The 57,671-nt window shown below is 64.6% G+C and carries 32 protein-coding genes and 1 pseudogene (2 of these 33 running past the window's edge); 26 read left to right on the top strand and 7 right to left on the bottom strand.

Features of this window, described 5'->3' with window-relative positions; genetic code table 11:
- The 3 genes from D2E23_RS03015 to D2E23_RS03005 form a co-directional block, all read right to left on the bottom strand.
- Nucleotides 1-1,190 carry the 5' portion of an AAA family ATPase gene (locus D2E23_RS03015; RefSeq protein ID WP_241227187.1) on the bottom strand. The gene continues 214 nt to the left of window position 1, outside the view, so the window shows 1,190 of its 1,404 coding nt (coding positions 1-1,190); the start codon lies at nucleotides 1,188-1,190; its stop codon lies off the left edge, out of view.
- An 11-nt stretch (nucleotides 1,191-1,201) separates the two neighbouring features.
- Nucleotides 1,202-7,081: an Ig-like domain-containing protein gene (locus tag D2E23_RS03010; RefSeq protein ID WP_164520645.1), complete on the bottom strand. Its 5,880-nt coding sequence runs from the start codon at nucleotides 7,079-7,081 to the stop codon at nucleotides 1,202-1,204.
- 140 nt (nucleotides 7,082-7,221) lie between these two features.
- Nucleotides 7,222-8,715 (bottom strand): serine/threonine-protein kinase, encoded by a 1,494-nt coding sequence (locus D2E23_RS03005; RefSeq protein ID WP_241227186.1) that lies wholly within the window; start codon nucleotides 8,713-8,715, stop codon nucleotides 7,222-7,224.
- Between the two features lie 144 nt (nucleotides 8,716-8,859).
- Between D2E23_RS03005 and D2E23_RS11910 the strand changes: the two genes are divergently transcribed.
- The 5 genes from D2E23_RS11910 (at nucleotide 8,860) to D2E23_RS02980 (ending at nucleotide 21,445) form a co-directional block, all read left to right on the top strand.
- A complete protein-coding gene (locus tag D2E23_RS11910) occupies nucleotides 8,860-10,071 on the top strand; it encodes a zinc-ribbon domain-containing protein (protein ID WP_164520644.1) in 1,212 nt (403 codons plus the stop codon).
- Nucleotides 10,072-10,074: 3 nt separating this feature from the next.
- The gene (locus D2E23_RS02995) at nucleotides 10,075-11,049 is read left to right on the top strand and encodes a serine hydrolase (RefSeq protein WP_126029518.1); all 975 of its coding nucleotides are present in this window, start codon (nucleotides 10,075-10,077) and stop codon (nucleotides 11,047-11,049) included.
- Nucleotides 11,050-11,153: 104 nt separating this feature from the next.
- Entirely contained in the window at nucleotides 11,154-15,866 is a 4,713-nt protein-coding gene (locus D2E23_RS02990) for a PD-(D/E)XK nuclease family protein (RefSeq protein ID WP_126029517.1), read from the top strand.
- Complete coding sequence (locus tag D2E23_RS02985; protein WP_126029516.1) at nucleotides 15,866-19,927, top strand: ATP-dependent DNA helicase; 4,062 nt, start codon at nucleotides 15,866-15,868, stop codon at nucleotides 19,925-19,927. Before D2E23_RS02990 ends, D2E23_RS02985 begins: the two co-directional genes overlap by 1 nt.
- Nucleotides 19,928-20,089: 162 nt before the next feature.
- A complete protein-coding gene (locus D2E23_RS02980) occupies nucleotides 20,090-21,445 on the top strand; it encodes an MFS transporter (RefSeq protein ID WP_126029515.1) in 1,356 nt (451 codons plus the stop codon).
- Between the two features lie 170 nt (nucleotides 21,446-21,615).
- Here the strand turns inward: D2E23_RS02980 and dapB are convergent, their stop codons facing one another.
- Together dapB and D2E23_RS02970 are read right to left on the bottom strand one after the other, a co-directional pair.
- Nucleotides 21,616-22,362: a 4-hydroxy-tetrahydrodipicolinate reductase gene (gene dapB / locus D2E23_RS02975; protein WP_126029514.1), complete on the bottom strand. Its 747-nt coding sequence runs from the start codon at nucleotides 22,360-22,362 to the stop codon at nucleotides 21,616-21,618.
- Between the two features lie 147 nt (nucleotides 22,363-22,509).
- On the bottom strand, nucleotides 22,510-23,823 hold the full coding sequence (locus tag D2E23_RS02970) for an MFS transporter (protein WP_126029513.1): 1,314 nt from the start codon (nucleotides 23,821-23,823) through the stop codon (nucleotides 22,510-22,512).
- Between the two features lie 128 nt (nucleotides 23,824-23,951).
- Here D2E23_RS02970 and D2E23_RS02965 point away from each other — a divergent pair, with 128 nt between their 5' ends.
- The 6 genes from D2E23_RS02965 to thiC all read left to right on the top strand — a co-directional run bounded on the left by D2E23_RS02965 (nucleotide 23,952) and on the right by thiC (nucleotide 35,336).
- Complete coding sequence (locus D2E23_RS02965; RefSeq protein WP_241227185.1) at nucleotides 23,952-24,869, top strand: ADP-ribosylglycohydrolase family protein; 918 nt, start codon at nucleotides 23,952-23,954, stop codon at nucleotides 24,867-24,869.
- Between the two features lie 165 nt (nucleotides 24,870-25,034).
- On the top strand, nucleotides 25,035-25,940 hold the full coding sequence (gene dapA / locus D2E23_RS02960) for a 4-hydroxy-tetrahydrodipicolinate synthase (RefSeq protein WP_126029512.1): 906 nt from the start codon (nucleotides 25,035-25,037) through the stop codon (nucleotides 25,938-25,940).
- Between the two features lie 64 nt (nucleotides 25,941-26,004).
- Complete coding sequence (locus D2E23_RS02955) at nucleotides 26,005-27,819, top strand: ribonuclease J (RefSeq protein WP_126029511.1); 1,815 nt, start codon at nucleotides 26,005-26,007, stop codon at nucleotides 27,817-27,819.
- A gap of 251 nt (nucleotides 27,820-28,070) precedes the next feature.
- Nucleotides 28,071-30,668, top strand: a complete 2,598-nt coding sequence (gene pepN / locus D2E23_RS02950; protein ID WP_126029510.1) for an aminopeptidase N — start codon at nucleotides 28,071-28,073, stop codon at nucleotides 30,666-30,668.
- 47 nt (nucleotides 30,669-30,715) lie between these two features.
- Nucleotides 30,716-32,389 carry a PucR family transcriptional regulator gene (locus D2E23_RS02945; RefSeq protein ID WP_126029509.1) on the top strand — a complete coding sequence of 558 codons (1,674 nt, stop codon included), beginning with the start codon at nucleotides 30,716-30,718 and terminating at the stop codon, nucleotides 32,387-32,389.
- Between the two features lie 199 nt (nucleotides 32,390-32,588).
- Nucleotides 32,589-35,336 (top strand): phosphomethylpyrimidine synthase ThiC, encoded by a 2,748-nt coding sequence (gene thiC, locus D2E23_RS02940; protein WP_241227184.1) that lies wholly within the window; start codon nucleotides 32,589-32,591, stop codon nucleotides 35,334-35,336.
- A gap of 132 nt (nucleotides 35,337-35,468) precedes the next feature.
- On the opposite strand, the gene D2E23_RS02935 is transcribed toward thiC, so the two are convergent.
- Complete coding sequence (locus tag D2E23_RS02935; protein ID WP_126029508.1) at nucleotides 35,469-36,677, bottom strand: ATP-binding protein; 1,209 nt, start codon at nucleotides 36,675-36,677, stop codon at nucleotides 35,469-35,471.
- A gap of 233 nt (nucleotides 36,678-36,910) precedes the next feature.
- Between D2E23_RS02935 and glmM the strand changes: the two genes are divergently transcribed.
- The 12 genes and pseudogenes from glmM to gmk all read left to right on the top strand — a co-directional run bounded on the left by glmM (nucleotide 36,911) and on the right by gmk (nucleotide 51,653).
- Nucleotides 36,911-38,281 (top strand): phosphoglucosamine mutase, encoded by a 1,371-nt coding sequence (glmM, locus tag D2E23_RS02930; RefSeq protein ID WP_126029507.1) that lies wholly within the window; start codon nucleotides 36,911-36,913, stop codon nucleotides 38,279-38,281.
- A 96-nt stretch (nucleotides 38,282-38,377) separates the two neighbouring features.
- Nucleotides 38,378-39,034 carry a peptide deformylase gene (locus D2E23_RS02925; protein WP_126029506.1) on the top strand — a complete coding sequence of 219 codons (657 nt, stop codon included), beginning with the start codon at nucleotides 38,378-38,380 and terminating at the stop codon, nucleotides 39,032-39,034.
- 421 nt (nucleotides 39,035-39,455) lie between these two features.
- The gene (gene rpsL, locus D2E23_RS02920) at nucleotides 39,456-39,827 is read left to right on the top strand and encodes a 30S ribosomal protein S12 (RefSeq protein WP_093960336.1); all 372 of its coding nucleotides are present in this window, start codon (nucleotides 39,456-39,458) and stop codon (nucleotides 39,825-39,827) included.
- Nucleotides 39,828-39,832: 5 nt separating this feature from the next.
- Nucleotides 39,833-40,303: a 30S ribosomal protein S7 gene (gene rpsG / locus D2E23_RS02915; protein WP_093960335.1), complete on the top strand. Its 471-nt coding sequence runs from the start codon at nucleotides 39,833-39,835 to the stop codon at nucleotides 40,301-40,303.
- Between the two features lie 30 nt (nucleotides 40,304-40,333).
- The gene (gene fusA, locus D2E23_RS02910) at nucleotides 40,334-42,460 is read left to right on the top strand and encodes an elongation factor G (protein WP_126029504.1); all 2,127 of its coding nucleotides are present in this window, start codon (nucleotides 40,334-40,336) and stop codon (nucleotides 42,458-42,460) included.
- A 210-nt stretch (nucleotides 42,461-42,670) separates the two neighbouring features.
- Entirely contained in the window at nucleotides 42,671-43,870 is a 1,200-nt protein-coding gene (gene tuf / locus D2E23_RS02900) for an elongation factor Tu (protein ID WP_126029501.1), read from the top strand.
- Between the two features lie 183 nt (nucleotides 43,871-44,053).
- Nucleotides 44,054-44,611, top strand: a complete 558-nt coding sequence (gene efp, locus D2E23_RS02895) for an elongation factor P (RefSeq protein WP_093960370.1) — start codon at nucleotides 44,054-44,056, stop codon at nucleotides 44,609-44,611.
- A gap of 21 nt (nucleotides 44,612-44,632) precedes the next feature.
- On the top strand, nucleotides 44,633-45,061 hold the full coding sequence (nusB, locus tag D2E23_RS02890) for a transcription antitermination factor NusB (RefSeq protein WP_126029499.1): 429 nt from the start codon (nucleotides 44,633-44,635) through the stop codon (nucleotides 45,059-45,061).
- Between the two features lie 67 nt (nucleotides 45,062-45,128).
- On the top strand, nucleotides 45,129-46,364 hold the full coding sequence (gene carA / locus D2E23_RS02885; protein WP_126029497.1) for a glutamine-hydrolyzing carbamoyl-phosphate synthase small subunit: 1,236 nt from the start codon (nucleotides 45,129-45,131) through the stop codon (nucleotides 46,362-46,364).
- Complete coding sequence (gene carB / locus D2E23_RS02880; RefSeq protein ID WP_126029496.1) at nucleotides 46,357-49,734, top strand: carbamoyl-phosphate synthase large subunit; 3,378 nt, start codon at nucleotides 46,357-46,359, stop codon at nucleotides 49,732-49,734. Before carA ends, carB begins: the two co-directional genes overlap by 8 nt.
- A pseudogene (pyrF, locus tag D2E23_RS02875) lies at nucleotides 49,731-50,645 on the top strand (orotidine-5'-phosphate decarboxylase); the annotation flags it as partial. The gene carB and the pseudogene pyrF, both read left to right, overlap by 4 nt.
- A 417-nt stretch (nucleotides 50,646-51,062) precedes the next feature.
- Nucleotides 51,063-51,653: a guanylate kinase gene (gmk, locus tag D2E23_RS02870; protein WP_126029493.1), complete on the top strand. Its 591-nt coding sequence runs from the start codon at nucleotides 51,063-51,065 to the stop codon at nucleotides 51,651-51,653.
- Between the two features lie 543 nt (nucleotides 51,654-52,196).
- Here gmk and ilvD read toward each other — a convergent pair.
- On the bottom strand, nucleotides 52,197-54,059 hold the full coding sequence (ilvD, locus tag D2E23_RS02865) for a dihydroxy-acid dehydratase (RefSeq protein WP_126029492.1): 1,863 nt from the start codon (nucleotides 54,057-54,059) through the stop codon (nucleotides 52,197-52,199).
- A 154-nt stretch (nucleotides 54,060-54,213) separates the two neighbouring features.
- Between ilvD and rpoZ the strand changes: the two genes are divergently transcribed.
- The 3 genes from rpoZ to D2E23_RS02850 form a co-directional block, all read left to right on the top strand.
- Nucleotides 54,214-54,498, top strand: a complete 285-nt coding sequence (rpoZ, locus tag D2E23_RS02860) for a DNA-directed RNA polymerase subunit omega (RefSeq protein ID WP_093960326.1) — start codon at nucleotides 54,214-54,216, stop codon at nucleotides 54,496-54,498.
- 350 nt (nucleotides 54,499-54,848) lie between these two features.
- On the top strand, nucleotides 54,849-56,066 hold the full coding sequence (gene metK, locus D2E23_RS02855) for a methionine adenosyltransferase (RefSeq protein ID WP_126029491.1): 1,218 nt from the start codon (nucleotides 54,849-54,851) through the stop codon (nucleotides 56,064-56,066).
- 169 nt (nucleotides 56,067-56,235) lie between these two features.
- Nucleotides 56,236-57,671, top strand: the 5' portion of a protein-coding gene (locus tag D2E23_RS02850) for a primosomal protein N' family DNA-binding protein (RefSeq protein ID WP_126029489.1). It continues 841 nt past the right edge of the window; the window shows 1,436 of its 2,277 coding nt (coding positions 1-1,436); the start codon lies at nucleotides 56,236-56,238; the stop codon falls past the right edge of the window.

Below are 57,671 nucleotides of genomic sequence, written 5' to 3'. Positions count from 1 at the left end.
ATGGAGGAGCCGACGGCAAGCCTGTCGTTGTGCCGCGTGGCCTCCACGAGTCGGACGACATATTCGAGAATCGCATCGTCGACGCGCACGGTTTCCGCGATCCGGCGCATGGCGAGCACGTCGGCGGCGGTCGTGACGGGATGGATCGTGGCCGCACGATCACGGATGCCCGCCTCGCGAAGAATGTTCAGACTGGCGTCATGACCGGGGTCGCCCAGCGACGTCTTGATCAGGAAACGGTCGAGCTGCGCCTCGGGCAGACGATAGGTGCCCAGCTGTTCGATCGGGTTCTGCGTGGCGATGACCATGAACGGCTGCGGCACGTCGTGGGTCACGCCGTCGACGGTGACCTTCTGCTCCTCCATGACCTCCAGCAGTGCGGACTGCGTCTTCGGCGAGGCACGGTTGATTTCGTCGGCGAGCACGGTGGCCGCGAACACCGGACCGTTGCGGAACGTGAAGGCGCCGGTCTGCTGATCGTAGAAGGTGACACCCACCACGTCGCCGGGCAGCAGATCGGGGGTGAACTGGATACGCTTGAACGGCGCGTCGATCGAATTGGCAAGCGCTCGCGCCAGCTGGGTCTTGCCGGTGCCGGGATTGTCCTCGAGTAGGACGTGGCCGCCGGCCATGAGCGCGGTCACGCATTGCCGGATGGTCTCGTCCTTGCCGATGACCGCCTTCGACACGTTGCGCACGATCGCGTTGAACACCTCGCCGAACCGTGCGATGGATGCTTCAGAAGCGGACGCGGCCGCCGCTGATACGGGTGCCGGCCGCCGGCCCTGGGCGCGCGCGGCCTGCTGGTCATGGCGGATCAGCGGCTGCGGTGCTGGCTGCGACATCGGCTGCGCAGCGGAGTGTCGAATGAGCGGCTGGCCCATCGGTTGCGTGGGAACGGTATGCGTGGGAACGGCCGCGTGCGGGGAACGACCTGTGCCATGCGGCAGTGCGCCCAGCAGCGTCTCATCGGAATCCACGGGCGTCGTTCGCGCGCCGCCGTTGCGTGCGCCTGCGGAACCGGCGTTCGGACCGGTGCCGGTGCCTGCAGACGGCCGCATCCGGTTCGTGGACACCTGCGTCGCCTCGGTGTCGTCCGAGCCGTCCGACGGGTCCGCCGACGGGATCGGTGAGAACCCGCGGAATCGTCCCAGGCGGGTCACGTCGTCATCCATGTTGCTGTCAGCCATGTCGTTCTCCTTCATGAGGACATCGGGAAGCGTACCAGATCCGCCGCCGCGCTGCGTACGACGAACCACCCGCCATCGGTCAGATACGAGGCCGTGGACGCGTTGGGGCGGATGCCGTGGATCGTCTGATCGCCCGAATCGGCGTTCAGCGACGCATCCTCTCCCTTGAGCGACACCTTCAGCCGCCACTTGGACGGGTCTGCGGAACCGCCAAGCTGCGCCAGGTCGATCACGGTGCCGTCGGCCGTCGACGCGTTCGGCACGGCCGTGCCGTCCACGCTCAGTTCGATCACCGGCTCCTTGCCATACGTGTTCACCGCCGAGCCGTTCGTGTTGTGCACGATCAGATGGTTGCGGTCAGAGGAGTCCCATTCCAGCCAGAATCCGTTCGTATCGATCGTGGGCGCCACCTTGTACACGTATCCGGTGGGTTCGCTTGCGGTCACCGTCTCACCGGCATGACCGTTCAGTGACTGCGTGGCCGTGGCTGTCGGGCAGCTCGTCCACGGGCTCAGGTTCACGGTGAGCGAGCCGTTCGCATCCGTGCTTGACTTGTCGCCGAAACTCACCGACACGCTGTCGAACAGGCCGTTGGCCTTCCACGTGGCCGTGCACGAGCCACCGTTGGCGCTCACCTGCACGTCGGGGCGCGCCACCTCGGTCTGCGGCACGATCGTCTGCGACACCGTGGCGCCATGCGTGCCCTCACGCGACGGCGTGACCGTGACCGACACCGAGACCTCCCTGAAGTACTCGCCCTTGTCGATCGTGAAGCTGAACGACCGTTCCGTACACGACACCGGGCCGCCACGGCTGACCGTCACGCTCGCGCATCCCGCACCGTGATCGTTGATCTCGCCGATCGTGCCGCGGATCGTGTCGCCGGACTGCTCCAGCGTGAGCGACGGCGGGTCGATGTCGCCCCACGGGGTGCCCGGCTGGCCGCTGACGGCCTCGGGTCCGTCGCCGGCGCGGTTATGCGCCTTCACCGTGGCGGAGAACGCCGAGCCGCCGGCGTTGTTGTCCACGGAGAACGTGGCGGACGTGCCGGTCACGGTCTGCGTCTGCGTGCCACCGGCGCCGTTGATCGTCACCGTGTACGATTCCGGCGTGCCGCCGTCCTCGCCCGGCGCCGACCAGTTCACCGTCACCGCATGATAGCCGCCGGTCACGGTCACCCCTCCTGGCGCCGCGGGCACACGGTCGGGCGTGGCCTTCACCGTGTTCGACGACTTGGACCAGCCGACCTCGTTGCGCGCACGCACGGTGAACGAGTATTCGCGCCCGTTCTCCAATCCCGTGACCAGACACGTGGTGCTCGTGCCGCACGAAAGGGAACCGCCGTCATAATCCACCTGATACTCCACGATCGGACTGCCGTTCGCCGAGCCGGGCGTCCACGATAGGCTCACCGCACCGTCGGACGGCAGATCGGTGACCGGCGACAGCAACGGCGCGTCCGGCAGCCCCAGGACCGACACCGTGATCGTGGCACTCACCCTGCGCGACTCGTCGCCCGTACCGTCCTCGACCGTGACCACGACACGGTTCGTGGACGCCGGGGCATCCTGCGCCGCGGTGATCGACACCGTGCCGTCCTGCGCGGTCGACGCCGACACATGCGATCCGTCGCTCGACGCTCCCACGATCTTCAACGGCGTATCGGGGAACGGATTGTATGCATCCTGCAGCACGTTCACCTGCTGCGTCTCCCCGGCCTTGATCTTCACCGCCACATCGGGCACGCGGGCCAACGGACGATCCGTCTGCGTCACCCGTAGCGTCACGCCGGTCTTGACCTGACCGGAACCGTAGTCGATCGTCAACGGCAGATTCACCGTGGTACCGGGCTTGGCGTCCTTCGGCGCACTCACCGTCAGCTCGCCGTTCTTCGCCACCGTGGCGGTGACCGGCGTGGACAGCCCCGACGACGAATACGCGTACGACGACGCGTCGGAACCATCCGGCGCCTTGGTGAACGCGGATAGGGAGATCGTCTTCGCGTCCTCGCCGGGCACCACATCCACCGTCGGCGAGGAGAACGTGGGTGCGGGAGCATCCTTGCCCACCACCGTGATCGGCAGGGTCAGCACCGCGGAATTCACGATCGCGCCCTTGCCCTTGCGGCCGTCCACCGCGGTGAACGTGATCGACGCCGGACCCGAATAGTCCTTGGCCGCCGTGAACCGCAGCGTCGTCTCGTTCACATACAGGCTGCCGCCATCCGACTTGGTGGCGCTCACCGAATCCTTCGACGCGATCAGCGCGGTCTTGCCCGCGCCCACGCGCACATGATCGGCGATGGGAATGTCGATCGACTCGCCGGCGCGCACCGTGAGCTCCGGCGCCTTCGGACGCAGCGTCGGCGGGAACACGCCGTAGGCGGGCACCTGAATGAACGCGGTGGACGTCACGTTGTACCGCGTGTTCGTCACCGTGTACGGCACGGCGCGCGCGGCATCGGTCAGATCCACCGAAATCACCGTCGACGACGAGCCGCCCTTGCGGCGTGCATGATCGGTCGCGCTCGCATCCACGTTCACCTCAAGATCGTCCACGCTGCCGGACGGGTTCGCGATCCAGTCGCGCACATCCACATCCACGGTGCGCTTGTCCACCGTGGCGCTGGCCGGCACCTTGTAGTCATAGGCGGTGGGAGGCGAGATCGGCGCATCGTCGGCGACGGTCACGCTCAGCGTGGCGGTGTCGGTAAGCCCCGCCTTGGTCTTCGCCGTATACATCACGTAGGCGGTGCCGGGGGAGTCGGGCGCCGTGAACTCCACCATGTCGTCCTTCACCTTGGCGGAATCCAATCCCTGCGTGGTCAGCTGCGAGTCAAGCGTCAGGCTCTCGTCGTCGCCGGAGATGTCGTTGAGCAGCACCGGCACATCCACCTTGGTGCCGGGGCGTACGGCGATCGTGTCGTCGCGGGCGAACACGCCGGAATCGGAACCTCCGCGGAACACGCCCACACGGATCTGCGCCTGCGCACGCTGGCCGGTCCAATCCTCCACGGCGTAGGTGAACGTGTCGGTGCCCGACGAATCCGCGTACGCCTCGTAGATCAGATAGTCGGCCCCCACCTCGGTGACTCGGCCGAGCGACGGCACGGTGTTGCCCAGGCCGCTCAACGTGTCGCCGTCGCCGTCCACGTCGATGCCGGTGAGGTCGATCGGAATGCGTACTTTGTCGCCGGCCGCCACCTGCGCGGTCACGTCCGCCGGCGTGGGCGCCGGTTTGCCGGCGGCGTCCGAGGCGTGCACGGCGATGGTGATCGTGCCGGACGCCGTATTGCCCAGCGAGTCGCGCACGGTATAGGTGACGGGGAACGATCCCTCCTTGTCTCCCGCCTGATATCGCACGGTGTCGCCGGAGACGAACACAAGTCCGGAGAACGTCTGCTTGTCGTAGGTCAGATCGGTGTCGAGCGTCACGGTGCCGGTTGCCGTCACATGGTCGAGCACGTCGATCGTCACGATGCCGCCGGTACGCACCTGCGCGTTGATGTTGCCCGCCTTGGGGGCCGACGACTGACTGGTCGACGTGGGCGGCTGCAGGATGATGCGTCCTTCGGAACTGCCCTGCGCGTTGGCCACGGTGTATGTGACCGACACCGGTTTGGTCGGCGTCTGCCGTGCGGTCAGATACACGCGCTTGTTGCCCACCAGACCGGCCTTGATGCCGGTGTTCGGATCCACGCTCACTGACGTGACGGCCAGCACGCCGCCCAGCGGATCCACATCGTTGGTCAGCGGGTCCACGATCGCGGTGTTGCCGCTGCCGAGCAGCGCCACGTCGTTGGTCGCCACCGGCTTAGAGGAGTCTCCGCTCGCCTTGGCGACCTCGATGCGTGCCAGACCGGTAGCCTGCTTCGACCCCTGCAGAATGCTGTACGGCACGTAGTAGGTGCCGGGATTGGCCGCGGTGAACGTAAACGACATGGTTTCGGCGTTGGCCGTGGCGGTGGCGCCATCCGGCTGGGAGACGGAACCGAGCTGCACCGGCTGCGTGGAATTGCCATGCACGTACGGTTTGAGATCCACCGTGGTGCTTGTTCCCGGCTGGGCCTGCCTGACCACCGGATCGATGACGGGGGAGAGCGTGTTCGCGGGGCGGATGGAGAAGTAGATGGTGCCCGTGCCGGTCTGCTCGCCGTCGGATACGGTCACGTCCACGGCCACACGGCCCGTGGTCTGCGACCCGGTGTTGAACACGAGCTGGCCGTCGGACCGTGTGGAGACCATCACCTGATCGGAGTTCGTGGGATTCGCCGACACCAGCGTCATCGGGTCGCCATCGTCGTCGGAGAAGCTCGCCAATGCGTTCGCCGTGTATGCGGCGCCCTGCTCCACCTGATATTCGGGCGGCACGTCGGTCTGCGCCGGCGCGTGATCGCCGTCCGACGTGAGATTCAGCGTCACGGTGGCGGAGGACGACTGGCCATGGCCGTCGGAGATCGAATACGAGAATCGTACGGTGCCCGCGCCGGCCTGCGTGGCGTCGAGCTGCAGATACCGGCCGTCGTACACTGGCGCGACGCTCACGCCGCCGCCCGGCGACTCCACCTTCTCGATGTGCAGCACCGAACAGTCGGTCTGTTCGTCGTTGCGCAGCACATCAAGGATCTGCTCGCTGCCGGTACGGGCGCCGAACGTGTCGTCCACCGCCTTGATCGACCCCGATGTGGCCGAACACGACTGGGCGAAGTCACGATGATTGTCCGCCGTGTTCTGATTGTCGCGGCTGGTGGTGGGGTTCTCGGACCGGATCTGGTTCCACTGCAGTTTGATCGCGTCCGTGGAATCGTCAGGATTCCACACCTTGCCGTCCGTCACATCGTTGAGTACCACCAGACGATGATTCGTGCGGAACCGCAGCTGCGACGTGGCATCGACATCCTTGAGCGTGACGAACTGGGCGGTCCTACCGGAGGCGTTGCCGCCGTTCACGTCGCACACCTTGATGAAGTTGTCGGCGTCACGGCTCCATGCCGCCCAGACGCATCCGCCCGACGACACGGGACGCGCGGCCTCGCCCTCGCCGCCGGCCGCCAACGCCGTGGGGTCGGCCCCGGGACGGTCAAGATTCACCAGATACAGGCCGGCGTTCGTGACCGCCGCCACCCAATTGCGCTGCGCGTCGTCCGTGGGGGGATCCTGCAACGTCGCCTTGCCGGTGATCGGCAGATCGGCCTTGCCCTTGGGCGTGATCACCGTAGCGCCGGACGTGGCCACCGGAGTGCCGCTCACCACCGTGAAATCATCGACGTTCAAACGCTTGCCGTCGTTGAGCGAACCCCATTCGCGCGGCGTGACGCCACGGGGATCGTCAAGCGTCAGCACCATGGCGTCGGAGGGACGATACCCGTAGATCACTCCGTTGTGGTCCACGGCCACCTTGCCGCCCGAGCCGAGCTTCATGACCGGACTGCCGGTCGTGGGCGTCACGGCGTCGACTGCGTCGGAGTCACCGGCCCAGACATTGCCCGTCTTGGTGTTGAAGAACACGACGGTGGTGCCCGACACGATGGTCTGCGTGTCGGAACGAATATCGGTACGGCCGTCTACGGCCACGGTGGATGCGGAGATCTGCAGCGCATCCGAATCCTCGGTGAGTACGGTGTCGGCCCCCGACTGTCCCACGTCGAAGTTCGCCGCGGACGAGGAGACCGACGCATCGGCCTCCTTGAGACGAACGTTGAACCGGGCGGCCTTCTGATCGCTGATCGACGTGACCCACACCGTGCCGTCGTCGAGCTGCACATGCCGACGGGTGATCGATTCGACGACGATCGCACCGACCACAATGCCGACGATCAACAGCAGGCCGACGATCGGCGCCAGCCAACGGTTGCGGAAAAACGGCGCAAGCGGACTGCGACGCCGAACCATCCGTGACGTCGAACGCGCGGCAGACCGATGCTCGCGACCCATGACACCCCCTGTTCCAATCCGGCCCGACGGCCGGAAACATATGAGTCATGATAGGCCGAACCAATGGAAGCCGACACCCGTCAGCCCCCGTCTGCACACTACCTGCGGACCGCGCACGCGGTGGCCGGCGACTGTGACATGCGTCGGTTCTCGCGCACGATGCTCACCTGAATGCACGTCTGATCGTCGGTCACGTCGTCAAGACGCAGCGTGGTGGAATCCGTGAGCGTGGCATTCGCCTCCTGACGGCCGGCGTCGCCGGTGATGCGCGTCCACGAATACCGGTCGCCGGCCCGAGGATCGGGGTTCGTCCACGTGAACGTGACCGACGTGCCGTCATACGATCCGGTCAGATCGGTCGGTGACGGCACGGACTCGCCGTTCGCGTCGCCGGAAGACGCGTCGCCTCCGGACGAGCCGGTGGAATCGTCTCCGGACGACGATGACGGACCACCCAACGACGACAGATCGTCCCCGACCGTCGCGGACCTCCCGCCGGACACGGCATCGACGTTCGGCAGCACCAGCGTGACGAACAACGCCACCGCGGCGATCGCTGCAGCCACCACACCCGCCGCGACAATGACACGCCGCCGCCCATGGCGCTCCGGAGCCGTCTGCGGCAGGGCACCGGCGCGAACGGATCGTCCCCCCATACCGTCCGATCGCCGTGCCGCATCGCCTCGACCTCGCTGGCCGGCGCGATCCTGCGGATACTGCGGCACATCCTCGACCGTCACCGGCGTCTGATGGCCATACTCGCGCAGCTGCACGCGCTGCATGTCACGGGCGAACTCCAGCGCCGAATAATAGCGGTCATCGGGATCCTTGGCCATCGCCTTGCGCAGCACATCCTCGAACCCCTTCGGCACGTCCGGGCGGCGGATATGCGGCAGCTCGCCATGCACGATCGTGCGCGCCAGCTCGTCACGATCGTGCACCTCGTATCCATATTCGAACGGGGAACGCCCCACCAGCAGCGCGAACAGCGTGGCCGCCAGCGAATAGATGTCGGCCGTCTCCGAACCGGAGGAGCGTCCGGTCAGCACCTCGGGAGGCGCCCAGGGAATCGAAAAACCCATCACGCCGGTGGCGTAGATGGTGGCCGAAATGCCGAAATCCGCCAACAACGGCAGACCCTGGGCGGAAATGAGAATATTGCCCGGCTTCAGATCACGATGAATGATGCCCTGCTTATGAGCGGCGTACAGGGCGCTCGCCACATTGATGCCACACGACAGCACCTCGTCCACGGACAGCTGCCGGCGCTTCATCAGATCCCGGTAGCTGCCGGCGCTCGCATACTCGAGCACCATGTAGCCACGTCCGTCGGCGGTGATGCCGGCGTTGTAGATGGTCACGATGAACGGATGCTCGGACAGTCTCGCCATGAAATCCGCCTCATCGTGGAAACGGCGGCGCACGCCGGCATCGGTGATCGGCCGGTTGCCCACCTTGATCGCCACCTGACGATTCGGTACGCGCTGCCGGTACAGGAACACGGTGGCCGTGCCGCCGGAACCCAGCGTGCGGATGAAATCGTAGCCCTCAAGATCGGGCGGATCGGCGATCATCATGATGGTACGGACCACTACTCCCTGCAATCGAGTGTCATTGTCTGCATCCTACCGCACCGGCCTTGCGCCGGTCTGGGAAACCACCGTTGCAAGTAACCGCCGATGGCTAGAATATTCGCTCGGAAACGATTGCGATGATCGTCGAAGGTGATGGCGGTCATGAGTGATGCGAGAGAAAGGGTTGCCGGCATGGAATACTGCACCAATTGTGGTTCTGCACTGGAGCCAGACGCCAAGTTCTGCACGAACTGCGGTGCCGCCGTGGAGACGTCGTCCAACGATACGAACGCTGCGGAGCAGCCCGCGCAGGCCATGCCGGTGCAGCCGAGCTGGTCCACGCCCACACAGCCGGTGCCTCAGAATACCGCGCCGCGAAACACGATGCCGCAGCAGGGTGCGCCGTCGCCGACCATGCCGACTACGAATGCCATGCCGCCGAATGGTTCGCCGGTACCGCCGGTGCAGCCGCCCATGGACCAGCCGCCGGTGCCCGGTCAGCCGCCGGTGCAGACGGGAGACGGTACTCCGAAGCCGAAGGGCAAGCCCAACATTCCCGTCATCGTCGCGGCCGCCGTGCTCGTCGTCGCCCTGCTGGGCGTCGGCATCGCATATGGTGTGCTCGGCTCCGGCAAAACGAAGGAGGCATCCCCGGCCGCAACGTCGAGCGTCGCCTCACCCAAGACACAGCCCTCCGCATCATCGAGTGCCAAGGCGGGCGTTTCACTCAATGCCGACAAGCTGCAGTCCATCGTCAGCGGATACTCCGAGACCGAAGCCGCGGTGAGCGTGGTCCCCGTGGGGGAGAACGACGAATTCGACTCCCGTCAGGCCAACACCAAGTTCGTGGCCGCCGGCCTGTATCTGCCCGTCTATCTGGCGGCGAAGGACTCCGGCAACTCGGGAGCTGTCTCCTCGGCGGAGACCATGATGCGCACCATGGACAACGATTCCGGCAACGCGGCGGTCTCCGACCTCGGCGGGCTGTCGGCACTCAACGGTTGGCTGGGCGGCGCCGGATACTCCAACACCGACTTCCAGCGCGCGTTCGGTGATGTTGAGGCGTCGAACTCCGGCTACGAGAACTACACGTCGGCCGCCGACGCGGCCAAGATGCTCGCCGCCACGGCCACCGACGGCGGTACGAATCTGCTCTCCTACGATCTGGCCAGCGAAGGCGTGACCACGCCCTCCGGCGTCACGCTCAACGGTCACCGAGGGCAGGGCATCAAGAACTCCTACAACTTCTTCATCCTGATGAAGACCGGCAAGACGACCATGGCCGTGTCCGTGCTCACGCAGAACCTTGGCAAGGACACCGCCGTGTCACTGACCAACGACATCCTCGCCGAAGTCGCCGCCGAGGTGCAGTGAGCCATGGGCAAGCACATCCGCGCGGTTCCCGCCAATCACCGGACGATCAGAATCATCATCGCGGCACTGGTCACCATCCTCGTCGTGGTCGGAATCGTCTGGGCGGCGTCCACACGCCTGATCGTGAAGGACACCACGCCCAACGCCTCGGCCAGCGCGTCGTCCGAAGCCGAAAAACGGCAGCCGACTGGCGGGGCCAGCGCCACGGCCACACCCAGCGACGATCCGACCGCCGCGGCCAAGCAGGCCAGACAGGCCCAGCTCGACACGCTGAAGGGCACACTCGAGCAGCAGCTCGGCGGATACTCCGGCACCTGGTCGCTCTACGTGGAGGATCTGACCACCGGGGCATCCATCTCGATCAACGACCATCGACAGCCCAGCGCGTCGGTGATCAAACTGTACGTGATGCTTGCCGTCTACGATCAGATCGCGCAGGGCAAGCTCACCGAAACCGCCGACATCGACACCCTGCTCACGCAGATGATCACCGTCAGCTCGAACCAGGCCACCAACACGCTGGTGAAGACGCTGGGCGGCGGCGACGCACAGGCCGGGTTCATGATCGTCAACGACACGGCCAAGGCCAACGGGTTCACCGAAACCGCGATGAACGACCTGCTCTACGATTCCGGCACACACGACTCCAGTCTCAAGCAGACCTCGGCGAACGACGCCGGCGCCTTCATGGCGAAGGTGTACCGCGGCCAGCTCGTCTCCGCCGACACCAGCGCGAAGATGCTCGACCTGCTGCTCGGTCAGACCCGTCGCACCAAGATCCCCGCCGGCGTGCCCGACGGCACCAAAGTGGCCAACAAGACCGGCGAGATTCCCGGAACCGAAAACGATGCGGCGATCGTATACGGCACCAAGGGCGACTACGTGATCACCGTGATGAGCGAGGACGTGGACAACTCCACGGCGCAGGCCAACATCCGCGCCATCTCCGGTACGGTCTGGGACGCGATGAACCAGTAGGCCGGGATGGTGTGCGACTCGCCGTCCGATGGCTTTCCCGACACGGTGCGGCCGCTGGTTGCGAAAAACTGCCACCTCTTCCTCATGGGGCTAGGATGAGGGGCATGACGAAGGAACGTGCGCCGTACGAGGCAATGACGATCGACCAGGCGTTCGCGCAGGCCCAGCATCTGCTGGAAGGCCGGGCGCTTCCCTACGGGGCCGGGGATTCCACGGTGGACGCCCGGATCACCCGCACACTGCTGGTGGCGGGGCCGCCCCGATCGGGCAAGACGGAATTCGCGTTGAAGGTGCTCTACGGCGGCAAGCCGGGTATCGCGGACAAGACCGCCTACGACGAGGCCACTCCGGCGGGCGCGGTGATGATCGTATCCAACCGCACCATAGCCGACGACCTGAGCCTGCGCGTGATCCGCGACGTGAAACAGACCTCGCTCGCCCGACCCGTGACCACACTCGCCGCCCTGGCGTTCCGCATCATCTCCACCATGCGCGTACGCGAGGGCCTGCCCCTGCCGAAGCTGCTCAACGGCGCCGAACAGGACGCCATTCTCCGGTCCGTGCTGGCGGCGCATGTGGCCCACGTGCGTGCCGGCGACCAGTGCGAAACCTGCCGGCTGCTCGCCGCATATTTCGCATCCTCGAACTGGACCGGACTGGTGTCATCCCAGGACGGAACGAACACGGATACCCCGGGAAACGACCCCGACGACGCACGAGACGCATCGACCGACGAACTGTTCGAACGCGGCATCAGCGACGTGTTCATCACCCAGCTGCGCGACATGCTCGCCCGCATGAACGAACTCGGCGCATCCTCCGCCAAGGAGGACGCCATCATCGCCACGCTGGCCGCCGCCACCGGAGACGCCGGCATTCGCGGCGAGCGTCTGGCCACGCAATGGCGTGCCGCGTTCGCACTGCGTCGCGAATACATCGCGGCCATCAACCGCATCTATCCCGACGAATACCGTCTGGACGCATCCCGACTGCTCGTGGAGGGCACCGAAGCCGTTCGACAGGCGTTGCGCGAGGGACTGCCGCCGGCCGACGCCGCCATACCCCGCGTGGTGATCGTCGACGACGCACAGGATCTGACGCTCGCCGGCATGGCGTTCCTGCAGGCGATCGAACGCTCGGGAGGAATCCTGATCCTGATCGGCAATCCCGACGAGGCCGTGCAGGGCTTCCGTGGATCTTACCCGGAATTCCTGTTCCTCAGAGCTACGGAACAACCGCTGGACGGGGATGACACGGCCGATGACGATGCGGCCGACGAGATGTCAGCCATGGTGAACGACCGCAATCTGGGCCGTCTCGGCGCATTCGCGATACGGCTCGTCCCCGCGCAGACCGGTGCGTCTCATGCCGCATCCCGTTCCGATGCTCCCGCCGATACCGATGCCCATGCCGACGTGTGGACGTCTTCCGACTCATGCGCCTACTCGTACCGCGATCTGGTGGCCGCGCGCACGTCGCTGGGCATCCTCTCGCTGGAACCGACGTCGATTCCCCTTGCCGACCGACTGGGCAAGATGCCGCAATGGCCTGGAGCCGCGCCGATCCTGCCACTGGCCCGATACGACGGCGAAAAGCCCCCGGCGGTCCCATCCGCATCCCCCGACGGCAGCGTGCGCGCCGCACTGTACCGCAGCGCCGGCGAGGAGCTCGACGACGTGGTATGGCACATGCTGCACGCGCATACCATCGACCACCGGTCATGGAACGACATGGCCGTGATCGCCCACGACAACAGCACTGTACGCGTATTCGGCGAACGACTGCGGCGGGAGGGCATCCCGGTGCACTACTCCTCGGTGACGAAACCCCTCAAGGATGAGCCGTTCGTCCAGGGACTGTTCGCCATCATCGAACTGGCGCTGCTTCGCGAGCGCGGCATAAACTCCACCACGATGAACGCCCGCGCGCTCGCCGTATTCGTGCGTTCCCGCATGCGCATGCTGCTCGGCAGTCCGTTGGTGAGCGTGACCACGGCCGGCGGTGCCAGGCATCCACTGCGGGTGTCCGCGATCAATGCCGCCATGAATTCACTGGAATCGTTGTCGCGAGTGCTGGTTCAGAACGATCGTTCCGACGCTGGTGCGGCGACCGGCCGGACCGTGGCAAACCGTGCGCTGCTGCATGCGATGATGGACGACTGGTCCGCGTTGCGTGAACGTCTGTCCGACGGCGAGCGCGCTCGCGATGGCGTCGTGATCAGCGTGGACGATTCCCTGATGGGCGGGGGATCGCCCGAGGACGCCACGGCCATGGGATTCGGCGTGGATGCCATGAATCTGCTGCTGGCCGAAGGCGGAGAGCCGGCCGACAGGGTGGTCCGGGCGATCCATTCGGTGCTTGGTTCGCGTGATGCGAAGCCGGAAACGGACGACGAGAATTCGAGAACGGACACCGGTTTGGAGACCGGTCCGAACGATGGGGAAAAGCGTGCCAGAAGCGCATGGACCGATCCCGAAGCCGCCACATTCGAGCGCGCCTGGGCGATGATCGACGCCGTGACGGAGAAGCTACGCACCATGCCGCTGAGGGAAGCCCGCTATGTGCTGTGGGAGGCATGGCAGGCCGCGGGCGTGGCCGAACGATGGCAGCGCCAGGCGTTGCGTGACGACGCCGACGGCCGCGCGGCCGACGATCGTCTCGACACCGCCATGCGACTGTTCCAGTTCGCCGAATCCAGCGGAGCGCAGCATGATGTGACCGCGTTCATGGAACAGGTGCGCGCCATGGAGCTCGAAGCGGATTCGCTGGCACACGTCCGGCCGGTGGAGGAGGCGGTGACGCTCACCACGCCCGCCGGTGCGATCGGACGCAGCTGGCCGTTGGTGTGGATGCCCGCCGTACAGCAGGGCGTATGGCCGAACCTGGCGGCCCGCAACACCATGTTCGGCGTCGACGATCTGGCCGACGTGATGCTGCACGGTCGACTCGCCTCCTCGCTCGGCGCGGAAGGTTCGGGCGACGTGGCGGCCGCGCGCTCCGAACAGGTGGCGTCGGTGCTGTACGGCGAAAAGCGCAGTTTTCTCATGGCGATCACCCGTGCCGAAACACAGGTGCAGGTGAGCGCGGTGTCGGACGACGACCACGTACCGTCCGATTTCCTGTACGGATTCATGCCGGAACTGTTCGTACGTGAGGATCCGGAGAACGAGAACCGGCCGTTCACCCGATACACCGAGGTCGGTCAGGCGGAGCGATACCACGGCCTGGAGCTCAGCGTGCGCGGCATCGTGACCGAGGCCAGGGCCATACTCGCCGCCGGGCGGGATGCCGTCGGGGACGACGCCTTCCGTGACGCCGCGGATACGCTGCGATTCCTGAAGGACGAGGGAATCCCGTACGCCGATCCGGAGAACTGGCCGTTCGTGGACGCTGCACGGGAGACCGTCGCACGGAAGTCCGCCGGCGCCGGTGACGATCTGCCCGACGATGCCGTGGTCTTCGGAACCAAATCCGTGCCCGACGGACTGTCGAAGCAGGACCGGGAACGGCTGGATGAGCAGACCGGGGTCGACCGGAACAAGTCGGGCGCCCGTCCTGTGGTTCGACTCTCCCCGTCCGCCGTCGACGGCATCTGGAACTGCCCGGTGTGCTGGCTGATGGACAACCAGTTCGTCGGACCACGCCCGTCGAGCGTGGCCACGAGCTTCGGCACCATCATCCACGCCGTGGCCGAACGCGCCAGCGCCGAAGGCCTGGATCTGCCGGCCGGCCAGCCGGGAACGACACCGGAGGAGAAGACCGCCGCGATCACCGATCGCATGCTCGACATCTACGCCGAACTGCGTGTGGACCCCGAGGACATCCCGTCCGTGGCCGAACGGTACGATGCCATGTACAAGGACCGTTCCGCCGGCACGCTGCTGCGTCACATCGCCGAATACTTCGTGAACAGCGCCGAGGCCATGGGCGGTTCCGGTGTGTCCGACAACGGCGCGTACGGCCGTCAGGGCGCGAAGACGCCGCCGATCCCGATCGGAAACCTCGAATCCGTGACCTGTGAAAAGCCGTTCCTCGCCAGGTTCGATCTGGACCGGATCCTGACCGCGTACAACGCCACGCCGGGCGTGACCCAGGTGGGCCGCGACGACTTGTACGGCATGCTCGGCGCGTTGGTCGGCGGCTGGCCGAAGGGCATGAGCAAGGATCTCCAGGTGTGCATCTCGGGTCGTATGGACCGCGAGGAGACGCGCGTGATGGACGACGGCACCCGGCAGCTGCGACTCATCGACTACAAGACCGGCAAGTCGCGAAGCGCCAAGCAGAACTTCAGCGACCTGCAGCTGGTGTGCTATCAGCTGGGCGAGCAGTTCGACGATCAGCTGCGAACCGAGGCCGTCGGCAGCAGCGCGGACGGGCAGCCGCGGAAACTCCCCGAGATCCCGTTCATCGGCCAGTCCGGACTGTTCTTCGTCAAGGACAAGGCGTCGCCCTCATACAGTCACGCGGCTGAATCCTGCCATCAGCCGGCCCTGTTCCGTGACGGTCATATCAACGATCAGCCGTTCACGCCGCGTTACTATGCGGCATCGATCAGCAAACTGTTCGACGAACCGGTCCTGCCGACCGTGCCGAAGGAGAACGTGAGCGAAGCCGCATGGAAGATCCTGCTGGACATGCGCGGCACGCAGACCATATGGGCGCTGACCATGATCGCGCGCGTGCTGTACGCGGCCGGGGCCGTGCAGTCGGCGCGACTGGTCGCCGACCCCGACGACGAACACGTCAAGCATTGCTGGCACAAGGACGCATGCCCCGCCTGTGCCGACGACATCACATCCGTATTGGAGGTCCGATAATGGCAGCGACTTTCGAACAGGCGGCGGTCATCGACGCCCCGGTGAACGACGACATCCTGGTGGTGGCCGGCGCCGGCTCGGGCAAGACCTATACGATGACGAACCGCATCATCAGCCTGATCAACAGGGGAGTGCCGGCCGAACGCATCCTCGGTCTCACGTTCACCCGCAAGGCGGCGTCCGAACTGCTGGACCGCGTGTCCGGCGCCGTGACCAGGGACATGGCCGTCAACGGCACGGGGACGGCCGGCGCCGGGGCGACGATCGACCCGGACCGGGCGTTCCTCAAGCCGGAGATCTTCACCTACGACGCGTTCTTCCAGTCGATCGTGCGCCAGTACGGACTGCTTGTCGGCATGGACCAGAACACGCAGCCGCTGAGCGAGGCCGGTGCCTACCAGCTGGCATCCGACGTGGTCGGCAGGCACATGGCGATGCTGTTCTCCGGCACCGACGCGGATGCCGACGCCCTGAGCAGTGATGACGGGTCCTCCTTCGGCGTGGACGACTCCGAGGACATGGGTCAGTTCCCCACCCTCACCACACGGCTCATGAGCCTGTCGCACGCGATCGCGAACTCCATGATCGGCGGCGACGTACTGACCTTCCATGACGCCGTGGAACGCATCCGTCGATGGGACGCCGCGTTTATCGCACGGCTTGACTCGCTTATCGGCGACGAGCCGATCCCCGAGAAGGATCCCGGCAAGAAGAAGCCTCCGAAACGCAAGAAGTCCGAGAACGTCGCCGACTATGCGCTCCGACTCGGCGAATACGAACATGAGCGCGGTCTGTATCGAGCCGATGCGTTGCGGACCGTCGCTCGTCGCCGCGAACTGCTGCTCACACTGGCCGAGGAGTTCCAGGACGCCAAGCGGCGCGCCGGCATGGCGGAGTTCAGCGACTTCACCATCGCCGCGTTCCAGCTCATCCGTCGGTTCCCGTCGATCGGCGAGGAATACCGTCGACGCTATTCGCATGTGTTCCTGGACGAGTATCAGGACACCTCCACCACGCAGGCCACGCTGCTCGCCGCGCTGTTCCACACGGACGGCAGGGGCGGCGCGCGTACCGCCGTCAACGCGGTGGGCGATCCGTTCCAGTCGATCTATGCGTGGCGTGGCGCCAGCCCCGGCGCGTTCCGCATGTTCCAGCGCGACTTCGGCATGGCCGTCTCGCACAAGCCGTACGCGCTGACCTTCACCCGGCGCAACCCACGCATCGTGCTCGAGGCCGCCAACGACCTGACCATTCCGCTGCGCGGCGCACAGCGTCGGCCGAGCAGCTCGCTCATGCGCGAAGTGGACGTGGACGTGCTCAACCCGTGGGTTGACGAGGACGGCAAGCCGTCCCCGCTGGGCACGATCGGCGTGCAGGGCTATGCGACGCGCGGTCAGGAGATCGACGCCGTGGTTCGCTTCGCCCGCAAGGCGAAGGAGCTGTATGGAAAGAACGAGAAGGGCGAACCGGTTCCCGGCACGCATACGGCAGTGCTGTTCCGCTCCAAGAAGTCGATCCCTGACTATCGCGAGGCTTTGGAGAATGCGGGACTCACCTGCGAGGTGGTGGGCTACTCCGCACTGCTGGACCGACCGGAGGTCAGGGACCTGCTCGCCCTGCTCCACGCGGTGGCCGACCACACGGACACCGGCTCGCTGATGCGACTCATGGCCACGCCGCGTTTCGCCATCGACGCCCCCGACCTCAAGACCGTGGCCCGTCTCGCCGACGACGCGAACACCGAATATCGGTATCATGCGCTCGTCACCGCCGGATTCGCCACCGGCGACGAGCCGAAAAACGAATGGAACGCCATCGTCAAACGCCATCGTGACATCGTGCCCAACGGCGTGTTCCTCGCCGATCTGCTGCTCGACTCCGGCTTCGCATGGAAGCTCGAGAAGTCGTCGGTCTCCCCGCGCGGGCGCAAGCTGTTCCTCGCCGTGGCGGACATGCTGCGCGTCATGGAATCCAGCATGCATCTGCCGCTGCCCGACATACTGCGCATCGCCGTGGAACAGCTCGGGCTCGACATCGACTGCGTGGTGGCCCAGGCCATCGCCGGACGCGACGGCGAACACGCCCCTACCTCGGCGCGCGCGTCGCTCGACGCCATCGCCGACCTGTCCGACACGTACCTGCAGGAACTGCCGACGAACGTCGCGCCGTCGCTGCGCGGATTCATCACCTGGGTGGATGCGCTGAGCAAGATCCCCGAAACCGGTGCCGGGCAAAGCGCCGGAACCGCCGACGTGACGCTGATGACCATCCATCAGGCCAAGGGGCTCGAATGGGACGCCGTGGCCGTGGTAGGCATGACCAAAACAGGATTCCCCAGCAACCAGGGAGACCACCTCAATGTGAAGGTCAATGACGATCATCTCGGTGGTGTGGATGCGGACGGCGGGTGGACACCGCCGGAATACCACGAGACCGCGAGCACGTGGCTGACCGATCTGACCGCGGTGCCGGTGCCGGTCCGCGTGGATTCGGCCATCCTGCCGCGATTCCCTCACGATGCGGATGTGGACGGCGACCCGGTGGCGCAGCTCGACGCGCTCGACACCGTGGAACACGTGGATGCGGAGGTGTATGCCGCCGACCCGCTCGTCGACGCCTACGGGGGAGGCCGGGTTTCGGACGGCGAGCGCTTCCTCAGCCAAAGCGAGGAGTACGGGCGTCGACTGCACGCCGACGAACGCCGACTCATGTACGTGGCGCTCACCCGTGCCAAGCAGGCCGCGCTGCTCACCTTCAGCGTGAGCTCGGAACCGTCGCGCATCCCATCCGATGACAAGCCGCTTGACGACGAAGCCATGGAGAAGAAGGCGTCGAACTTCTGGATGGAGGTGCACGAGGCGCTTGCCGGACGATCCGACGCCGTGGCGGCGCCGACGGGACTGCCGGATCGAGAGGACTGCAAGCCGGACGGACTGCTGCGCCCCCTATACGGATTCTTCGCCGGCGAGCATGCCCGGGAGTACGAGAATGCCGTGGTCGGCGCCGCATGGCTCGAACCGCCCGTCGAGACGGAAACCGAATCCGTGCCATGGCCTCGTCCGTTGGAGAAGCGCGTGGCCGAGGCCGTCGACAGCAGTACGAAAGCGGTTCAGGAGACGGAAGACGGTACTGTCGATACGGCGGCGGGTGGCCGATCCGATTCGGAGGATTCCAACGGGGATGCCGTCCCCAGGACCCTGCTCGACTATGCGCGCAAGGTGATGGAGGCCCGCTCCGTTTCGGCGATCGGTTCCGACGACGTCGCGTCGCTCGAGGAACAGGGCAAACGCATCCTCGCGTCCGGCAGGCAGAACGTGACCGCCATCCAGACCCGCATGACGCTCATGGACGACACCGCCTCCGGCGACGCCCGTGACCGGAAGCGGAAGGAACGAGACCGCAAACGCTACTGGACCGGCGTCATCCGACCGATTCCACGCAGCTCCTCGCCGGCAGCCGAGGCAGGCACGCGATTCCACGACTGGGCCGCGCGGTTCATCTACCCGCTGGGTGACGGCATGACCCAGACCGCCGAATCGCTCGCCCTGCCTGTACAGGATGCGCGCGACGCCATGCTCGCCGACGTGACGGCACGGGATCAGGCGCTCGCCGACGGTCGTCTGGATGTTCGTGACCGTCATTTGCTCACCTGGCAGCATCGGCTGATCGACTCGCGCTGGGCGACACGCGACGCGGTATGTGTGGAACAGTCGATCGTCGCGGCCATCGGCGGACAGATCGTCGACGGCAAACTCGACGCCGTGTTCTCCGGCGGGCTCGACGACCCGTCCGATGTCGGACGCTTCACCGTGGTGGACTGGAAGACCGGTCGCAAGCCGACCAACACGCAGGACATCGAGGTGAAACTTGCCCAACTTGACCTGTATCGGTTACTGTGGTCCCGCATCAAGGAAGTACCGTTGGATCGCATCGACGCCACGTTGTACTACCTCGGCGTCGACGACGAATCGGAACGCGAAGTGCACGCCCTTCCGAAGAGCGAGGACGAGATCATCGCCCGCATGCTCAAGGGACTGCCCGAGCAATCCGACAACGACTGACGCACACATGCCGCGGAAGCCAAGCCGCCCGGCATTCGTCTCCTCATAGGGTCTTTCGGGATCCGGGCGAGCGGCCGGAACCCTTGCTCATCGGATTGTCCGTATGAGTCGGTCGGTCCGACGACGACCAGCCGAAACCAAGAGTTCCCTGAGGTTGTATCCATGACGAATACACAGTCCGACATGTCGCATGGTCCGGATGCGCGTGCCAAACGCGTCTCGCCCTATGCGCTGATCTTCCGCACGCCGGGGGCCAAGGCGTTCTGCGCGGCCGCCGCCGTGGCCCGCATGCCGATCTCCATGATGGGCCTGGGTATCGTGCTCGCGCTGAACCATCTGTATGACAACTGGACCGTGGCCGGCACCATGAGCGCGGTCTACGTGCTGTCCGCCGCCGTGGTCACTCCGTTCTATGCCCGTATGTTCGATCGGTTCGGCCAGCTCAAGGTGGGGCGCATCGCACTGGCACTGCAGGTGGTGGCCATGCTGTCCTTCGCCATGGGTGCCCTGTTCCGTATTCCGCTGGCCGTGCTGTTCGTACTGGCCGTGCTTACCGGCATCACGCAGTTCGCGTTCGGCGCGTTGGTGCGCACCCGTTGGGCGTGGGCGCTGCGCGGTCAGAAGGATGACACGCTTCTCAATGCCGCCTACGCCTTCGAATCCGCGATCGACGAGACCGTGTTCGTGCTCGGCCCGATCCTGGCGGCATTCCTCGCCACGAGCGTGCACCCCGTTTCGCAGCTCGTGTTTCCGGCGTTGTGTGCGCTGGTCGGTGGCAGCGTGTTCTTCTCGCTCAAGTCGACGCAGCCGCCCGTCATCACGATCGCTCCGGTGGAGGCCAGTGCCGGCGGCAGCGTGGTCGGCGAGGGCGGCAACGTCCGCGAGGGGGAGTCGTCGCGCAAGATCAACGCCATGAGCGCTAGGCGTCATGTCAAAAGCGCGCTCGTATATCCGGGTGTGGCGTTGCTGGTGATTGTGTTCGTGGCGTTCAACACCAGTTTCTCTGCGTTCGACGTGTCGGTGACGGCCATGACCAAGGCGATGGGCATGGAGAAGGTCGTGGGACTGCAGCTGGCCATGTTCGCCGTGGGATCGCTGGTCGGCGCGCTGGTCTTCGGCTCGATCAAACTCAAGGGCTCGCACTGGAGCCACATGGTGGTGCTGTTGGCCATCCTGTCGGCATGGTATGTGGGATTCCGCCTGTGCACCGGCAATCTGATCGCACTTGGCGTGGTCGAGGTGCTTGCCGGACTGTTCGTGGCGCCCACCTTCGCCACGGGCAACCTGCTGATCAAGGAGATCGTGCCGACGGAGTCGCTGACCGAGGGCCTGTCGTGGCTGGCCACGGGCAATTCGCTGGGAGTCTCGCTCGGCAGCTCCCTCGCCGGTGTGGTGCTCGACTCCATGGGCATCCCCGCCGGTATGACGCTGCCGTTCGTCGCCACCGCCTGCGCTGTGCCGCTGGCCGCGATCGCTTGGGCCCTGGCCCGACGTCGTCGTCGGAACGTGACGGCGTGAACGTGCACAAGGCATCTGATGCGTTGTGCACGTTCACATCGTGGAATCGGATGCCGAATTTGTCCCACTATGCGGGAACATCCGCTCTTTACAGCATCAAACGGACGTTTTTGGGTCGATTTTCGTCCATTTGACGCTGTAAAAGCGGGATCTGGGTCATATGTGACTGACTACAGGTCGAGGAACTTGTCGAGGCCGATGGTGAGACCCGGGTGCGCGGACACGTTGCGCACGGCGAGCAGCACGCCGGGCATGAAGGAGCCGCGGTCGAAGCTGTCGGCGCGAATGGTGAGCTGCTCGCCGGCGTTGCCCAGCAGCACCTCCTCATGCGCGTTCAGTCCACGCAGACGCACCGCATGCACATGCACGCCGTCGACCACCTGGCCGCGGGAGCCGCCATCGGTCTCCGTGGCGTCGGGCATGGGGCCCAGTCCGGCGGCGCGACGGGCGTCGGCGATGGTGTGCGCGGTGTGGATGGCGGTGCCGCTCGGGGCGTCCACCTTGTTCGGGTGGTGCAGTTCCACCACTTCGGCCGATTCGAAGTACTTGGCGGCCAGGCCGGCGAAGTAGTCGGCCAGCACGGCGGAGATGGCGAAGTTCGGTGCGATGAACACGGCCTGGTCCTTACGCGGGGCCTCGGCGAGCGCCTTGCGCACCTGATCGAGCTTCTCATCGGTCCATCCGGTGGTGCCCACCACCACGTCCACGCCCTGACCGATCAGCGCGAGTACGTTGTCGAGCGCCACGGACGGCACGGTGAACTCCACGGCCACGTCGGTGTTGTCGGGGTTCACCTGCGTCAGGTCGTCGCCGGCGTCGAGCGCGAGCGCCAGTTCGGTGTCGTCGGCCTGATTGACGGCGTTGACCACGTTGCCGCCCATGCGACCCTTGGCGCCGATCACGGAAACCTTGATCATCGGTATCTCCTTTGGTGATATCTGTTTCTGATACGTGCCGATGTCGAAGTCCGACGTCGGCATGACGTCCGCAATGATGATGCGGACATACGGTTATTCGGTTATGTATGTGTCTATCATCACCGGTCGAATCGGTCGAATCACGTGTCACCGGTCGAATCGCGTACGCAGAATCCGTATGGTCCGCGGCAGCATGATCGTGAACGCGGTCAGACCGAGGATCCACAACGGATATTGGATGAGCACTGCCATGCGCATCACGTGATCGGTGTACAGATTCGGATTGGTGGCCCCCTGCGCGTCAAGCAGCAGCCCCACGCCAAGGAACACGATCGCCGACGACAGGAATCCGCCGGTGTTGGCGAAGCCTGTCGCCGCGCCGAGATTGGCCGGGCTGTTGGTGTCGCGCGCGAAGTCGAACGCGATGTTGGATGCCGGGCCGCCGCTCGACATGGCCAGCAGCAGGAGCACCATGAACCATGTGGGGTGCGGGCCGGGAGTGAGCAGCAGGATGGTCCAGCAGATCATCTGCGCGCCCACGGTGATGTATACGATCGCTGCACGGCCGTGAATGGGGTGGATGCCTGCGACACGTCCCATGATGAGCGCCCATGCCACGTTGATCACCATACCGATGGCGAGATAGGCGCTGGCCTGCGCTCGCGAGTAGTGTTCCACGGCGAGCAGGAAGGGGAATCCCCACAGCTGGTTCATCATGTTGATGGAGAACCAGGTGGTGGCGTGCACCCAGAATCCGCAGAATGTTCCGGGTGTTTTCAACGCGGCCTTGAGTCCGCCCATCGCCGCGCGGAGTCCGCCCTGCGGCCGTTCGTGATGCCGGCCGGTCTGCCGTGGATCGTCGCGTACGCCCATCAGCACGGCGGCGGCGATGCACACGCCCACGCCGGTCAATGACAGGAAGGCGATCTGCCAGTTGGTCAGATCCAGCAGCCAGACGAACGGATAGATGGAGATGATCTGCCCCATGCCGCCCAGCATGGAGGTGAGCTGGTTCATCAGCGGAACCTGACGGAACGGGAACCATGCGGACACCAGGCGGATCACGGAGATGAATGTCATCGCGTCGCCCATGCCCACGATGCCGCGACCGATGATGGCAAGTGCGGTCACGGGAGCGATGGCCATGAGCGCCTGACCGACCGCCATGAACAGTCCGCCCGTGGCGATGAGCTTGCGTGCGCCGAACCGGTCGAGCAGCACGCCGGCCGGAATCTGCATGATCGCGTAGACGAACAGCTGCAGGTAGAGGAACATCGACAGCGCGGTGCTGGTGGTGCCGAAATGGTGGGCCGCTTCGATGCCCGTCGCGGACAGCGAGGATCGGCAGGTGACGGCGAACACGTAGCCGGCCATGGCCACGCCCCACATCGCGTACGCCTTGCCGCCGCCCAGTCGTGGGGATTGCTCGGACGAATGCGTCCTGTTTTCACTCTCACTCACCCGCACATCATATCGCCGCGGTTGCGCATGGCATCGGTTTTGCCCGGCGACTGTAAAATTCTGCCATCCCGCTTTCGGCTGGATACCATGAGGAGTGACAACGATTGTCGAGATGACGGGGGTATGCAATGTTGAATGATGCAATGGCGGCACGACTCAGGGGTGCGGTGTACGGGCAGGCGGTCGGCGATGCGCTCGGCGTGCCGTTCGAGTTCAAGTCGCGTGACTCCTTCCAATGCATCGACATGATCGGCAATGGCACCCATTGCAAGCCGGCCGGCACCTGGTCCGACGACACCGCGATGATGCTCGGCACGCTCGATTCGCTGGCCGACACCAATGGTGTGGTGAACGCCGATGACATGCGAGGAAAGTTCCTGGCATGGGCTCGAAACGGCGAATACACGCCCGACGGTGACGTGTTTGACATCGGCAACACGACCAGCATCGCTCTGGGCAGCGGCAAGGGGCAGACCGGCGAACGCGACAACGGCAACGGCAGCCTGATGCGCATCATCCCGCTGGCGTTCGTCGACTGCTCCGACGACGACATCCGGTCGGCGAGTGCCGTCACCCATGCGCATGAGATCAGCACGAGCGCATGCGTACGGTTCGTCCATGCCGCACGGCTGCTGATCGCGGCATCGGACGGATGGTCGGCCGGTGCGTCGGGCGAGAACAGTGGAATGATACGAGCGCGTCGGACCGCGGCGATCGACAAGGCCGGCGAGATCGCCGGACTGGAGAATCTCCGCGCCACGCCCCGCAACCAGATCCGGTCCGGGGGATTCGTGCTCGATACGCTCAGGGCCGCGTTCTGGTGCCTGACGACGACCGACTGCTACGCCGACTGCGTGCGTGCCGCGGTGAATCTGGGCAGTGATTCCGACACCACGGCCGCGGTGTCGGGGGCGCTCGCCGGCATCGTCTACGGATTCGATGCCAATCCGTGGACCGGCGAACTGCTTGGCATCGATCTGCTGGACCGCTGGATCGGCAAGGCGATCTCGTCGCTGCCCGACTGGCAGCCGGAATCCGCGCAATGAACGAATCTGGAAACAGGCCGGTCAACCGTGCCGAGACGGAATTCCGAAGAGGCCATACCGTCGGGGCGCGTTGATGAAACCGCATGGTGAACCGCCTCGAACCGTACCTCGCGGATTGTGGACATCGCCGTACCCGAGTCCACAATCCGAAGTACGGTAAGCGATATGAGTGACGGTACTATGCATCTTCTTGACCCCGCCCCGTTCGGGCGCATCCTTCCCGCCATGGTCACGCCGATGACCGCCGACGGCCACGTGGATTACGAGGCCGCTCAGGCCCTGGCCCAGCATCTGGTCGCCGACGGCGCCGATGGTCTGGTGGTCAACGGCACCACCGGCGAATCTCCGGTCACGCACATGGATGAGAAGGTGGCACTGGTCAAGGCCGTCAAGGAAGCCGTGGACGTGCCGGTGATCTCCGGCGCCGGCTCCAACGACACCGCGCACACCGTGCGCATGGTGGAACAGACCCAGGAGGCGGGCGCGGACGCCGTGCTCGTCGTCATGCCGTACTATTCGCGTCCGAGCCAGGAGGGCGTCGTCGGTCACTACAAGGCCGTCGACGAGGTTGCGGAAAAGCCGATCATCGTATACGACGTGCCGGGTCGCACCGGTCTGAAGGTGTCCGTCGAGACCTACGATCGTCTCGCCGAACTCGAACACGTCAAGGCCGTCAAGGACGCCACCGGCGATCTCGCCGCGGCCGTCGAGAAGCAGCAGCGCACCGGTCTGGCATGGTACTCCGGCGATGACGGTCTGTTCCTGCCGTTCCTGTCCATCGGCGCGGTCGGCATCATCTCGGTGATCGCCCACGTGGCCAGCAACCCGATGCGACAGCTCGTCGAAGCCTTCAACGAAGGCGACATCGCCACCGCGCGCCGTCTCGCCAACCAGCTGGCGCCGCTGGTGCACTCCCTGAACGGCGACGGCTATCAGGCAGTGATGGCCAAGGCCGCCTGCAAGGTCAAGGGCTATATCCCCGACACCACCATGCGTCTGCCCAACATCGGCCCCAACGCCGCACAGATCGCCAAGGCCGAGGAAGGCATGCGCGCTGCCGGTCTGCTCTGAACCGCGGACCAACCAAGCGTCGCTCCCGTATAGGCGGGGGCAAGTAACAACAGAAAACAAGAGAATGGCCAAAGAAACAAATCAGAACACCAATTCCAACAACAAGAAGCGCGGCGGATCCCGCAGGAGCGGCGGATCCCGCCGCGGCGGTCGCAAGCCCGCCCAGCAGTCCAAGAACCAGCAGCAGGAGCTGATCGCCCCGCCGAAGTACCGCAAGGGCTCCATGCGCATCGTGCCGCTGGGCGGTCTGGGCGAGATCGGCCGCAACATGAACGTGATCGAATACAACGGTCACCTGCTGCTCATCGACTGCGGCGTGCTCTTCCCCGAGGAGGAGCAGCCGGGCGTCGACCTCATCCTGCCCGATTTCAGCTACATCAAGGACCGTCTCGACAAGGTCGAGGCCCTGGTGCTCACGCACGGCCACGAGGACCACATCGGCGGCGTGCCCTACCTGCTCAAGCTGCGTCCCGACATCCCGCTGATCGGTTCCAAGCTCACGCTCGGCTTCGTGGACGCCAAGTGCAAGGAACATCACCTCAACCCCACCAAGGTGGAGGTCGAAGGTCGTGACCGTCTCAAGGTCGGCCCGTTCAACCTCGAGTTCGTCACCGTGACCCACTCCATCCCCGACGCGCTCGCCGTGTTCGTCAAGACCCCGGCCGGCAGCCTCATCGACACGGGCGACATCAAGCTCGACCAGCTGCCGCTCGACCATCGCATCACCGATCTGGTGGAGTTCGGCCGACTGGGCGAGCAGGGCGTGGACCTGCTCATGATGGATTCCACCAACGCCGAGGTGCCCGGATTCGTCAAGCCGGAGACCTCCATCGGCCCGGCGCTCGACCGCGTGTTCGCCGAGGCAAAGCGCAAGATCATCGTCGCCAGCTTCTCCAGCCACGTGCACCGCGTGCAGCAGGTGGTCGACGCCGCGCACAAGTACGGCCGCAAGGTGGTGTTCGTGGGCCGCTCCATGGTCCGCAACATGGGCATCGCCTCCGATCTGGGCTACCTGCACATTCCCGAGAACACCGTCATCGACATGAAGCAGGCCGACGACGTGCAGGACGACAAGCTCGTCTTCATGTGCACCGGCTCCCAGGGCGAGCCGATGGCCGCACTCGGCCGCATCGCCGATGGCAACCACCCGTACATCAAGGTCAACGAGTTCGACACCGTGATCCTCGCCAGCTCCCTCATCCCGGGCAACGAGCACGGCGTGTACAAGGTGATCAACAAGCTCGTGCAGCTGGGCGCCCGCGTGGTGAACCGCGACAACGCGGCCGTGCACGTGTCCGGCCACTGCAACGAGGGCGAGCTGCTGTACATGTACAACATCGTCAAGCCCAAGTGCGCCATGCCGATCCACGGCGAGAACCGTCACCTGGTGGCCAACGGCCTGATCGCCGTGAAGACCGGCGTGGACCCGCAGAACGTGGTCCTCGCCGAGGACGGCGATGTGGTGGACCTCTACCACGGTCAGGCCGCGATCGTCGGCTCCGTGCCGTGCAACTACGTGTACGTGGACGGCGACTCGGTCGGCGAGCTCACCGACGACGAGCTCGAAAAGCGTCGTATCCTCGGCACCGAGGGCTTCGTCTCCAGCTTCGTGGTGGTGGACACCGAGACCAGCGAAGTGGTCAACGGTCCGAAGATCTACCTCAACGCCGTAGCCGAGGACGAAAGCGAGTTCAAGCAAGTGCATTCGCAGATCGTGCAGAACCTCGAGGACGCCATGATGCAGGGCACCAAGAGCACCCACCAGCTGCAGCAGATCATGCGCCGCACGCTGGGCAGCTGGGTGGCCCGCAAGCTGCACCGTCGTCCGATGATCGTGCCCGTCGTGGCCGACATCGCCCAGGACGTGGACCAGCAGTAGGCAGACGATATCACGTCATAACGCATCGGCTCCCCTCCGTGAGGGGAGCTGACCGCCACAGGCGGTCTGAGGGGAGCGCATCAGCACATCACGGTAATCTCCGTGGCGTATCCTCCCCTCAGTCGGCATCCGCCGACAGCTCCCCTCACGGAGGGGAGCCTGTATATATACACGGCAATCGCGGCGCCGGAACGTTCCCCGCAAGGAATCGTCCCGCACACGCGCGATGCAGAACGAAGGAAGGGGAATCCATGCCGGGAGCAAATCTCACCAGAACCGAGGCCGAGGAACGTGCGGGAATCGTCTCCAACGCGGCGTATACGGTCGATCTTGATCTGACGAAGGGTGCGAAGACCTTCGTGTCGAACACCACCGTCACCTTCGACGCCAAGCCGGGGGAGTCGACCTACCTCGACCTGATCGCCGACTCTGTCGAATCCGTCACGCTCAACGGCACCGTGCTCGACGCCGCGGTCTACGACGACTCGCGCGTCGCGCTCGCCGATCTCGCCGAACACAACACGGTCGTCGTCAGGACGCTGTGCCGCTATTCGACCACCGGCGAGGGCCTGCACCGCAGCGTGGACCCCTCCGACGGCAACGTGTACCTGTACACGCAGTTCGAGGTGCCGGACGCCCGACGCATGTACGCCGTGTTCGACCAGCCTGACATCAAGGCCACGTTCGACTTCACGGTGACCGCGCCCAAATCGTGGGACGTCATCTCCATCGGCACCGTGGCATCCGTCGAGGACGTGGACCAGACGACCGAGCCCGGCACGCTCGGCGACAAGCCCGCCGAGACCTCCCGCCGCTGGACGTTCGCCACCACTCCCGTGATGAGCTCCTACCTGACCGCGCTGGTGGCCGGCCCGTACGCCAGCTGGCACACCGAATACGCCAACGAGGACGGTCGCACCGTGCCCATGGGCATCTACTGCCGTCAGGCGCTCAAGGACGCCATGGCCAAGGACGTGGACTACCTGTTCGACGTGACCAAGAAGGGCTTCGCGTTCTACAACGAACAGTGGGGCGTGCCCTACCCGTACGCCAAGTACGACCAGCTGTTCGTGCCCGAATACAATGCCGGCGCCATGGAGAACATCGGCACCGTGACGATCCGCGACTCCTACGTGTTCGAATCCAAGGTGACCGACGCGCTGGCCAACCGCCGCGTGGAGACCATTCTGCACGAGCTCGCCCACATGTGGTTCGGCGACCTGGTGACCATGAAGTGGTGGAACGATCTGTGGCTCAACGAGTCGTTCGCCGAATTCATGTCCACGCTCGCCACCGCGGAGGCCACCGACTGGTCGAACGACTGGGCCACGTTCTGTGCCGGCGAGAAGAGCTGGGCGCTGCGCCAGGACCAGCTGCCCACCACGCATCCGATCGTCGCCCCCATCAACGACCTCAACGACACGTACGTGAACTTCGATGGCATCACCTACGCCAAGGGCGCCTCCGTGCTCAAGCAGCTCGTGTTCTACGTGGGTCGCGAGCGTTTCTTCCAGGGCATCCACAACTATCTGACCGCCCACTCGTACGGCAACGCCACACTGGCCGACCTGCTCGGCGAACTCGAGAAGACCAGCGGACGCGATCTGACGGCGTGGAGCCGCCAGTGGCTCGAATCCGCCGGCATCAACACCATCGCCACCGAACTGCAGACCGCCGCCGATGGCACGATCACCAAGCTGGCGCTGCGTCAGAGCGCTCCGAACGAGCATGACGTGCTGCGCGTGCACCGCCTCGCCGTCGGCTTCTACGACGTCGACGAATCCGGCAAGGTCGTACGCACCAGGCGCTTCGAACTCGACGTGGACGGCGAGCTCACCGAGGTCGCCGAGGCCGAAGGGCTCAAGCGTCCGGCGTTCATCCTGGTGAACGACGACGACCTGACCTACACCAAGCTGCGTCTCGACGCCGCCTCGCTCGACTTCGCCCTGAAGAACCTCCACCGCTTCGCCGATGCGCTCACCCGCGCCGTGGTCTGGCTGAGCCTGTGGGACATGACCCGCGACGGCGAACTGCCAGCCGAGGACTTCATCGCCGTGAGCCTCAAGGCCCTCGCCAGCGAGACTGAATCCACCACCTTCCGCTACGCGATCGCCCAGGTGAGCACCACCGCGCACCACTACGTGGCGTCCGCTCGCCGCGCCGACATGCTCAAGAACGTGTCCGAACAGCTGTGGGACCTCACGCTCGCCGCCGAAGCCGGCTCCGACAACCAGTTCCAGCTACTCAAGGCCTACCTCGGCTACGGTCACGACGACGCATTCGAATCCCACGTGCGCGGACTGCTCGACGGCACGCTCACGCTGCCCGGACTCGACATCGACAACAACCTGCGCTGGTCGCTCGTCCACGCGCTCGCCGATCAGGGACTCATCGACGCCGCCGGCATCGACGAGGAGCTGGCCCGCCGCGACACCACCGAGAACCGCGAGTTCGCCGTGGGCGCCAAGGCCGCGATCAACACCGTGGAGGCCAAGCGCTGGGCATGGGACCAGTCCCTGCACAACGACGATTTGACCAACTCGCAGATGGAGGCCGTGGCATACGCGTTCTCCGGCACCGACAGCCGCGAACTCGCCGACCCGTACGTCGGCGAATACTTCGACGTGATCGACTGGGTGTGGAAGAACAAGACCTACCACATGGCGGAAACGCTGCTGAACGGCCTGTACCCGGGCTACGCCGACCCGGCCGCGCTGGTGGCCGCCGGCGACAAGTGGCTCGCCGCCCACGAGGACGCCGACCGTGCGCTGAAGCGCCTCGTCGTCGAGAACCTCGCAGGCTCTAGGCGCACCCTCTCCGTGCAGCGCTACAACGAATCCCTGCAGTAGTAGCGGATCCGTGGATCCATGGGAAACCGGCCGGAATCGCGAACGACATGAACGTCGCCTCATCGAAGCGTGACCAGACGCCCGACGGCATCACGCTTCGTCGACTGCTCGACGAACCGGGGCTGGGTCTGCGACTGACCTGCCCCGGCGAGCAGGGTGCGCTCGACCGGCCGATATCCTGGGTGCATCCCGCCGAGATCGCCGACATCGCCATGTGGAGCGAACCCGGCGAGGTGCTGCTCACCACCGGCACGAACTTTCCCACGGAATCCATGACCGCCGACGACGATCACGCCCTGCTGGTGGCCGCGCGCAAGGCCGTCGGACTGCCCGCCCGCTTCACGGACGAACGCGAGGCATACCGGCAGTGGTGCGACTGCTACATCTCCCAGCTGGTCCAGGCCGGCGTGCTCGCCGTCGGCTTCGGCGTGGGCGTCAAACACCCGGTCACGCCGGCCGCCCTGCTCGACGCGGCCGCCCGCGCCGGACTGCCGATGTTCGACGTGCCGCTCGAGATCCCATTCCTCGCCGTCGTCAAAACCGTGTCGCAGGCCATCGCCGACCGTCATGACGACACCATGCGACAGTCCCTGCTCATGCAACGGCAGATGCTCAAGGCCGCGGCCGACGAAAATTCGCTTCATGGCGTGACCATGGCCGCCGCCCGACTGCTCGGCGGATGGTCGGCCTACGTGGACGCCGACGGTACGGTGAACGACATCTCCAACCGCACCTTCGGCAAGCAGGCCCAGGATTGGGCCATGCGCCTCGCCTCCAAAGCCGCGCAGGCACACGCCAACCCGGGACTGACCACCGTGTTCGGCACGCAGAACGGCCACAGCCACTGCGCATGCGCGGTCCGTGCCCCATCCGACGGCGCGTCCGGCGGCGTGCTCACCGGCATCATCGTGATCGCCGCACCACAGGACGCACGCACCGACGTGCAATTACGTTCGCTGACCATGATCGCCGCCGACGTGCTGTCGGTCATCGTGCCGCGACTGCAAGCATCGGCCCGACGCATCGGCCGGCTGCGCACCGCGGTGCTCTCCGCGCTTGCCGACGGCCACAGCGACGCCATGCTGACGATGATAGGCGAGCTCTGGCCGTCCATGCCACGACCGCCGCTGCGGCTGATCTGCGTGGATGGCGATGACGCCGTACAACGACTGTATGAGCGTCTGGATGCCGGCGCAGACCCCATGCCCGGCTCCGGCGCGGCGGTCTTCGGCATATATGATCGACGGTTGTGGCTGATCGTCGGCGAGGACGACTCGTCGACCGTATTGGGAGCCCTGTGCACGCGCGACGACTGCTACTGCGGTTCCGCGACATGTCCTTCATGGCGTTCCGTGGGGGAATGCTTCGCTCCGGCCGTGCAGGACATGCATCGCAACCGTCTGGGCGGCGAGCGAACGCTCATCGACCTTTCCGCGCATGAACTGATTCGCTCGGAACTGGCGACCGCCTACGCCGTCGAACTGCTTCGGCCACTGCGCCGACTGCCGCGGCAGGAATCCGACGCGCTGATGGCGACCATCCGCGAGCTGCTTGCCGTCTCGTTCAACGTGGGTGCCGCGGCCAAGGCGCTCGGCGTGCATCGTCATACCGTGGAGAACCGTCTGGCCAAGATCGAGCGTCTGCTCGGATTGGATCTTGGCCAGGAGGCGTCGCGCGTGAGGCTGTGGATCGCCTGCTCATATGCGCGGACGGAGACTTGAACCGGCTCGTCCGCATACGTGTGCGGTTACTTACCACGAACTTCCGCGACACGCCAGAGTGATGCGGAGAATCATTGCATGCGGTGATAGCGTAGAAGACGTCCACACGGGTGCCCAAATGCGAGGGCTGAGATCGGAAAGCGTCCGAGACCGTAGAACCTGGCCGGGTAATGCCGCCGTAGGAAGTTAGGAACATCTCATGCAGGATCCTGCACAATCAGCAAACGCCTATCCGTACGTGTCGATGCGTGACGACTTCGATCTCTCCGCCTCGTTCGTCGTCGGACCCCACACCGTGGGGGACAGGCCCATCACCGACGTGGTCGACGACGCGTTGCGCGGCGGCGCCACGTTCATTCGGCTCTCCGCGCGCCACGTCACCGCGCGCGAGCTCACCGCACTGGCCGGCGACGTGGCGCAGATCATCGAAGACAACGGCAAATCCGACACCGTGGCCTTCGTGATCGACGGACGCGCCGACGTGGTCTGGCAGTGCCGCCGCAAGGGCATCAAGATCGACGGCGTGCACCTCGGGCCGAACGACATGGAGGTGCGTGAAGCCCGCGAACTGCTCGGCAACGAGGCGATCATCGGCCTCGACGCGCAGATCGAGGGACTCGTCCCCATTCTCAACGAAATCCCCGAAGGATGTCTCGACTACATCTCCGGATCCCCCGTGCACATGCCCACCGTCGAACAGGAACAGGCCGCGCTCGCCGATGAGCATGGCACGCTGCTCACGCTCGAGCGGGTGAACACCATGGCCACCGCCTGCGTCTACCCGGTGGTGGTCGGCGAGGGCGTCACCGCGGACGACGTGCCGGGACTGGCCGGCAGCAAGGCCGCGGGATTCTACGTCTCCGAACAGGTGTCGAAGGCCTCCGATCCCGAATCCGCCATGCGCGGACTCGTCGAAACGTGGAATGAGAACCGAGACGGACGTCGCCACGGCTATGCGCCGCGCGAGACCGCCGAACCGCAGGAAGCCGCTCCCGCCGCGGCGGAGACCGGCTCCCCGAAGAAGTTCACCAACGCCAAGGAGGCCAAGGCCGCGGCCAAGCTCGCCAAGCAGCAGCGCGTGGACATCGCCGCCCGCGACTCCAAGCAGCGCGACAAGGCGCACATCCGCAAGACCAAGACCGTGCACTTCGAGAACCAGCACGGCTCCTATGACCTCGAGGTGCCGTACACCGAGATCAAGCTGTCCGACACCCCCGGCGTGGGCCCCAACCCGCCGTTCATCGACTACAGCACCGAAGGCCCCAAGTGCGATCCCAAGGAGGGTCTGAAGCCGCTGCGCCTCGGCTGGATCAAGGACCGTGGCGACGTCGAGGAGTACGAGGGCCGACGCCGTAATCTCGCCGACGACGGCAAGCGCGCCATGAAGCGTGGCAAGGCCACCAAGGAATGGCGCGGCCGCCGTCACAACCCGATGAAGGCCAAGGACCACCCGGTGACCCAGATGTGGTACGCCCGTCACGGCATCATCACCCCCGAGATGCGGTTCGTCGCCGAGCGTGAGAACTGCGATGTGGAGCTCGTGCGTTCCGAGCTCGCCTCCGGCCACGCCGTCATGCCGTGCAACATCAACCACCCCGAGGCCGAGCCGATGATCATCGGCGAGAAGTTCCTCACCAAGCTCAACGCCAACATGGGCAACTCCGCGGTCACCAGCTCCATCGACGAGGAGGTGGAGAAGCTCACCTGGGCCACCAAGTGGGGCGCCGACACCGTGATGGATCTGTCCACCGGCAACGACATCCACACCACCCGCGAGTGGATCCTGCGCAACTCTCCGGTTCCGATCGGCACCGTGCCGATGTACCAGGCCCTCGAGAAGGTGGAGGACGACGCATCCAAGCTCAGCTGGGAGCTGTTCCGCGACACCGTGATCGAACAGTGCGAGCAGGGCGTGGACTACATGACTATTCACGCCGGCGTGCTGCTGCGCTTCGTGCCGCTCACCGCCAACCGCGTGACGGGCATCGTCTCGCGCGGTGGCTCGATCATGGCCGAATGGTGCCTGCAGCATCATCAGGAGAGCTTCCTGTACACGCACTTCGACGAACTGTGCGACATCTTCGCCAAGTACGACGTGGCCTTCTCGCTGGGCGACGGTCTGCGCCCCGGTTCGCTTGCCGACGCGAACGACGCCGCGCAGCTGGCCGAGCTCATGACGTTGGGCGAGCTCACCCAGCGCGCGTGGGCCAAGGACGTGCAGGTGATGATCGAAGGCCCCGGCCACATCCCGTTCGACACCGTGCGCATGAACATCGAGCTGGAGAAGGCCGTGTGCTCCGGCGCGCCGTTCTACACGCTTGGACCGCTCACCACCGACACCGCCCCTGGCTACGACCACATCACCTCCGCCATCGGCGGCGTGGAGATCGCCCGCTACGGCACGGCCATGCTGTGCTACGTGACGCCGAAGGAACACCTTGGCCTGCCGAACAAGGACGACGTAAAGCAGGGCGTGATCGCCTACAAGATCGCCTGCCACGCGGCCGACATCGCCAAGCATCATCCGCACGCCCAGGATCGTGACGATGCCATTTCCAAGGCCCGTTTCGAGTTCCGCTGGCTCGACCAGTTCAACCTGAGCTACGATCCGGACACCGCCATCGCCTTCCACGACGAGACCCTGCCCGCCGAGCCTGCCAAGATGGCGCACTTCTGCTCCATGTGCGGACCGAAGTTCTGCTCCATGGCCATTTCGCAGAACATCCGCAAGAAGTTCGGCAACGCCGCGCAGCAGGAGCAGCTGGTGCAGGACACTCTCGCCGGCAAGGTCCCGGAGGCCGCCGAGGTCGCCGCGCAGGCGGTCGCCGACAGCGGAGTGAAGTCCGGCACGGCCATGAGCGCCGAGGACATCGCCGCGGGCATGGACCAGATGAGCGAGAAGTTCCGCGCCCAGGGCGGAAAGCTCTACACCAAGGCCAGCGAGTGACCTGTTCGATCATCGGCTGAGTATCGTCGACTTTCACGGGTGCCGTTCCGTGCCGGTTTTGCCGGGCAGGGACGGCACCCTTTGTCGTCTTGTCGTTTGTCGTCGGTTTGCTGCCGTCTTGCTGCCGGCCGCTCACCCGACGTGCCGACGCAGTTCAGGACGACGCTCGACCCGTTCGAACGCGGTCATGAGATCATCCGATCGGATCGCGCTGCGTCGGTCCTTGGCCGCGACCAGCGCCGCCTCGGTCCAGATGGCGCACACCTCCGCCCCGCTCCAGCCCTCCGTACGGGCGGCGATATTGGCCAGCGGCAGCTCGCCTTCGGTGCGCAGCGCGCGCTCCTGCACGCGTAGGATCCCCAGCCGGTCATGCTCGCTGGGCATGGGGAACGGGATCTGCCAGTCGAACCGTCCCGGGCGCAGCAGCGCCGGATCGACGTCCTCGATGCGGTTGGTCGCCGCGACCACCACCACATTGCCCTTGGACGCGAACCCGTCCATCAGGGTCAGCAGCTGCGCCACCAGACGCTTGCCCACGCCGTTCGTGTCGGATTCACGGGAACCGGCGATGGAATCGATCTCGTCGAAGAAGATGATCGCCCTCCGGTCGCTCTGCGCTGCGGCGAAGATCATGCGCAGCGTTTCCTCGCTGTCGCCCACGTACTTGCTGACGATCGTCGGCCCGGAGACGAGATAGAACTGCGCGTCGGCCACATTGGCGATGATCCTCGCCAGATGGGTCTTGCCGGTTCCCGGTGCGCCGGTGAAGATCACGCCCTTGATCGGCTTCGCACCGATCGCGCGCATCTGCTCGCTGTTGCCCAGCTGGGTCTCGATCAGCTCCTTGGCACGGACGATCACCTGCTCGTAGCCGCCGAACGAGGCGAAGGTGAGCGACGGGTCATCGCCCGGCGTGATCCGATACTGTTTGATGTCATCGTCGTGATCGCTTTCCCCCGGACGGATGGCCGTGGGCCACAGCACGCGTTCGATGCCGAACAGGTCAGTGAACTCCACCGTATTCCCCGGCATGATGTTCTGTGGATAGTCTCCCTCCAGGATCTCCAGACCATCGGAGGTCTCCAGAATCACGCAGTCGTCGAGCGCACGTCGAACCACGCCCACACGAGGCTTTACCGGCCATGCCGATTCAGGCGCCTTCACATAGAAATCCGTACCCACCAGCATCACGTCGCCGATGTCGAGCACTTCCTGATTGGGAAAGGTCAGTTGGGTGGCATGACCGTTCGGCATTACGCCGTAGTAGTGTGCGCGCCCTTCGTCGTATCCCGTGATCCGGACCAGTACACCGTCCTGTCGCATCGCGCCGTCGCCCATCATGCTCTCCTCGATCGAATATCGGAACACCTCACATCATACGGTTAGCGGGCAGGTATACGAATGCGCTTCGCCCGACGATGCGTGAATGACGCCAGAAATCGGCCGGTCGACGGCCCTATACGGCAAATGCGGGGAAAACGGGCAGTATTTTCGCCAACGACGGCGGTTGATGGGGAGTCTTGAGTACCATGGGTCACGTATCAATGCTTCTACGATAGCGAGGATGACAGAACATGCCACGTATGTTCGGAACCGATGGTGTTCGAGGATTGGCGAACCGTGATCTGACCGCGCAGCTGGCGCTCGATCTGGGCGACGCCGCCGTCCGTGTGTTGGGGGATGACCAGAGCGAGGGACGTCGACGTGCCCTGGTTGGCCGAGACACCCGTGTTTCCGGTGATTTTCTTGCGGCCGCCTTGTCCGCCGGCATGAGCGCCGGTGGCTTCGACGTGATCGACGCCGGCATCATCCCCACGCCCGGCGTGGCCTTCCTGACCAGCGTGCTCAACGTCGAGATGGGCGCCGTGATCTCCGCATCCCACAACCCCATGCCCGACAACGGCATCAAGTTCTTCGCACGTGGCGGCTTCAAGCTGCCCGACACCAAGGAGGACGAGATCGAGGCCGTACTCGGCAAGGACTGGGACCGTCCGACCGGTGCCGGCGTCGGCCGTATCTCGCACGATACGGAGACCGCCACCAAGCTGTACATCGACCATCTGGTGTCCGCCATCGCGCCGCTCAACGACGACAAGACGCAGACCAAGCCGCTCAAGGGTCTGAAGATCGTTGCCGACTGCGCCAACGGTGCCACCTCCGTGGTGGCCCCCACCGCGCTGCGCCGCGCCGGCGCCGACGTGATCGTGATCAACGCGTCCCCCGACGGCTACAACATCAACAAGCATGCCGGCAGCACCCACCCCGAGCAGCTGCAGGCCATGGTCAAGGCATCCGACGCGGTGATGGGCGTGGCGTTCGACGGCGACGCCGACCGCTGCCTCGCCGTGGACGAGGACGGCAACATGGTCAACGGCGATCAGATCATGGGCATCCTGGCCCGTGCCAAGAAGCGTGAGGGCAAGCTCAACCACGACACGCTCGTCGTGACCGTGATGAGCAACCTCGGTCTCAAGCTCGCCCTCAAGGACATGGGCATCAAGACCGTGCAGACCAGCGTCGGCGACCGCTACGTGCTCGAGGAGATGCTCAAGGGCGACTACTCGCTGGGCGGCGAGCAGTCCGGCCACGTGATCAACCGCGAGTTCGCCACCACCGGTGACGGCACGCTCACCGCGCTCACGCTGTGCAACGAGGTCGTCAAGTCCGGCAAGAGCCTCAAGGAACTGGCCGCGGACTTCCCGCAGCTGCCGCAGCAGCTCGTCAACGTGCCGAACGTCGACAAGATGGCCGCCAACACGAACGCCAAGGTGCAGGCCGCCGTGGAGCGCGAGACGAAGCTGCTCGGCGACACCGGCCGTGTGCTGCTGCGCCCGTCCGGCACCGAGCCGCTGGTGCGCGTGATGGCTGAGGCCGCCACGCAGGAGCAGGCCGACGAGGTGTGCGCCCGTCTGGCCCAGGTCGTGGCCGACGAGCTCGCCCTGTAATCGCCGGTATTCGCCCGTAGGCGATCCCGTACATATTCGCGCCTCTCGTTGCCGTGCCGGCAGCGCGGGGCGCGACCTGTTCAAAGGAGAATCGTTATGTTTGGAAAGAACAGCAAGGTGGACATGGCGCTCAACCGCGATGTGGAACTCATGCTCAAGGACGCCAAGGCCAATGATGGACTGCTGCCCATTGTGCAGGCCGGCGAGCCGGTGCTCCGCCAGCAGACCATGCGCTACGCGGGGCAGCTGTCGAAGAACACGCTGAAGAAGCTCATCGAGACCATGCGCCACACCATGCTCGAGGCCCCCGGCGTCGGTCTTGCGGCCACGCAGATCGGTCTGGGACTTGCCCTGGCCGTGGTGGAGGACCACGTGCGTGACGATGAGGACGATCCGCGCGAGGTGGCCGAGTTCCCGTTCCATGTGATCATCAACCCCGTCTACACCCCGGTGGGGGAGAAGACCGCCAGCTTCTACGAGGGGTGCCTGAGCTTCGACGGCTATCAGGCGGTGCGCCGCCGTTGGCTTGACATCACGGCCGAGTGGGACGACGAAAACGGCCAGCACCACAAGGAGCAGCTGCACGGATGGCCGGCGCGCATCTTCCAGCATGAGACCGACCACCTGAGCGGCGAGCTGTACATCGACAAGGCCGAGATCCGCAGCCTGACCACCTACGACAACCTCGAGGACTACTGGTGCGAGGATCCGGTGCCCACCGACGCCGCCCGCGAGCTCGGCTTCGACCTCTGACCGGTTCGATTTCGATGCGAATGTGGTAGTCCGAACGCGACATGATTGACGCCTTGTGAAGGCTCGCATTGTCACGTTCGGACTACCAAATCGGAATGGGGGATGGGGACTGTGCCGCTGGATCCGTTCGGACCATCAAATTCGTTCGGGACGGTGGATCGTTCGGCGTGTCGCAATGTCTTGCCTCGTGATATAGTAAATATTCGTGTGTGCCATTAACGCGGCATATGTTAGGGCTGCGTTCGAGTGGGACATCCCGGATTCCAAGGAAACGAACCGGTAACGGCGAGTTGAGGATGAAGGGCCATCGGGCCGGTGGACTGTGGCTGATACGACTTTCCGATTCGTGGAACGTGTCTTGGTGCCGCAGTGTGGCGGTTCCACAGAAGAACAGTAATCCATGTGAATCGGAGAACTTAAGTTGCCTACGATTGAACAGCTCGTCCGTAAGGGACGTCAGCCGAAGCCCAAGAAGTCGAAGACCTTGGCGCTGAAGGGCAGCCCGCTGCGTCGCGGCGTGTGCACCCGTGTCTACACCACCACCCCGAAGAAGCCGAACTCGGCTCTGCGTAAGGTCGCCCGTGTGCGCCTTTCCTCCGGCATCGAAGTCACCGCCTACATTCCGGGCGAGGGCCACAACCTGCAGGAGCACTCCATCGTGCTCGTGCGCGGCGGCCGTGTGAAGGATCTGCCGGGTGTGCGTTACCACATCGTGCGTGGTGCGCTCGATACCCAGGGTGTCAAGGACCGCAAGCAGGGTCGTTCCCTGTACGGAGCAAAGAAGGCGAAGTAAGAGAAATGTCACGTAAAGGACCCGCTAAGAAGCACCAGCTCCTGCCCGATCCGATCTACGGTTCGACGGTGGTTGCCCAGCTCATCAACAAGATTCTGCTCGACGGCAAGAAGTCGATCGCCGAGAACATCGTGTACTCCGCGCTCGATATCGTCAAGGAGAAGACCGACCAGGAGCCCGTTTCCGTGCTGAAGCGCGCTCTGGACAACATCCGTCCGTCCCTCGAGGTGCGTTCCCGCCGTGTCGGTGGCGCCACCTACCAGGTGCCGGTCGAGGTCAAGCCGAACCGCGCCAACACCCTGTCGCTGCGCTGGCTGACCGACTTCTCCCGCGCCCGTCGCGAGAAGACCATGGCCGAGCGTCTGGCCAACGAAATCCTCGATGCCTCCAACGGTCTCGGTGCTTCTGTCAAGCGTCGCGAGGATACTCATAAGATGGCAGAGGCCAACAAGGCCTTCGCTCATTACCGCTGGTAATTTCGTTCGGATAAGAGTTAAGGAATACCAATGGCACAAGACGTGCTTTCGGATCTGAACAAGGTCCGCAACATCGGCATCATGGCCCACATCGATGCCGGTAAGACCACCACGACGGAACGTATCCTGTACTACACCGGCGTGAACTACAAGATCGGCGAGGTGCACGACGGCGCCGCGACGATGGACTTCATGGCTCAGGAGCAGGAGCGCGGCATCACCATCCAGTCCGCCGCCACCACCTGCTTCTGGAACCGTCAGACCCACGACACCAAGGACAAGTTCCAGATCAACATCATCGACACCCCCGGCCACGTGGACTTCACGGCCGAGGTGGAGCGCTCCCTGCGCGTGCTCGATGGCGCCGTTGCCGTGTTCGACGGCAAGGAAGGTGTGGAGCCGCAGTCCGAGACCGTGTGGCGTCAGGCCGACAAGTACTCCGTCCCGCGTATCTGCTTCATCAACAAGATGGATAAGCTGGGCGCTAACTTCTACTACTCGGTCGACACCATCAAGGACAAGCTGGGTGCCACCCCGCTCGTGATGCAGCTGCCGATCGGCGCCGAGAACGACTTCGCCGGCGTTGTCGACCTGGTCGAGATGAAGGCCTACGTCTGGAACGGCACCGAGGGCCTCGGCGCCAAGTACGAGACCACCGATATTCCTGAGGACCTCAAGGACAAGGCCGAGGAGTACCACACCGCGCTGATCGAGGCCGTGGCCGAGACCGACGACGCTCTGATGGAGAAGTACTTCGGTGGCGAGGAGCTCTCCACCGAGGAGATCCGTGCCGCCGTGCGCAAGCTCACCATCAACCGTGAGGCCTTCCCGGTGTTCTGCGGCTCCGCCTTCAAGGACAAGGGTGTGCAGCCGATGCTGGACGCCGTCGTCGACTACCTGCCGTCCCCCGAGGACGTGCCGGCCATCAAGGGCTTCAAGCCCGGCGACGAGTCCGTCGAGATCGACCGCAAGCCCACTAAGGAGGATCCGTTCTCCGCGCTGGTCTTCAAGATTTCCACCCACCCGTTCTACGGCAAGCTGGTGTTCGTGCGCGTCTACTCCGGCGAGGTCAAGCAGGGCGATTCCGTGCTCGACTCCACCCGTGAGAAGAAGGAGCGCATCGGCAAGATCTTCCAGATGCACGCCGACAAGGAGAACCCGATGGACTCCGCGTCCGCCGGTAACATCTACACCTTTGTGGGCCTGAAGAACGTCACCACCGGTGACACCCTGTGCGATCTGGCCAACCCGATCACCCTCGATTCCATGACCTTCCCCGATCCTGTGATCGAGGTGGCCGTGGAGCCGAAGACCAAGGCCGATCAGGAGAAGATGGGCATCGCTCTGGCGAAGCTCTCCGAAGAGGATCCGACCTTCCAGGTGAAGACCGACGAAGAGTCCGGCCAGACCCTGATCTCCGGCATGGGCGAGCTCCAGCTCGACATCATCGTCGACCGTATGCGTCGCGAGTTCAAGGTGGAGTGCAACCAGGGCAAGCCGCAGGTGGCCTACCGCGAGACCATCCGCAAGGCCGTCATGAACCAGGAATACACCCACAAGAAGCAGACCGGTGGTTCCGGCCAGTTCGCAAAGGTCCTGATGAACTTCGAGCCGCTCGACACCGAGGCCGGCGAGACCTTCGAGTTCGAGAACACCGTCACCGGCGGCCACATCTCGGGCGAGTTCATCAAGCCGATCGAGGACGGCGTCAAGGAAGCCATGGAGTCCGGCGTGCTCGCCGGCTTCCCGGTCGTGGGCGTCAAGGCCACCGTCACCGACGGTGCCATGCACCCGGTCGATTCCTCCGAAATGGCCTTCAAGATCGCCGGTTCCATGGCGTTCAAGGAGGCTGCTCCGAAGGCCAAGCCCGTCATCCTCGAGCCCATCATGGCCGTCGAGGTCCGTACTCCGGAGGAGTACATGGGCGACGTCATCGGCGATCTGAACCAGCGTCGTGGCAACATCCAGTCCATGACCGACGCCACCGGCGTCAAGGTCATCGACGCCAAGGTGCCGCTGAGCGAGATGTTCGGCTACATCGGCGACCTGCGTTCCAAGACCCAGGGCCGCGCCATGTTCACCATGCAGATGGACTCCTACGCCGAGGTGCCGAAGAGCGTCTCGGACGAGATCATCAAGGCCCAGCGCGGCGAGTGAGCCACGCTTTGATCGCCGGCCGGCGACGGTCGGCGATCGGCGCCACGCCATGCGCCTTTTCGTCTTCGGCGGACAGTAGAATTTCTACTGTTCGCTGGGGCGACAGGCGCATATAGTGGCGTAAATCCAAAAAACCCAGTAATATGTCGAGAGTGTCTTGTGCATGGTTTGCACAGGCAAACTACGAGACGTCCAGGAGGACAAAAACACATGGCAAAGGAAAAGTACGAGCGTACTAAGCCGCACGTTAACATTGGTACCATCGGCCACGTCGATCACGGTAAGACCACTCTGACCGCCGCCATCTCCAAGGTGCTGCACGAGGAGTTCCCGGATGTCAACCCGGAGTACGACTTCAACCAGATCGATTCCGCTCCGGAAGAGGCCGCTCGCGGTATCACCATCAACATCGCCCACATCGAGTACCAGACCGCTAAGCGTCACTACGCTCACGTCGACTGCCCGGGCCACGCCGACTTCGTGAAGAACATGATCACCGGTGCCGCCCAGATGGATGGCGCCATCCTCGTTGTGGCCGCCACCGACGGCCCGATGGCCCAGACTCGCGAGCACGTGCTGCTCGCCCGTCAGGTTGGCGTGCCGAAGATCCTGGTCGCCCTGAACAAGTGCGATATGGTCGACGACGAAGAGCTCATCGAGCTGGTTGAGGAAGAAGTCCGCGACCTCCTCGAGGAGAACGGCTTCGATCGCGACTGCCCGGTCATCCACGTGTCCGCCTACGGCGCTCTGCACGATGACGCTCCGGACCACGAGAAGTGGGTTGAGCAGATCAAGAAGCTCATGGACGCCGTCGACGAGTACATCCCGACCCCGGTCCACGACCTCGACAAGCCGTTCCTGATGCCGATCGAGGACGTCTTCACCATCTCCGGTCGTGGTACGGTCGTCACCGGCCGTGTTGAGCGTGGCCAGCTGGCCGTCAACACCCCGGTCGAGATCGTCGGTATCCGCCCGACCCAGAACACCACCGTCACCTCCATCGAGACCTTCCACAAGACGATGGACTCCTGCGAGGCTGGCGACAACACCGGTCTGCTCCTCCGTGGCCTCGGCCGCACCGACGTGGAGCGTGGCCAGGTTGTGGCTGCTCCGGGCTCCGTCACCCCGCACACCAAGTTCGAGGGTGAGGTCTACGTGCTGACCAAGGATGAGGGTGGCCGTCACTCGCCGTTCTTCTCCAACTACCGTCCGCAGTTCTACTTCCGCACCACCGACGTCACCGGCGTCATCACCCTGCCGGAAGGCGTCGAGATGGTTCAGCCCGGCGATCACGCCACCTTCACGGTCGAGCTCATCCAGCCGATCGCTATGGAGGAAGGCCTGACCTTCGCTGTGCGCGAGGGTGGCCACACCGTCGGCTCGGGCCGTGTCACCAAGATCCTCGCCTGATTTCAATCAGAGAGATCGACACGCTTGAACTAGCGTCATAGAAAATGCCCCGGATCCCTTAGGGTCCGGGGCATTTTCGTATATATGAACAGAGTATGAACATACCTGTATAGGCGGTATGGCATAATAGCGAAGGCTATTTTTAAGCTTCACTGTAATCAATTACGAAATAGGTGAGTGAACGTGGCACAGACTACCAATGACATCAAGAACGGTTCCGTCCTGAACCTCGACGGCCAGCTGTGGACCGTCATCAAGTTCCAGCACGTCAAGCCGGGCAAGGGCCCCGCCTTCGTGCGTACCACCATCAAGAACGTGCTGTCGGGCAAGATCGTCGACAAGACCTTCAACGCTGGCATGAAGATGCAGTTCGAGACCGTCGACAACCGCACGCTGCAGTACTCCTACGAGGACGGCGATAACTTCGTCTTCATGGACATGACCACCTACGATCAGATCATGATCCCCCGCGATCTGGTCGACTCCAAGTTCCTGCTGGAAGGCACCGACTGCATCGTGTCCTTCCACGACGGCACCCCGCTGAGCGTGGAACTGCCCGCCTCCGTCGTGCTGACCATCACGCACACCGAGCCCGGCCTGCAGGGCAACCGCTCCAACGCCGGCACCAAGCCCGCCACCGTGGAGACCGGCGCCGAGATCCAGGTCCCGCTGTTCATCAACGAGGGCGAGAAGGTCAAGGTCGATACCCGCGACGGCTCCTACCTCGGTCGCGAGAACTGATCGTAAGGGGATCACACCTTCATGGCACGTTCCACCGCCCGCAAAAGGGCTCTGAATACGTTGTATGAAGCCGACGAGAAGGGACAGGACATCCTGTCCCTTCTTGCTGAGCGCATCGAACACCCCGGCGCACAGACGCCGCTGCCCGAGTACGCCATCGAAATCGTGCGTGGCGTGGCCGAACACCGCAGGGACATCGACTCGCTGCTGGGGGAGTGCTCCACCAGCTGGAAGGTCTCCCGCATGCCGGTGGTCGACCGCAACATCATGCGCATCGCCACATGGGAGATCGTCTACAACGACGAGGTTCCCGCCGGCGTGGCCATCGATGAGGCGCTGTCGCTCGCGAAGACGCTGTGCGACGCCGAATCGCCCAACTTCATTCACGGCCTGCTGACCGCAGTGGCCGCGAAATCCGAAGAAAAACCAGAAGAAAACACCAATGACTGAACCACGCCTATATCCACGCCCGTGGGTATGGTGAATTCAGAAATAATCCGCTGTTAAGGGGGATTTAGTGAGCCTCAACGAGTCCGAGCCCACTGCCGTGGGTAGCTATGATGCAACGAATGCCGTTCTCGTCCTCGAGGACGGGCAGGTCTACGTCGGACAGCCGTATGGTGCAGCCGGCGAGACCTTTGGCGAGATCGTCTTCGCCACGGGCATGACCGGCTACCAGGAAACGCTGACCGACCCGAGTTATGATCGTCAGATCGTCGTCCAGACATTCCCCCACATCGGTGATACCGGCGTGAACCGTGAGGATCCCGAATCCTCGCGCATCTGGGTGTCCGGCTATGTGGTGCGCGACCCCAGCCCGGTGGTGAGCAACTGGCGCGCCACCGGCAGCCTCGATGACGACCTGCAGGAGCAGAACATCGTCGGCATCTGCGACATCGACACCCGCAAGCTGGTCCGTCACCTGCGTTCCGCCGGTGTGATGCGTGCCGGCATCTTCTCCGGCACCGCCCTGACCGACGAAGCGGGCAAGGTCCTCCCCGTCGCCGAACTGCTCGCCAAGGTGGCCGCACAGCCCACCATGAGCGGTTCCAATCTGGGCCCCGAAGTCTCCACCAAGGAGATGTACACCGTGGAGCCCATCGGCGAATTCGAAGGCAAGGATCCTCTGGCCACCGTCGTCGCCGTGGATCTTGGCATCAAGGCCATGACGCCGCATCGTCTCGCCGAACGCGGATGCCGTGTGCACGTCGTGCCCATGACCACCACGTTCGAGCAGATCGAGGCCCTGAACCCCACCGGCGTCTTCTTCTCCAACGGCCCCGGCGATCCGTCCACCGCCGACGACACCGTGGCGCTGCTGCGTCAGGTGCTCGACGCCGGCTACCCGTTCTTCGGCATCTGCTTCGGCAACCAGATTCTGGGCCGTGCGCTCGGATTCGGTACCTACAAGCTCAAGTTCGGCCATCGCGGCATCAACCAGCCGGTCAAGGACCTGACCACCGGCAAGGTGGAGGTCACCGCCCACAACCACGGCTTCGCCGTCGACGCGCCGATCGGCGACCCCGTCGTCACGCCGTACGATAACGGCCACTATGGCAAGGCCCGCGTCAGCCATGTCGATCTCAACGACGACGTGGTCGAAGGCCTTGAATGCATCGACATCCCGGCGTTCTCCGTGCAGTACCACCCCGAAGCCGCCGCCGGTCCGCACGACGCATCGTACCTGTTCGATCGTTTCGTCGATCTCATGCTCAACCACAAGGATTCCAAGGAAGGTAGTGTCAATGCCTAAGCGCACCGATATTCACTCCGTAATGGTCATCGGTTCCGGTCCGATCGTCATCGGCCAGGCCGCGGAGTTCGATTATTCCGGAACGCAGGCATGCCGCGTCCTTCGCGAAGAGGGCATCCGCGTGATTCTGGTGAACTCCAACCCGGCCACCATCATGACCGATCCGGAGATGGCCGACGCCACCTACATCGAGCCGATCAGCGTGCCGATCCTCGAGAAGATCATCGCCAAGGAGCGCCCCGACGCACTGCTGCCCACCCTGGGTGGCCAGACGGCCCTGAACGCCGCCATGGCCCTCGGCGAGGCCGGCGTGCTCAAGAAGTACAACGTCGAGCTGATCGGCGCCTCGCTGGAGGCCATCGACCGCGGCGAGGATCGTGAACTCTTCAAGAAGGTCGTGGACGAGGCCGGTGCCGAATCCGCGCGATCCTTCATCGCGCACTCGCTCGAGGAATGCGACCGCATCGCCGACACGCTCGGCTACCCGCTGGTCGTGCGCCCGAGCTTCACCATGGGCGGTCTGGGCTCCGGCATCGCCCACAACGAAGAGGAGCTGCACCGCATCGCCGGCGCCGGCATCCACTATTCGCCCACCGACGAGGTGCTCATCGAGGAAGGCATCGAAGGCTGGAAGGAGTTCGAGCTCGAGCTCATGCGCGACCGCAAGGACAACGTGGTCGTCGTCTGCCCGATCGAGAACGTGGACCCCGTGGGCGTGCACACCGGCGATTCGATCACCGTGGCTCCCTGCTTCACCCTCAACGATCGCGAATACCAGAAGCTGCGTGACATCGGCATCGCCATCATCCGCGGCGTGGGCGTGGACACCGGCGGCTGCAACATCCAGTTCGCCGTGCACCCCGAGACCGGCCGCATCATCGTCATCGAGATGAACCCGCGCGTGAGCCGCTCCTCCGCACTGGCGTCCAAGGCCACCGGCTTCCCGATCGCCAAGATCGCCACCAAGCTGGCCCTCGGCTACACCCTCGACGAGATCCGCAACGACATCACGCAGTCCACGCCGGCCAGCTTCGAGCCGACCATCGACTACGTGGTCACCAAGGTGCCGCGCTTCGCGTTCGAGAAGTTCCCGGGCGCCGAACAGCGCCTGACCACCTCCATGAAGTCCGTTGGTGAGGCCATGGCCCTCGGCGGCAACTTCCAGGAGTCGCTGGGCAAGGCCATGCGCTCCATCGACAAGCGTCACATGGGCTTCAGCTGGGACGGCGAGAAGCCGGACGCCGCCGAGGTCGCCGACCTGCTCGAGAAGATCAAGGTGCCGACCGAGCACCGTTACCAGCAGCTGCAGCGCGCCATCTGGGGCGGTGCCAGCGCCGAACAGATCTTCGAGGCCACCAAGATCGATCCGTGGTTCATCGCCCAGCTTGTGCTGATCGACCAGACCGCGCTCGAGATCAAGGGCGCCAAGACCCTCACCCCGGCCCTGCTCAAGAAGGGCAAGAAGGCCGGCCTGTCCGACGTGCAGATCGCGCACCTGCGTGGTCTGGGCGACGAAGGCGAGAACACCATCCGCGAGCTGCGCTGGACCTACGGTCTGCGCCCCGTGTACAAGACGGTGGATACCTGCGCCGCCGAGTTCGATGCCGTCACGCCGTACTACTACAGCTGCTACGCCGATGAGTCCGAACTGCGTCCGCGCGAGCGCGAGGCCGTGATCATCCTCGGCTCCGGTCCGAACCGCATCGGCCAGGGCATCGAGTTCGACTACACCTGCGTGCACGCGGTGCAGGAGCTCGGCAAGGATTACGACACCATCATGGTGAACTGCAATCCGGAAACCGTGTCCACCGATTACGACATGTCCGACCGCCTCTACTTCGAGCCCCTCACCTTCGAGGACGTGCTCGAGATCTACGAGGCCGAGAAGGAGATGGGCCCGGTCAAGGGCGTGATCGTGCAGCTCGGCGGTCAGACGCCGCTGTCGCTCGCCGCCCGCCTCAAGGCCGCCGGTGTGCCGATCCTCGGCACCACGCCCGAATCCATCGATCTGGCCGAAAACCGTGAACTCTTCGGCGAAGTGCTGCGCAAGGAGGGCCTCAACGCCCCGCGCTACGGCACCGCGCTGAGCCTCGAGGAGGCCCAGGAAGCCGCCACCAGCATCGGCTACCCGGTGCTCGTGCGTCCGAGCTACGTGCTCGGCGGCCGTGGCATGGAGATCGTGTACGACGACGCCCAGCTCAAGAAGTACGTGGGCCGCGCCCTCGAGGAGGCCAAGGCCGACATGGTCGTCTCCGGACGACTGCCCTCCCCGCTGCTCATCGACAAGTTCCTGTCCGACGCCATCGAGATCGACGTCGACGCCCTGTTCGACGGCGAGGAGCTGTACATCGGCGGCATCATGGAGCACGTGGAGGAAGCCGGCGTCCACTCCGGCGACGCCGCCTGCACCCTGCCCCCGAGCACCCTGTCCGACGATCAGATCCGTCGTCTGCGCGAGGCCACGCTGGCCATCTCCCGCGGCTGCAACGTGCGCGGCCTGATCAACGTGCAGTACGCGTTCATGTCCAACACGCTGTACGTGATCGAAGCCAACCCGCGTGCATCCCGCACCGTGCCGTTCGCATCCAAGGCCACCGGCACCCCGCTGGCCAAGGCCGCGGCCCGCATCATGGCCGGCGAGTCCATCGCCGATCAGCGCGCCAACGGTCTGCTGCTGCCCCACGGTGACGGCGGTGACGTGCGTCGCGGCCAGCCGGTCGCCGTCAAGGAGTCCGTGCTGCCGTTCAAGCGCTTCCGCACCCCTGTCGGCAAGACCGTGGACATTCTGCTCGGACCCGAGATGCGCTCCACCGGCGAGGTCATGGGCTTCGACCGTGACTTCCCGCACGCGTTCGCCAAGAGCCAGCTCGCCGCCTACGAAGGCGGTCTGCCGACCAGCGGCAACGTCTTCATCTCCGTCAACGACACCGACAAGCGTCAGCTGCCGCTGATGGCCGTGCGTCTGGTGGAACTCGGATTCCACATCTGGGCCACCGAAGGCACCGCCTCCGTGCTGCGTCGCTACGGTATCGAGTCCAACATCGTCGACAAGATCACCGGCCGTCTCGACTCCGACGAGACCAAGGTGCGTCATGCCGAAGGCAGCACCGGAAAGAACGTCGTCGAGCTCATCGAAGAGGGCAAGATCGACATGGTGCTCAACACCCCCAACTCGCGTGGCTCCCGTTCGGACGGATACTCCATCCGTGCGGCCGCCATCGCCGCCGATCTGCCGCAGTTCACCACCATCACCGAGTTCTCGGCGGTACTGCTGGCAATCGAGGCAGTCAAGAAGCAGGATTATCAGATTCTGAGCATCCAGGAGCATGCTCAGCAGCTGTTTGAACTGGAAAGGCGCGAACTGAAATGACAGCAGCAGAGGCCCAGACTATCGTCCAACGTTCGGAATTCGGTAAACGACTCAAGGCGTCCATGGACATGTATGGGCCTCTGTGCGTCGGCATCGATCCGCATCGTAAACTTCTGGCCAAATGGGGCTACAACGTGGATGCGAAGGGTGCCGAACTGTTCGCCATGCGCATGCTGCAGGCCGCCCAAGGCCGTGCCGCAGCCGTGAAGTTCCAGATGCCCATGTTCGAGCGCTACGGATCCAAAGGATTCGCCGCGCTCGAGCGAGCGCTCTTCGCCGCTCGTCAGATGGGCGTCATCACCATCGTCGACTGCCTGCGTGGCGGTCTGCCCACCACCGTGTCGGCACTTGCCGACGCCTATCTCAAACCCGGCGCGCCCATGCTGGCCGACGCCATCACCCTGCTGCCGTACTACGGTTTCCGTTCCCTGACCAATCTGGTCGGCGAAGCCCTCGAAAACGGCAGGGGAGTGTTCGTCGCATCCGTGACCTCCAACACCGAGGGCATCTCCCTGCAGTCCGCCATCCGACAGCGCGGCGACTTCCCCGGCCAGACCGTGGCCTACGGCGTCGCCCATGCCGCCCAAAACTTCAATGAAGGCGTGGAAGGCATGGGATCCGTCGGCCTTATCATCGGTGCCACCATCGGCCAGTGGATGAAGACCAGCGGCGTCGACCCCTCCGTCTTCACCGGTCCGATCCTATCCCCGGGCTACGGATGGCAGGGAGCCGAAGCCAAGGACCTCAAGACCGTCTTCAAAGGCACCAAGGGCAACGTGCTCGTCACCGTCTCCCGCTCCATCTCCTCCAAAGGCCCCGAAATCGCCGACCTGTCCGCCGCCACCGAGGCCATCGCCCTCGACGTGCGCCAGGCGCTCTACGAGGCCATGGAAGAAGGCGACAAGGAACAGGCAGCCGAACCCGAAGCCCCCCATCCCGGCATCGACCCGGCCCTGACCGCCGCCCATCTGGCCGACGGCAACCCCCCGCAGGTCCACATCAAGCCGCTGTCCGCAACCACCGTTCCCTCGGTATCCCACCAGATCCCGCAGAACCCGCAGGCCTCCTACTCCCAGCAGGCCACCCAGCAGCAAAGCCAGAGCCGCCAGACGTCCGCCACCACGGTGAAGTCCACCCGATACGTACCCTCCGCAGTACGCGTCGCCACCACACCGCGCACCAACGACACTCTCGGCAACAGCGACCGCTTCAAGATCGAAGACCGCTCCTCCAAGCTCTGACCCCACTCCAAACTGCACCCGGCGCCCCGCTCCACCATGCGGAACGCCGGGTGCATTCATTCCCACCCACCAGAAAGAGAAGAACCAATGACCACCACCCCCCGTCGCCTCATCGTCCTCACCGGCCCCACCGCCGTCGGCAAAGGCACCGTCGAAGCCAAACTCCGCGAACACCACCCCGAAATCTGGGTCTCCGTCTCCGCTACCACCCGCGCCCCCCGCCCCGGCGAAATCAACGGCGTCAACTACTGGTTCCTCACCGAACAGGAATTCCAAGCCAAAGAAGCCGCCGGCGAATTCCTCGAAACCGCCGTCGTCCACGGCATGGCCCACTACGGCACCCTCCTCCAGCCCGTCCTCGACCACCTCGCCTCCAACACCCCCACCATCCTCGAAATCGACCTCCAAGGCGCCCGCCGCGTCAAACAGCGCGCCTCCGAACTCGGCCTCGACGTCCTCTACGTCTTCCTCGCACCCCCCAGCTTCGAAGAACTCAAGCGCCGCCTCATCGGCCGCGGTACCGAAACCCCCGAACAGCAAGCCCGCCGCCTCGAAACCGCCAAAATCGAACTCGCCGCCGAATCCGAATTCGACGTCACCATCACCAACACCACCGTCGACCAAGCGGCACAGGAGCTCTGGACCCTCATCGCCCGCGAATACCAAATCAACGCATGATGGAGCGTCATCGCCGTCGCAGAAGACTCGACGTATTGATATACGCCTTCGCCTTCTGCGACGACGATGCCGCACGCATCATGCGTTGATTTGGGGGCTGGAAGGTCTGGAACGGGGGGATTTGAGGTCCTTCGGTCGGGGGATTTGATCGGGGAACTCGATTTTTATGTTTTCGGTCGGGGGATTGGGCTGGGGGAGAGTGATTTGGGCTTTTGTGGGGAACGTGATGTGAATGGGGGTGGCCCTCCCTCTGTCACGACGTTGTCGTGACATCTCCCTCCCGGGGAGGGAGAACACTGGGGCTGGAGCCTGCGGAGATCGTGCTCCCTCCCGGGGAGGGAGCTGGCCGGCGTAGCCGGACTGAGGGAGGGATCTCAGCCGGGGACGTTGAACTCCATGCTTCGTGTTTCGGACTAAGCGAATAGCCAACGCAGTGCAGAAACAAAAACGGCGGGGCCGGGACACCACCTTGCGGTGAATGTCCCGGCCCCGCCGTTTCCGCGTTACGCGGTCTCAAAAATCAGCGGGTCGCGATCAAACGGATCAGGCCAGACCGGAGAGCTTGTTGATGAGCTCCGGGTCGCGGGTTGCGCCCTTATCCGCGGAACGGGCGAACGCGGCGTAGGCCTTCAGTGCCTGCGACACCTTGCGATCGCGGTGAGCCACATAGCCGTCGCCGGCCTCCAGCTCGGCGCGACGCTGAGCCAGCTCCTCATCGGACAGCTCCACGTTCACCTGACGGTTCTCAATATCAATATTGATGATGTCGCCGTTCTTGATCAGCGCAATCGGGCCCTTGTTCGCGGCCTCGGGAGCGATATGGCCGATCGCCAGACCCGAGGAACCACCGGAGTAACGGCCGTCGGTCAGCATGGCCACCTGCTTGCCGATGCCCTTGCCCTTCACGAACGACGTCGGGTACAGCATCTCCTGCATGCCCGGGCCGCCCTTCGGACCCTCGTAACGAATCACCAGAGCCATGCCCGGCTTCAGCGTATCGTTCAGAATCACCTCGATGGCCTGCTCCTGGGACTCGACCACCAGAGCCGGGCCGCGGAACTTCCAGATCTCCTCCGGCACGCCGGCGGTCTTCACCACGCAGCCGTCAGGAGCGAGGTTGCCGCGCAGCACGGCCAGACCACCCTCATGGATCTCCGGATGATCGATATCGTGAATGGCGCCGTTCTCACGATCGGTGTCCAGCGTGTCGAACGTCGTCTCATGCGTCCACGGATCCGGGGAAATGATATGGCCCGGAGCGGCATGGAATAGACGCTTGGCCTCGTCGGTGCAGGTGGGGCGCATGATGTCCCACGCATCCAGCTTGGCCTCAAGCGACGGGTAATCCACGGAATGCGTGTCGCGGTGCAGCTTGCCGGCACGATCAAGCTCGCCGAGAATGCCGGTGATGCCACCGGCGCGATGCACGTCGGAGATCTCCCACTTACCGGACGGGCTGGCCTTGCAGATGCACGGCACGGTGTGGCTGATGCGCTCGATGTCGTCAAGCGTGAAGTCCACGTCGGCCGACTGCGCCATGGCGAGGATGTGCAGCACGGTGTTGGTGGAACCGCCCATGGCCACATCCATGGTCATGGCGTTCTCGAACGCGTGCTTGGTGGCGATGGAGCGCGGCAGCACCGAATCGTCATCCTCGTGGTAGTAGCGGTTCGCGATGTGCACGATCTCGCGGCCGGCCTTCTCGAACAGTTCCTTACGGTACTTGTGCGAGGCGAGCACCGTGCCGTTGCCCGGCAGCGCCAGACCGATGGCCTCCGTCAGGCAGTTCATCGAATTTGCGGTGAACATGCCGGCGCAGGAACCACAGGTGGGGCACACGGTCTTCTCGTAGTTGAGCAGATCCTCCTCGGTGACGTTGTCGTCGGCGGACGCGTACATCACGGAGATCAGATCGGTGTTCTTCTTCACGGTGCCGTCGGCGAGCACCGTGGTGCCGGCCTCCATCGGGCCACCGGAAACGAAGATCGTCGGGATGTTCAGACGCAGCGCAGCCATCAGCATGCCCGGGACCACCTTGTCGCAGTTCGGGATGCAGATCAGGGCATCGGCGCAGTGTGCGTTCACCTGGTATTCGACAGTATCGGCGATGATGTCACGGCTCGGCAGCGAGTACAGCATGCCGGTGTGGCCCATGGCGATACCGTCATCGACAGCCATGGTGTTGAATTCGCGGGGGATGCCGCCCGCCTGCTTGATGGCCTCGGACACCAGACGACCCACCTTGTTCAGGTGGACGTGGCCGGGCAGGAACTCATCGAAGGAGTTTGCGATGGCCACGATCGGCTTGCCGAAGTCCTTGCCGTCGACACCGGCGGCACGGTAGAGGGCGCGGGCGCCAGCGAATACGCGCCCATTCATGAGTTTTGCGGATCGCATTTCTGTCATGGCTCCCATTCAACCATTCGGGCCGAACCTACACGCGTGCTAATGTCGATATATGGAAGGATTTTCACAATAGGTCTTCACAAAATGGCCTGTTTGGGGTAAAATCCACTCGCCTAGGAAAGTACTTTCACATATATTCAAGTTTGGAGAACCAATGGCACTTGGTACCAGCCCGGAACCTCAGGGACTTGCAGACCCGCCCATCGACGATCTGATGCAGCACGCCGACTCCAAGTACGCGCTCGCCATCTTCGCCGCGAAGCGCGCACGTCAGATCAACTCCTATTTCACCCAGCTCAACGAGGGCCTGCTGCAGAACGTCGGCCCGCTGGTGGAATACCAGAACCAGGAAAAGCCGCTGTCCATCGCCTTCCGCGAGATCAACAACGGCCTGCTCGAGGAGACGCTCGGCGAGGACGATCTGAACGAGGGCAACTGATTCCGCCGGATCCTTCCGGATCCTGCCGACTCCATCGTTTTCGATCGAGAAGATCCATCATCATCGTTTCGTCTTGATTCCCCGTTCCCGCATATGCGTCATATCCGTCGTCCACGGCCATGGCCGAATGATGCGACAAGCTGAATATCGTCGACATACTTGCCGATGACCTTGCCGACGTGTAGAACTGAACGACAGGAGCGAACGAACTGAGGGCTCGCGCCGTCCGACCGATCATGGTCGGGCAGGCACGAGCCCTTTTTTACAGCCTTCCTCCATATACAACAGAACACAAACCGTATCATTGTGCTTCGCCGCAGAGCGGGGCGATAAGTCCGGAAAGGAATGATATGTCCAATCAGGAGCGCAAGCTCATCTCCGCCGAATCAGTAACCGAAGGCCACCCCGACAAGGTCTGCGACCAGATCTCCGACGAGATCCTCGACGATCTGCTGCGTCAGGACCCCCAGTCCCACGTCGCGGTGGAGACCTCGGCCGCCACCGGCGTGTTCCTCGTATTCGGCGAGGTGACCTCCGAAGGCTACGTAGACGTGCAGTCCAAGGTGCGCGAGACGCTGCGCCGCATCGGCTACACCTCCTCCGAAGTCGGCCTTGACGCCGACTCGTGCGGCGTGATCGTCGCCATCACCGGCCAGAGCGCCGAGATCAATCAGGGCGTCGCCCGTCTCAACACCGAACAGGAATCCGCCGCCAGCCGCGAAGAGCGTTACGAGGCCCAGGGCGCCGGCGATCAGGGCGTGATGTTCGGATACGCCACCGACGAGACCGATGTGCTCATGCCGCTGCCCGTGTACCTGGCACACCGTCTCGCCTTCCGTCTGACCGAGGTGCGCAAGTCCGGCGAGGTGCCGCACCTGCGTCCGGATGGCAAGACCCAGGTGACCATCGAATACGACGAGAACGATCATCCGCTGCGCGTGGACACCGTGCTCATCTCCACCCAGCATGATCCCGAAGTTACGCAGGACTGGCTGCGCGCCCAGCTCAAGGAGCACGTGATCGACCCCGTGCTGGCCGACGTGCTCGACGGCACCGTGAAGCATGACGACTACCGTCAGCTCGTCAACCCCACCGGTTCCTTCGTGCTCGGCGGTCCGGCCGCCGACGCCGGCCTGACCGGTCGCAAGATCATCGTCGACACCTACGGCGGTGCCGCCCACCATGGCGGCGGCGCGTTCAGCGGCAAGGACCCGTCCAAGGTGGACCGCTCCGCCGCATACGCCACCCGTTGGGTCGCCAAGAACATCGTGGCCGCAGGCCTTGCCCACCGCGTCGAGGTGCAGGTGGCGTACGCGATCGGCGTGGCCGACCCCGTCTCCATCAACGTGGAGACCTTCGGCACAGAGATCGGCGGCGTGACCCGCGAACAGATCCAGCAGGCCGTGCGCAAGGTGTTCGACCTGCGCCCCGCCGCCATCATCGACGAACTCGATCTCAAGCGTCCGATCTACGCGAAGACCGCCGCCTACGGCCACTTCGGCCGCAAGGATGTGCAGTTCCCGTGGGAGGAGACCAACAGGGTCGAGGAGCTCAAGGCCGCCATCTGACCTGTGATTCGACCGATCGCCGTCCGTTCGGCTCGTGACGGTCGAACGACGGATCCGCGGATCCGCAAAGGACGCTAATGATCATCGGCACGCATCCATATCGGGTGCGTGCCGATTTTTCGTTCGTCGCCTTCCGTGTTCCCACAATCACGCGTGATACGTTGGAGGAATGACGGGGACACATGCCGAACAGCCGGCGCTCGACGGTCTGGCACCGCGGCGCAGGCGCAAGCGTGCCCCGGCGGAGAAGACCCCGGCCGATCATGATCCCATAGCGCGCGTGATCATCGACGTGCAGGCCACGCATCTGGGCCGCACCTTCGACTATCTGGTAGACGACAAGCAGGACCAGGACGCCCGTCCGGGCGTGCGCGTGCGCGTGCGGTTCGGCCACAAACTGCTCGACGGATTCATCTGGGAACGGGCGTCCAGCAGCGACACCCCCACCGCATCGTTGCGATTCCTGGAACGCGTGGTATCTCCGCGCGTGGTGCTGTCCACGCAGATGCGGCAGGACATCACCCGCGTCGCCGACGCCTTCGGTGGCACCCGCGCCAACATCATCCGCGTGGCGGTGCCGCCGCGCAGCGCCAAGGTGGACCGTGAATGGTCGCCAGGGGACAAGGCCGTCGCCTCCCGCGGCATCGAACTGGAGGCCCTGCTCGCCGAGCCGGTGTTCAAGGGGCTCTCCCGCATAGAATCCACATACTCGTCCGCTCGTGCGCTCACGCAGGCGCTGGACTCGCACTCCTACGCGCAGGTGGTCTGGGACAATCTTCCCGGACCTCGACTCTGGGCCAAAGACTTGGCGTGGGCCGTCGCACACACGCTGATGCACGGTCGCTCCGCGGTCGTGGTGCTCCCCGACATGCGTCATGTGGCCGATCTGGCGCGATGTCTCGCCTCCTACGGACTGCGGCCCTACGCGCCATCGTCAAGCGGCAACGGCATCTGGTCCGGCGACGTGGCCACGCTCGGCGCATCCATGGCGCCCGAACTGCGGTATCGGTCCTACATGGCCGTGGCCACGGGCGCGGTGCGATGCGTGATCGGCGTGCGCGCGGCCATGTATGCGCCGGTGGAGGGCAACGCACTGTTCGCCATCGTCGATGATGCCGCCTATCAGAACGCCGACGGACTTATGCCGTACGCGAACGCCCGCGATGTGCTGCGTCTGCGTGCCCAGGCGCACGGCGGCACGTTCCTGGTGACCGGCCATGCCCGAAGCCCGCAAAGCCAGTGGGACGTCGACCACGACTCCCGGGTGGTCGAGGTGACGGCCAACCGTGCGGCGGCCAAGGACCTCACCCCCTGGACCCGATGGCTCAATCGCGAGGAGCTGATGCGCCTCGCAGAACCGGCCCTGGGCGCTCGCGTGCCCCACGTGGCGGTTAGCGTCATCAACCGTGCGCTGAAGAAGGGCGGACCGGTGCTGCTGTCCGTGCCGCATCGGGGTGCGGGCACCGTGCTCGCCTGTTCCCGGTGCCGACGTCAGGCCCGGTGCCGCAGATGCTCCGGACCGTTGCGCGGCATGCCCGGTGCCGCTCCGCAATGCCTGTGGTGTGGCGCCGCGGCCGTGGACTGGACATGTCGGGAATGCGGAGG

This window comes from Bifidobacterium callimiconis (genome assembly GCF_003952005.1).
Lineage (GTDB): Bacteria > Actinomycetota > Actinomycetes > Actinomycetales > Bifidobacteriaceae > Galliscardovia > Galliscardovia callimiconis.
Note: the sequence above shows the minus strand (reverse complement) of the source record. Positions and strands in the feature narration are given on the sequence as shown.

What these genes read in the sequence shown, in the direction of transcription:
- pepN (WP_126029510.1), top strand. Translation starts at nt 28,071, where the DNA reads ATGCCGGGAGCAAATCTCACCAGAACCGAGGCCGAGGAACGTGCGGGA.
- glmM (WP_126029507.1), top strand. Translation starts at nt 36,911, where the DNA reads ATGCCACGTATGTTCGGAACCGATGGTGTTCGAGGATTGGCGAACCGT.
- D2E23_RS02955 (WP_126029511.1), top strand. Translation starts at nt 26,005, where the DNA reads ATGGCCAAAGAAACAAATCAGAACACCAATTCCAACAACAAGAAGCGC.
- D2E23_RS03010 (WP_164520645.1), bottom strand. Translation starts at nt 7,081, where the DNA reads ATGGTTCGGCGTCGCAGTCCGCTTGCGCCGTTTTTCCGCAACCGTTGG.
- tuf (WP_126029501.1), top strand. Translation starts at nt 42,671, where the DNA reads ATGGCAAAGGAAAAGTACGAGCGTACTAAGCCGCACGTTAACATTGGT.
- D2E23_RS02980 (WP_126029515.1), top strand. Translation starts at nt 20,090, where the DNA reads ATGACGAATACACAGTCCGACATGTCGCATGGTCCGGATGCGCGTGCC.
- D2E23_RS02990 (WP_126029517.1), top strand. Translation starts at nt 11,154, where the DNA reads ATGACGAAGGAACGTGCGCCGTACGAGGCAATGACGATCGACCAGGCG.
- thiC (WP_241227184.1), top strand. Translation starts at nt 32,589, where the DNA reads ATGCAGGATCCTGCACAATCAGCAAACGCCTATCCGTACGTGTCGATG.
- dapA (WP_126029512.1), top strand. Translation starts at nt 25,035, where the DNA reads ATGAGTGACGGTACTATGCATCTTCTTGACCCCGCCCCGTTCGGGCGC.
- D2E23_RS02965 (WP_241227185.1), top strand. Translation starts at nt 23,952, where the DNA reads ATGTTGAATGATGCAATGGCGGCACGACTCAGGGGTGCGGTGTACGGG.
- nusB (WP_126029499.1), top strand. Translation starts at nt 44,633, where the DNA reads ATGGCACGTTCCACCGCCCGCAAAAGGGCTCTGAATACGTTGTATGAA.
- ilvD (WP_126029492.1), bottom strand. Translation starts at nt 54,059, where the DNA reads ATGACAGAAATGCGATCCGCAAAACTCATGAATGGGCGCGTATTCGCT.
- dapB (WP_126029514.1), bottom strand. Translation starts at nt 22,362, where the DNA reads ATGATCAAGGTTTCCGTGATCGGCGCCAAGGGTCGCATGGGCGGCAAC.
- rpoZ (WP_093960326.1), top strand. Translation starts at nt 54,214, where the DNA reads ATGGCACTTGGTACCAGCCCGGAACCTCAGGGACTTGCAGACCCGCCC.
- fusA (WP_126029504.1), top strand. Translation starts at nt 40,334, where the DNA reads ATGGCACAAGACGTGCTTTCGGATCTGAACAAGGTCCGCAACATCGGC.
- D2E23_RS02985 (WP_126029516.1), top strand. Translation starts at nt 15,866, where the DNA reads ATGGCAGCGACTTTCGAACAGGCGGCGGTCATCGACGCCCCGGTGAAC.
- D2E23_RS02995 (WP_126029518.1), top strand. Translation starts at nt 10,075, where the DNA reads ATGGGCAAGCACATCCGCGCGGTTCCCGCCAATCACCGGACGATCAGA.
- D2E23_RS02935 (WP_126029508.1), bottom strand. Translation starts at nt 36,677, where the DNA reads ATGATGGGCGACGGCGCGATGCGACAGGACGGTGTACTGGTCCGGATC.
- D2E23_RS02945 (WP_126029509.1), top strand. Translation starts at nt 30,716, where the DNA reads ATGAACGTCGCCTCATCGAAGCGTGACCAGACGCCCGACGGCATCACG.
- D2E23_RS11910 (WP_164520644.1), top strand. Translation starts at nt 8,860, where the DNA reads ATGAGTGATGCGAGAGAAAGGGTTGCCGGCATGGAATACTGCACCAAT.
- carB (WP_126029496.1), top strand. Translation starts at nt 46,357, where the DNA reads ATGCCTAAGCGCACCGATATTCACTCCGTAATGGTCATCGGTTCCGGT.
- D2E23_RS02925 (WP_126029506.1), top strand. Translation starts at nt 38,378, where the DNA reads ATGTTTGGAAAGAACAGCAAGGTGGACATGGCGCTCAACCGCGATGTG.
- metK (WP_126029491.1), top strand. Translation starts at nt 54,849, where the DNA reads ATGTCCAATCAGGAGCGCAAGCTCATCTCCGCCGAATCAGTAACCGAA.
- rpsG (WP_093960335.1), top strand. Translation starts at nt 39,833, where the DNA reads ATGTCACGTAAAGGACCCGCTAAGAAGCACCAGCTCCTGCCCGATCCG.
- gmk (WP_126029493.1), top strand. Translation starts at nt 51,063, where the DNA reads ATGACCACCACCCCCCGTCGCCTCATCGTCCTCACCGGCCCCACCGCC.